The organism is Bacillus sp. FSL R7-0646, assembly GCF_037969865.1.
In the GTDB taxonomy this organism is placed as follows: Bacteria; Bacillota; Bacilli; order Bacillales; family Bacillaceae; genus Bacillus; species Bacillus licheniformis.
This window is the reverse complement of record NZ_CP150217.1, coordinates 3,437,181-3,492,356: the sequence shown is the minus strand read 5'-3', so window position 1 is coordinate 3,492,356 and position 55,176 is coordinate 3,437,181. Positions and strand designations below refer to the sequence as shown.

The 55,176-nt window shown below is 44.9% G+C and carries 68 protein-coding genes, 1 other RNA gene, 1 pseudogene and 1 other annotated feature (2 of these 71 running past the window's edge); of the genes and pseudogenes, 59 read left to right on the top strand and 11 right to left on the bottom strand.

What is annotated here, in order from left to right:
• A protein-coding gene (gene rpoN / locus MKY62_RS18265; protein ID WP_003185489.1) for an RNA polymerase factor sigma-54 crosses the window boundary here: on the top strand, positions 1–121 show its 3' end. It extends 1,193 nt beyond the left edge of the window; the window shows 121 of its 1,314 coding nt (coding positions 1,194–1,314); its start codon lies off the left edge, out of view; its stop codon occupies positions 119–121.
• A gap of 33 nt (positions 122–154) precedes the next feature.
• Here rpoN and lutP read toward each other — a convergent pair whose 3' ends face one another.
• A complete protein-coding gene (lutP, locus tag MKY62_RS18260) occupies positions 155–1,846 on the bottom strand; it encodes an L-lactate permease LutP (protein ID WP_003185487.1) in 1,692 nt (563 codons plus the stop codon).
• 207 nt (positions 1,847–2,053) lie between these two features.
• On the opposite strand from lutP, the gene MKY62_RS18255 reads away from it, so the two are divergent.
• The 6 genes from MKY62_RS18255 (at position 2,054) to MKY62_RS18230 (ending at position 7,798) form a co-directional block, all read left to right on the top strand.
• A complete protein-coding gene (locus MKY62_RS18255) occupies positions 2,054–2,794 on the top strand; it encodes a FadR/GntR family transcriptional regulator (protein WP_003185485.1) in 741 nt (246 codons plus the stop codon).
• A gap of 142 nt (positions 2,795–2,936) precedes the next feature.
• On the top strand, positions 2,937–3,653 hold the full coding sequence (locus MKY62_RS18250; RefSeq protein ID WP_011198333.1) for a (Fe-S)-binding protein: 717 nt from the start codon (positions 2,937–2,939) through the stop codon (positions 3,651–3,653).
• Positions 3,654–3,696: 43 nt separating this feature from the next.
• On the top strand, positions 3,697–5,130 hold the full coding sequence (locus MKY62_RS18245; protein WP_003185481.1) for a LutB/LldF family L-lactate oxidation iron-sulfur protein: 1,434 nt from the start codon (positions 3,697–3,699) through the stop codon (positions 5,128–5,130).
• Positions 5,127–5,849 carry a lactate utilization protein C gene (locus MKY62_RS18240; RefSeq protein WP_016885729.1) on the top strand — a complete coding sequence of 241 codons (723 nt, stop codon included), beginning with the start codon at positions 5,127–5,129 and terminating at the stop codon, positions 5,847–5,849. The genes MKY62_RS18245 and MKY62_RS18240 overlap by 4 nt, the downstream gene beginning before the upstream one ends.
• Positions 5,850–6,182: 333 nt before the next feature.
• Entirely contained in the window at positions 6,183–6,872 is a 690-nt protein-coding gene (locus MKY62_RS18235; protein WP_003185478.1) for an ABC transporter permease subunit, read from the top strand.
• Positions 6,872–7,798 (top strand): ABC transporter ATP-binding protein, encoded by a 927-nt coding sequence (locus MKY62_RS18230; RefSeq protein ID WP_003185476.1) that lies wholly within the window; start codon positions 6,872–6,874, stop codon positions 7,796–7,798. The genes MKY62_RS18235 and MKY62_RS18230 overlap by 1 nt, the downstream gene beginning before the upstream one ends.
• Positions 7,799–7,974: 176 nt before the next feature.
• Here the strand turns inward: MKY62_RS18230 and MKY62_RS18225 are convergent, their stop codons facing one another.
• Positions 7,975–8,448, bottom strand: a complete 474-nt coding sequence (locus tag MKY62_RS18225; RefSeq protein ID WP_003185474.1) for a hypothetical protein — start codon at positions 8,446–8,448, stop codon at positions 7,975–7,977.
• A 314-nt stretch (positions 8,449–8,762) separates the two neighbouring features.
• Positions 8,763–9,019, top strand: a binding site (T-box leader).
• 60 nt (positions 9,020–9,079) lie between these two features.
• Here MKY62_RS18225 and MKY62_RS18220 point away from each other — a divergent pair.
• From MKY62_RS18220 to MKY62_RS18180, 9 genes and pseudogenes are all read left to right on the top strand, one after another.
• On the top strand, positions 9,080–10,447 hold the full coding sequence (locus tag MKY62_RS18220) for an amino acid permease (protein ID WP_011198332.1): 1,368 nt from the start codon (positions 9,080–9,082) through the stop codon (positions 10,445–10,447).
• Positions 10,448–10,586: 139 nt separating this feature from the next.
• Positions 10,587–11,594, top strand: a complete 1,008-nt coding sequence (locus MKY62_RS18215; protein WP_003185470.1) for an LLM class flavin-dependent oxidoreductase — start codon at positions 10,587–10,589, stop codon at positions 11,592–11,594.
• Between the two features lie 401 nt (positions 11,595–11,995).
• On the top strand, positions 11,996–13,036 hold the full coding sequence (locus tag MKY62_RS18210) for a sugar-binding transcriptional regulator (RefSeq protein ID WP_003185468.1): 1,041 nt from the start codon (positions 11,996–11,998) through the stop codon (positions 13,034–13,036).
• A 33-nt stretch (positions 13,037–13,069) separates the two neighbouring features.
• A complete protein-coding gene (gene gap / locus MKY62_RS18205) occupies positions 13,070–14,077 on the top strand; it encodes a type I glyceraldehyde-3-phosphate dehydrogenase (RefSeq protein WP_003185466.1) in 1,008 nt (335 codons plus the stop codon).
• A gap of 173 nt (positions 14,078–14,250) precedes the next feature.
• Complete coding sequence (locus tag MKY62_RS18200; protein WP_003185465.1) at positions 14,251–15,435, top strand: phosphoglycerate kinase; 1,185 nt, start codon at positions 14,251–14,253, stop codon at positions 15,433–15,435.
• 30 nt (positions 15,436–15,465) lie between these two features.
• Positions 15,466–16,227, top strand: a complete 762-nt coding sequence (gene tpiA, locus MKY62_RS18195) for a triose-phosphate isomerase (protein ID WP_003185464.1) — start codon at positions 15,466–15,468, stop codon at positions 16,225–16,227.
• Positions 16,220–17,755: a 2,3-bisphosphoglycerate-independent phosphoglycerate mutase gene (gpmI, locus tag MKY62_RS18190; RefSeq protein ID WP_003185462.1), complete on the top strand. Its 1,536-nt coding sequence runs from the start codon at positions 16,220–16,222 to the stop codon at positions 17,753–17,755. The genes tpiA and gpmI overlap by 8 nt, the downstream gene beginning before the upstream one ends.
• A gap of 22 nt (positions 17,756–17,777) precedes the next feature.
• A complete protein-coding gene (gene eno / locus MKY62_RS18185) occupies positions 17,778–19,070 on the top strand; it encodes a phosphopyruvate hydratase (protein ID WP_003185460.1) in 1,293 nt (430 codons plus the stop codon).
• 135 nt (positions 19,071–19,205) lie between these two features.
• Positions 19,206–19,838 (top strand): annotated as a pseudogene (locus MKY62_RS18180) (type 1 glutamine amidotransferase family protein).
• Positions 19,839–20,440: 602 nt separating this feature from the next.
• Here MKY62_RS18180 and MKY62_RS18175 read toward each other — a convergent pair.
• Positions 20,441–20,833, bottom strand: coding sequence for a hypothetical protein (locus MKY62_RS18175; RefSeq protein ID WP_003185454.1), 393 nt, complete (start codon positions 20,831–20,833; stop codon positions 20,441–20,443).
• 287 nt (positions 20,834–21,120) lie between these two features.
• Between MKY62_RS18175 and MKY62_RS18170 the strand changes: the two genes are divergently transcribed.
• From MKY62_RS18170 to MKY62_RS18160, 3 genes are all read left to right on the top strand, one after another.
• Positions 21,121–22,068: an iron-siderophore ABC transporter substrate-binding protein gene (locus tag MKY62_RS18170; RefSeq protein WP_011198331.1), complete on the top strand. Its 948-nt coding sequence runs from the start codon at positions 21,121–21,123 to the stop codon at positions 22,066–22,068.
• Positions 22,069–22,196: 128 nt separating this feature from the next.
• Positions 22,197–22,862, top strand: a complete 666-nt coding sequence (locus tag MKY62_RS18165; protein ID WP_021837737.1) for a zinc ribbon domain-containing protein — start codon at positions 22,197–22,199, stop codon at positions 22,860–22,862.
• The gene (locus MKY62_RS18160) at positions 22,837–23,964 is read left to right on the top strand and encodes a hypothetical protein (protein ID WP_223307062.1); all 1,128 of its coding nucleotides are present in this window, start codon (positions 22,837–22,839) and stop codon (positions 23,962–23,964) included. Before MKY62_RS18165 ends, MKY62_RS18160 begins: the two co-directional genes overlap by 26 nt.
• Positions 23,965–24,007: 43 nt before the next feature.
• Here MKY62_RS18160 and MKY62_RS18155 read toward each other — a convergent pair whose 3' ends face one another.
• The gene (locus MKY62_RS18155) at positions 24,008–24,787 is read right to left on the bottom strand and encodes a zinc ribbon domain-containing protein (RefSeq protein ID WP_011198330.1); all 780 of its coding nucleotides are present in this window, start codon (positions 24,785–24,787) and stop codon (positions 24,008–24,010) included.
• Between the two features lie 162 nt (positions 24,788–24,949).
• Here MKY62_RS18155 and MKY62_RS18150 point away from each other — a divergent pair, with 162 nt between their 5' ends.
• Positions 24,950–25,582, top strand: a complete 633-nt coding sequence (locus tag MKY62_RS18150; protein WP_003185444.1) for an NAAT family transporter — start codon at positions 24,950–24,952, stop codon at positions 25,580–25,582.
• A 46-nt stretch (positions 25,583–25,628) separates the two neighbouring features.
• Here MKY62_RS18150 and MKY62_RS18145 read toward each other — a convergent pair whose 3' ends face one another.
• Positions 25,629–26,168: a GbsR/MarR family transcriptional regulator gene (locus MKY62_RS18145; RefSeq protein WP_003185442.1), complete on the bottom strand. Its 540-nt coding sequence runs from the start codon at positions 26,166–26,168 to the stop codon at positions 25,629–25,631.
• 257 nt (positions 26,169–26,425) lie between these two features.
• Here MKY62_RS18145 and MKY62_RS18140 point away from each other — a divergent pair, with 257 nt between their 5' ends.
• The 4 genes from MKY62_RS18140 to MKY62_RS18125 are packed head-to-tail and all read left to right on the top strand — an operon-like array spanning position 26,426 to position 29,865.
• Complete coding sequence (locus MKY62_RS18140; protein WP_003185439.1) at positions 26,426–27,565, top strand: betaine/proline/choline family ABC transporter ATP-binding protein; 1,140 nt, start codon at positions 26,426–26,428, stop codon at positions 27,563–27,565.
• Between the two features lie 21 nt (positions 27,566–27,586).
• The gene (locus MKY62_RS18135; RefSeq protein WP_009329612.1) at positions 27,587–28,240 is read left to right on the top strand and encodes an ABC transporter permease; all 654 of its coding nucleotides are present in this window, start codon (positions 27,587–27,589) and stop codon (positions 28,238–28,240) included.
• 13 nt (positions 28,241–28,253) lie between these two features.
• The gene (opuCC, locus tag MKY62_RS18130; protein WP_009329611.1) at positions 28,254–29,171 is read left to right on the top strand and encodes an osmoprotectant ABC transporter substrate-binding lipoprotein OpuCC; all 918 of its coding nucleotides are present in this window, start codon (positions 28,254–28,256) and stop codon (positions 29,169–29,171) included.
• Positions 29,172–29,187: 16 nt separating this feature from the next.
• Positions 29,188–29,865 carry an ABC transporter permease gene (locus MKY62_RS18125; RefSeq protein WP_003185432.1) on the top strand — a complete coding sequence of 226 codons (678 nt, stop codon included), beginning with the start codon at positions 29,188–29,190 and terminating at the stop codon, positions 29,863–29,865.
• A 47-nt stretch (positions 29,866–29,912) separates the two neighbouring features.
• On the opposite strand, the gene MKY62_RS18120 is transcribed toward MKY62_RS18125, so the two are convergent.
• The gene (locus tag MKY62_RS18120) at positions 29,913–30,311 is read right to left on the bottom strand and encodes a helix-turn-helix transcriptional regulator (protein WP_009329610.1); all 399 of its coding nucleotides are present in this window, start codon (positions 30,309–30,311) and stop codon (positions 29,913–29,915) included.
• Between the two features lie 172 nt (positions 30,312–30,483).
• The gene (locus MKY62_RS18115; protein WP_009329609.1) at positions 30,484–30,885 is read right to left on the bottom strand and encodes a transcriptional regulator; all 402 of its coding nucleotides are present in this window, start codon (positions 30,883–30,885) and stop codon (positions 30,484–30,486) included.
• A 152-nt stretch (positions 30,886–31,037) separates the two neighbouring features.
• Between MKY62_RS18115 and MKY62_RS18110 the strand changes: the two genes are divergently transcribed.
• From MKY62_RS18110 to ssrA, 7 genes are all read left to right on the top strand, one after another.
• Complete coding sequence (locus tag MKY62_RS18110) at positions 31,038–31,271, top strand: helix-turn-helix transcriptional regulator (protein WP_085959538.1); 234 nt, start codon at positions 31,038–31,040, stop codon at positions 31,269–31,271.
• A gap of 28 nt (positions 31,272–31,299) precedes the next feature.
• On the top strand, positions 31,300–31,584 hold the full coding sequence (locus MKY62_RS18105; RefSeq protein ID WP_003185421.1) for an AbrB/MazE/SpoVT family DNA-binding domain-containing protein: 285 nt from the start codon (positions 31,300–31,302) through the stop codon (positions 31,582–31,584).
• Between the two features lie 170 nt (positions 31,585–31,754).
• Positions 31,755–31,985 carry a preprotein translocase subunit SecG gene (gene secG / locus MKY62_RS18100; RefSeq protein ID WP_003185418.1) on the top strand — a complete coding sequence of 77 codons (231 nt, stop codon included), beginning with the start codon at positions 31,755–31,757 and terminating at the stop codon, positions 31,983–31,985.
• 140 nt (positions 31,986–32,125) lie between these two features.
• The gene (locus MKY62_RS18095; protein WP_011198329.1) at positions 32,126–32,872 is read left to right on the top strand and encodes a carboxylesterase; all 747 of its coding nucleotides are present in this window, start codon (positions 32,126–32,128) and stop codon (positions 32,870–32,872) included.
• Positions 32,873–32,885: 13 nt separating this feature from the next.
• Positions 32,886–35,189, top strand: coding sequence for a ribonuclease R (rnr, locus tag MKY62_RS18090; RefSeq protein WP_003185414.1), 2,304 nt, complete (start codon positions 32,886–32,888; stop codon positions 35,187–35,189).
• 111 nt (positions 35,190–35,300) lie between these two features.
• Positions 35,301–35,774: an SsrA-binding protein SmpB gene (gene smpB, locus MKY62_RS18085; RefSeq protein WP_009329604.1), complete on the top strand. Its 474-nt coding sequence runs from the start codon at positions 35,301–35,303 to the stop codon at positions 35,772–35,774.
• 116 nt (positions 35,775–35,890) lie between these two features.
• Positions 35,891–36,246, top strand: a transfer-messenger RNA (tmRNA) gene (ssrA, locus tag MKY62_RS18080).
• A gap of 79 nt (positions 36,247–36,325) precedes the next feature.
• On the opposite strand, the gene MKY62_RS18075 is transcribed toward ssrA, so the two are convergent.
• Together MKY62_RS18075 and MKY62_RS18070 are read right to left on the bottom strand one after the other, a co-directional pair.
• Complete coding sequence (locus MKY62_RS18075; RefSeq protein WP_003185410.1) at positions 36,326–37,420, bottom strand: site-specific integrase; 1,095 nt, start codon at positions 37,418–37,420, stop codon at positions 36,326–36,328.
• Positions 37,421–37,490: 70 nt separating this feature from the next.
• Positions 37,491–38,141 (bottom strand): LexA family transcriptional regulator, encoded by a 651-nt coding sequence (locus tag MKY62_RS18070; protein ID WP_016886531.1) that lies wholly within the window; start codon positions 38,139–38,141, stop codon positions 37,491–37,493.
• A 156-nt stretch (positions 38,142–38,297) separates the two neighbouring features.
• On the opposite strand from MKY62_RS18070, the gene MKY62_RS18065 reads away from it, so the two are divergent.
• Both MKY62_RS18065 and MKY62_RS18060 read left to right on the top strand, forming a co-directional pair.
• The gene (locus tag MKY62_RS18065; RefSeq protein WP_016886532.1) at positions 38,298–38,537 is read left to right on the top strand and encodes a helix-turn-helix transcriptional regulator; all 240 of its coding nucleotides are present in this window, start codon (positions 38,298–38,300) and stop codon (positions 38,535–38,537) included.
• 14 nt (positions 38,538–38,551) lie between these two features.
• Positions 38,552–38,821 (top strand): hypothetical protein, encoded by a 270-nt coding sequence (locus tag MKY62_RS18060; RefSeq protein ID WP_016886533.1) that lies wholly within the window; start codon positions 38,552–38,554, stop codon positions 38,819–38,821.
• Here the strand turns inward: MKY62_RS18060 and MKY62_RS18055 are convergent.
• Positions 38,784–39,101, bottom strand: a complete 318-nt coding sequence (locus tag MKY62_RS18055; RefSeq protein WP_016886534.1) for a hypothetical protein — start codon at positions 39,099–39,101, stop codon at positions 38,784–38,786. The two genes, MKY62_RS18060 and MKY62_RS18055, sit on opposite strands and share 38 nt — an antisense overlap.
• 61 nt (positions 39,102–39,162) lie before the next feature.
• Between MKY62_RS18055 and MKY62_RS18050 the strand changes: the two genes are divergently transcribed.
• The 5 genes from MKY62_RS18050 to MKY62_RS18030 all read left to right on the top strand — a co-directional run bounded on the left by MKY62_RS18050 (position 39,163) and on the right by MKY62_RS18030 (position 41,355).
• The gene (locus tag MKY62_RS18050; protein WP_016886535.1) at positions 39,163–39,957 is read left to right on the top strand and encodes an ORF6N domain-containing protein; all 795 of its coding nucleotides are present in this window, start codon (positions 39,163–39,165) and stop codon (positions 39,955–39,957) included.
• Positions 39,954–40,142 carry a helix-turn-helix domain-containing protein gene (locus tag MKY62_RS18045; protein ID WP_003185403.1) on the top strand — a complete coding sequence of 63 codons (189 nt, stop codon included), beginning with the start codon at positions 39,954–39,956 and terminating at the stop codon, positions 40,140–40,142. The genes MKY62_RS18050 and MKY62_RS18045 overlap by 4 nt, the downstream gene beginning before the upstream one ends.
• A 131-nt stretch (positions 40,143–40,273) precedes the next feature.
• The gene (locus tag MKY62_RS18040) at positions 40,274–40,462 is read left to right on the top strand and encodes a hypothetical protein (protein ID WP_016886536.1); all 189 of its coding nucleotides are present in this window, start codon (positions 40,274–40,276) and stop codon (positions 40,460–40,462) included.
• 57 nt (positions 40,463–40,519) lie between these two features.
• Positions 40,520–41,074 carry a hypothetical protein gene (locus MKY62_RS18035; RefSeq protein WP_003185401.1) on the top strand — a complete coding sequence of 185 codons (555 nt, stop codon included), beginning with the start codon at positions 40,520–40,522 and terminating at the stop codon, positions 41,072–41,074.
• Between the two features lie 125 nt (positions 41,075–41,199).
• Positions 41,200–41,355, top strand: a complete 156-nt coding sequence (locus tag MKY62_RS18030) for a hypothetical protein (RefSeq protein ID WP_155266364.1) — start codon at positions 41,200–41,202, stop codon at positions 41,353–41,355.
• Here MKY62_RS18030 and MKY62_RS18025 read toward each other — a convergent pair.
• Positions 41,327–41,878 carry a hypothetical protein gene (locus MKY62_RS18025; protein ID WP_016886538.1) on the bottom strand — a complete coding sequence of 184 codons (552 nt, stop codon included), beginning with the start codon at positions 41,876–41,878 and terminating at the stop codon, positions 41,327–41,329. The two genes, MKY62_RS18030 and MKY62_RS18025, sit on opposite strands and share 29 nt — an antisense overlap.
• 62 nt (positions 41,879–41,940) lie before the next feature.
• Here MKY62_RS18025 and MKY62_RS18020 point away from each other — a divergent pair, with 62 nt between their 5' ends.
• From MKY62_RS18020 to MKY62_RS17920, 21 genes are all read left to right on the top strand, one after another.
• The gene (locus MKY62_RS18020; protein ID WP_009330095.1) at positions 41,941–42,207 is read left to right on the top strand and encodes a YqaH family protein; all 267 of its coding nucleotides are present in this window, start codon (positions 41,941–41,943) and stop codon (positions 42,205–42,207) included.
• Positions 42,208–42,294: 87 nt separating this feature from the next.
• Positions 42,295–42,537, top strand: coding sequence for a hypothetical protein (locus tag MKY62_RS18015; protein WP_011198322.1), 243 nt, complete (start codon positions 42,295–42,297; stop codon positions 42,535–42,537).
• Between the two features lie 91 nt (positions 42,538–42,628).
• Positions 42,629–43,189, top strand: coding sequence for a host-nuclease inhibitor Gam family protein (locus MKY62_RS18010; protein WP_016886540.1), 561 nt, complete (start codon positions 42,629–42,631; stop codon positions 43,187–43,189).
• A 3-nt stretch (positions 43,190–43,192) separates the two neighbouring features.
• Positions 43,193–44,125 carry an AAA family ATPase gene (locus tag MKY62_RS18005; protein ID WP_011198320.1) on the top strand — a complete coding sequence of 311 codons (933 nt, stop codon included), beginning with the start codon at positions 43,193–43,195 and terminating at the stop codon, positions 44,123–44,125.
• Positions 44,125–44,562, top strand: coding sequence for a DUF669 domain-containing protein (locus MKY62_RS18000; protein WP_003185383.1), 438 nt, complete (start codon positions 44,125–44,127; stop codon positions 44,560–44,562). The genes MKY62_RS18005 and MKY62_RS18000 overlap by 1 nt, the downstream gene beginning before the upstream one ends.
• Positions 44,563–44,622: 60 nt before the next feature.
• Positions 44,623–47,055: a phage/plasmid primase, P4 family gene (locus MKY62_RS17995; protein ID WP_016886541.1), complete on the top strand. Its 2,433-nt coding sequence runs from the start codon at positions 44,623–44,625 to the stop codon at positions 47,053–47,055.
• A 275-nt stretch (positions 47,056–47,330) separates the two neighbouring features.
• Complete coding sequence (locus tag MKY62_RS17990; protein ID WP_016886542.1) at positions 47,331–47,594, top strand: hypothetical protein; 264 nt, start codon at positions 47,331–47,333, stop codon at positions 47,592–47,594.
• Positions 47,572–48,009, top strand: a complete 438-nt coding sequence (locus MKY62_RS17985; protein ID WP_011198317.1) for a hypothetical protein — start codon at positions 47,572–47,574, stop codon at positions 48,007–48,009. Before MKY62_RS17990 ends, MKY62_RS17985 begins: the two co-directional genes overlap by 23 nt.
• The gene (locus tag MKY62_RS17980) at positions 48,006–48,545 is read left to right on the top strand and encodes an ERCC4 domain-containing protein (protein ID WP_009329253.1); all 540 of its coding nucleotides are present in this window, start codon (positions 48,006–48,008) and stop codon (positions 48,543–48,545) included. The genes MKY62_RS17985 and MKY62_RS17980 overlap by 4 nt, the downstream gene beginning before the upstream one ends.
• The gene (locus MKY62_RS17975) at positions 48,542–48,712 is read left to right on the top strand and encodes a Fur-regulated basic protein FbpA (protein WP_009329251.1); all 171 of its coding nucleotides are present in this window, start codon (positions 48,542–48,544) and stop codon (positions 48,710–48,712) included. The genes MKY62_RS17980 and MKY62_RS17975 overlap by 4 nt, the downstream gene beginning before the upstream one ends.
• 2 nt (positions 48,713–48,714) lie before the next feature.
• Positions 48,715–48,837 (top strand): hypothetical protein, encoded by a 123-nt coding sequence (locus MKY62_RS17970; protein WP_257227968.1) that lies wholly within the window; start codon positions 48,715–48,717, stop codon positions 48,835–48,837.
• The gene (locus MKY62_RS17965; protein ID WP_011201737.1) at positions 48,800–49,228 is read left to right on the top strand and encodes a putative metallopeptidase; all 429 of its coding nucleotides are present in this window, start codon (positions 48,800–48,802) and stop codon (positions 49,226–49,228) included. The genes MKY62_RS17970 and MKY62_RS17965 overlap by 38 nt, the downstream gene beginning before the upstream one ends.
• Positions 49,229–49,297: 69 nt before the next feature.
• On the top strand, positions 49,298–49,570 hold the full coding sequence (locus MKY62_RS17960; protein ID WP_011198316.1) for a DUF5052 family protein: 273 nt from the start codon (positions 49,298–49,300) through the stop codon (positions 49,568–49,570).
• Positions 49,571–49,696: 126 nt separating this feature from the next.
• Positions 49,697–50,077: an ArpU family phage packaging/lysis transcriptional regulator gene (locus MKY62_RS17955; protein ID WP_009329244.1), complete on the top strand. Its 381-nt coding sequence runs from the start codon at positions 49,697–49,699 to the stop codon at positions 50,075–50,077.
• Between the two features lie 738 nt (positions 50,078–50,815).
• Complete coding sequence (cotD, locus tag MKY62_RS17950; RefSeq protein ID WP_006637235.1) at positions 50,816–51,040, top strand: spore coat protein CotD; 225 nt, start codon at positions 50,816–50,818, stop codon at positions 51,038–51,040.
• A gap of 216 nt (positions 51,041–51,256) precedes the next feature.
• A complete protein-coding gene (locus tag MKY62_RS17945) occupies positions 51,257–51,565 on the top strand; it encodes a hypothetical protein (protein ID WP_016886543.1) in 309 nt (102 codons plus the stop codon).
• Between the two features lie 26 nt (positions 51,566–51,591).
• Entirely contained in the window at positions 51,592–51,966 is a 375-nt protein-coding gene (locus tag MKY62_RS17940; RefSeq protein WP_011198314.1) for an HNH endonuclease, read from the top strand.
• A 230-nt stretch (positions 51,967–52,196) separates the two neighbouring features.
• The gene (locus MKY62_RS17935; RefSeq protein ID WP_011198313.1) at positions 52,197–52,712 is read left to right on the top strand and encodes a phage terminase small subunit P27 family; all 516 of its coding nucleotides are present in this window, start codon (positions 52,197–52,199) and stop codon (positions 52,710–52,712) included.
• Positions 52,709–54,418, top strand: a complete 1,710-nt coding sequence (locus MKY62_RS17930; RefSeq protein WP_016886544.1) for a terminase TerL endonuclease subunit — start codon at positions 52,709–52,711, stop codon at positions 54,416–54,418. Before MKY62_RS17935 ends, MKY62_RS17930 begins: the two co-directional genes overlap by 4 nt.
• Positions 54,419–54,430: 12 nt before the next feature.
• Complete coding sequence (locus MKY62_RS17925) at positions 54,431–54,622, top strand: DUF1056 family protein (RefSeq protein WP_035316082.1); 192 nt, start codon at positions 54,431–54,433, stop codon at positions 54,620–54,622.
• Positions 54,623–55,176: the 5' end (the start) of a phage portal protein gene (locus MKY62_RS17920; protein WP_016886546.1), read on the top strand. It continues 757 nt past the right edge of the window; only the first 554 of its 1,311 coding nucleotides appear in the window; it begins with the start codon at positions 54,623–54,625; the stop codon falls past the right edge of the window.

Sequence of the window (55,176 nt, the reverse complement as noted above, 5' to 3'; positions counted from 1 at the left end):
TCAGAAACTGGCCGACCTTTTAAACGAAAAGCACGGCGTTGTCATATCGAGGCGGACCGTCGCCAAATACCGTGATCAGCTCAATATACTGCCTTCGTCTGTAAGAAAGAGATATCAATAAAGAAGCCGTCCGGCACGAGCGCCGGCGGCTTTTTTACGGGATCATCCACGAAAACAGATGATGCTGCAGGAAAGTGATCATGCAAACGAGGAAAAGAAGAAACAGACTGTGTTTCAGTGTAAAGCGAAGCAAGTCGGATTCCTTTCCTGCCAGTCCGACGGCTGCGCAGGCGACCGCAATCGACTGCGGAGAGATCATTTTTCCTGTGACGCCGCCTGAAGAGTTGGCCGCCACAGACAGCACCGGCTCCATTCCGACTGACTGTGCCGTCATTTTTTGCAGGCTTCCGAACAGCAAATTGGCCGACGTATCTGAACCGGTTATAAACACACCGAGCCAGCCGAGAACGGGAGAAAAGAATGCGAACATTGAACCGGTCATCGCAAGGGACATGCCCAGTGTTGTGCTCATGCCCGAAGAATTGGTGACATAGGCAAAACCGACGACGGAAGCGATCGTTAATATCGGCTTGCCGAGTTCCTTCAGCGAATCTGTAAATACGGCGCCCCATTCTTTCCAAGGCATGCCTGTGACAAACTTTGTCAGTACGGCGGCAATCAGGATCGCCGTACCTGCCGATCCAGCGAGATCAAGTTTGTAAAGAGCCTCAAGCGGTTTTCCGGAACCATCGAGAATTTGATTGTGCAAAAAAGGCACGCCGGGTGCAAACGTCAGCCTGCCGCCGATATCATTTATGAACAGCAGCAATGGATTTGAACCTTCATAATGGCCCGTCAAGGCCTGTTTGACAGATGGAATTCCCCAGATGGAGACCATTGCCGTGAGCAGCAAAAACGGTGTCCATGCCTTGAAAATCTGCCCCGCCGAGTATGAGGCCTTTTGATGTTCAAGCTGCTGCGCCTCCGCTGCAGCGGCCATTTCCTTTTCTTGTGAGAATCTGAATGTCGTTTTCGGTTTCCAAAATTTTAAGAATACAGCGAGAGCGATAAGCGATACGATAGCTGACAAAATATCCGGGAGCTCAGGCCCCAGGAAGTTTGAGCTTACATACTGTGTAACGGCAAAAGAGACGCCCGACACGAGAATGGCCGGCAGCACTTCCAAAGCCCTTTTGAAACCGCTCATGATGATGATCAAATAAAACGGAATAAATACAGATAAAAACGGCAGCTGGCGTCCGACCATTTTTGAAATGTCCATCGCAGGAATCCCAGTCGGCCCTTCAACCGCGATAATCGGGATGCCGATCGCTCCGAAAGCGACAGGCGCCGTGTTGGCGATCAGGCATATGCCCGCCGCATACAACGGATTAAAGCCGAGGCCGACAAGCAATGCAGCCGATATCGCGACAGGGGCGCCGAAGCCTGCCGCACCTTCCAAAAATGCCCCGAATGAAAACGCTATCAAAAGTGCTTGCAAACGGCGGTCATCTGTGATCGACAATACCGAACTCCTGATGATTTCAAATTGGCCGGTTTTCACCGTAAGCTTGTACAAAAAAACTGAAGTCACGATAATCCAGCCGATCGGCAGCAGCCCGTAAACCGCGCCTTGCGAAGCCGACATCACAGCCTGCTGAGCGGGCATGCCGTATACGAAAACGGCCAGCACGAGTGCGATCAGCAAAGTCGTCAAGCCTGCTGTATGCCCTTTCATTCTTTTGATTGCCAGAGCCCAGAAAAAATACAAAATCGGTATAAGCGCTGCAAGCGAAGAGAGCAGCAAACTGTTCCCCAGCGGAGTATAATCTTGCGTCCATCCCATCTCCAATTCCCCCTTTGTTCGTCAAAAAAGCCTCATCTAGTCATCTGATGACATGATGATAAGACTGATCATTTAGCATTATATTTCTCAATGTCATAAATTACAATCTTTTTTTGCATGGAGCCGAAGTCTATATGTTCCAGACGGAAAGAACGGTATAATAAAAAATAGCGCATCATGCCCAGTCTGGTTACGAGGTGAAAAAAGTTGAAATACAAACAAATCAAGACGAAAAAAATATATGAAGAAGTCGCGGAAGCGCTTCTTGAATCGATTAAAAGCGGAGAGCTTGAGCCCGGCGACAAGCTTGACTCCGTCCAAGCGCTCGCCGACAGCTTTCAGGTCAGCCGTTCGGCCGTAAGGGAAGCGCTGTCCGCGTTAAAAGCGATGGGGATGGTCGAAATGAAGCAGGGGGAAGGGACGTATGTGAAAAGGTTTGAGCCTGAGCAAATTTCCATCCCCCTTTCGGCTGCACTTTTGATGAAAAAGAAAGATGTCGCTGAACTGCTCGAAGTCCGTAAAATACTTGAAATCGGGGCAGTTTCCAGTGCGGCTCAAAAACGCACGGAGGATGATCTCGGACGCATGCAGGAAGCACTTGAGGATATGAAGCTGGCGGACGGGAACGGCGAACTTGGCGAAAAAGCCGACCTCGCGTTTCACCTTGCGCTTGCCGGCGCTTCGCAGAACGATCTGCTGAAAGGCTTGATGAATCATGTGTCATCTCTCTTAATTGAGACGATGAGGGAGACGCGCAAAATTTGGCTGTTCTCGAAGAATACAACTGTTAAGCGCCTTTATGAGGAACACGAAGCCATCTATCAGGCTGTGAAGGAAAAAGACGGCCAAAAAGCGGAGCAAGCGATGCACAATCATCTGACAAATGTGGAAAATGTGCTGGCCTCATATTTTGAAGAAACGAAACAAGCCGACGAGCCGGCTATTTAAGCAGCAGTCAGCTGCACGGCCTGAGTGAAAACGAAAAAGAAACCCCTTTCAAAAAATTTTGCCAAGGTGTAAGATGGAGAAAGAGGGTTTTCTAACCAAGTCATCAGATGACCTGATTAATCGGGTTGGAGAGGGGATCAAGATGAAAGTATCACTGTTTATCACGTGTTTGGTTGACATGTTTCAGTCAAATGTCGGAAAAGCGACTGTTGAACTGCTGGAGCGGCTCGGATGTGAAGTGGATTTTCCCGAAGGGCAGATCTGCTGCGGCCAGCCTGCGTACAACAGCGGCTATGTCAAAGATTCCAAAAAAGCGATGAGACGGATGATTGAGACGTTTGAATCAGCTGAATACGTCGTCAGCCCTTCAGGATCGTGCGCTTTTATGTTCAAAGAGTACCCGCACCTTTTCCGGGATGAACCGGCCTGGGCGGAAAAAGCGCAGCGGCTGGCTGACAAAACGTATGAGCTGACCGATTTTATCGTCAACGTATTGAAGATTGAGGACGTCGGGGCGACACTCGAGAAAAAGGCGACTTATCATACGTCATGCCATATGACAAGGCTTTTGGGAGTCACGGACGCGCCGATGAAGCTGCTTCGGCATGTGAAGGGACTGGAGTTCACGCCGCTGCCGCGCAAACACGACTGCTGCGGATTCGGGGGCACTTTCTCGGTGAAGATGTCGCAAATATCCGAACAGATGGTCGATGAGAAAGTGGCGTGTGTCGAAGAAACAGCCGCCGACGTGTTAATCGGGGCGGACTGCGGCTGCTTGATGAATATCGGCGGGCGGATCGGGAGAAAGAACAAGCCGATTGAAGTCATGCATATCGCAGAAGTGCTGAACAGCAGATAAACAGACAATCCGGTCATTTCACAGATAGAGGGGGACATTCGTTATGGCAATGAAGATCGGAACGCAGAAATTTAAAGAGCGCGTGTCAGACGGGCTCGACAACGAGTTTATGAGGGGGGCCGTTTCAAGCGCGCAGGAGCGCTTGAGAGCGCGCCGTCTTGAGGCGGCAAAAGAGCTCGGGAACTGGGAAGAATGGCGGTCTCTGGCCGAAGAAATCAGGCAGCACGTGCTGGAAAATCTGGATTACTATCTAGAACAGCTTGCCGAAAATGTCGCCAAAAAAGGCGGGCACGTTTTCTTTGCGCAGACGGCTGAAGAAGCGACAGGCTACATCCGCGATGTCGTGAAAAAGAAAAACGGCAAAAAAATCGTCAAATCAAAATCAATGGTGACCGAAGAAATCAACATGAACGAGGCACTTGAAAGCGACGGCTGCGAAGTGGTCGAAACCGATTTGGGCGAATACATCCTCCAAATCGATGATCATGATCCGCCGTCACATATCGTCGCACCTGCTTTGCATAAAAACAAAGAGCAAATCCGCGACGTCTTCAAAGAGCGGATCGGCTACCGCAACACCGAAAAGCCGGAAGAGCTTGTCATGCACGCGCGCGCCGTGCTTAGAAAGAAATTTCTCGAAGCTGATATCGGCATTACGGGCTGCAATTTTGCAATTGCCGATACGGGATCTGTCAGCCTTGTCACAAACGAGGGAAACGGACGTCTCGTCACGACTATTCCGAAGACGCAGATTACCGTGATGGGGATGGAGCGGATCGTCCCATCATTCGACGAGTTTGAAGTTCTCGTCGGCATGCTCACAAGAAGCGCGGTCGGACAGCGGCTGACGAGCTATATCACGGCGCTGACAGGGCCGAGGCTGCCCGGTGAAGCGGACGGCCCGGAGGAGTTTCACCTCGTCATCGTTGACAACGGGCGTTCCAACATTCTCGGAACGGAGTTTCAGTCCGTCCTTCAATGCATCCGCTGTGCGGCCTGCATCAATGTCTGCCCCGTTTACCGTCATGTCGGCGGGCATTCTTACGGTTCGATCTATTCAGGTCCGATCGGGGCTGTATTGTCGCCGCTGCTCGGCGGATATGACGATTATAAAGAACTGCCGTACGCATCTTCGTTATGTGCGGCTTGCTCTGAAGCATGTCCGGTGAAAATCCCGCTTCATGAGCTGCTTCTAAAGCACAGGCAGCGCATCGTTGAAAAAGAAGGGCGCGCGCCGATATCCGAAAAGCTGGCGATGAAAGCGTTCGGCTTGGGAACTTCTGCGCCATCCCTTTACAAAATGGGCTCCAAATGGGCGCCGGCAGCCATGAAGCCGTTTAAAGAAGACGGCAAGATTACGAAGGGACCGGGTCCGTTAAAACAGTGGACCCAGATACGCGACTTCCCCGCGCCGAACAAGTCAAGGTTCCGCGACTGGTTTGAGGACAGACGGAAAGAGAAGGGGGAAGACAAATGACAAACGGAACAATCCACAACAAAGACGGCTTTTTAAACCGGATTGCTGAAAGGCTCGGCCGCAACAGGCGTTCTGCAGGCGTCACCGTTCCCGATTATATCCACCAGCCGCAGCACAGGGTATATCAAGGCTATACACAGGATGAGCTTGTCGGCGTCTTAAAGGACCACTGCCGGAAAATTCACACGGAGCTGATTGAAACAGATGTCATCGGCTTGCATGATGCCTTGTATGAACAAGCAGCGCGATTTGGAGGCGGGCCTGTCATGATCCCGAAAGATGACCGTTTTAAAGAGTACGGACTGTCAGGCCTGTTAACGGACAAGTGGCCGAATGAAGGGACGAAAGTGTGGGAATGGGATGCAGCGGCCGGAGATGAGAACATCCAGCGAGCCGAACAGGCTAACATCGGCGTGACATTCAGCGAGATCACGCTTGCTGAATCCGGAACGGTCGTCCTCTTCAGCTCAAAAGACAAAGGACGTTCCGTCAGCTTGCTGCCGACGACATATATCGCGATCGTCCCGAAAAGCACCATCGTCCCGCGGATGACACAAGCAAGCGCAATCATCAAACAAAAGATTGCAGACGGCGAAGTCATCCCGTCCTGCATCAACTATGTCACTGGACCGAGCAATTCAGCCGATATCGAAATGGACCTTGTAGTCGGCGTCCACGGCCCCGTAAAGGCGGCATATATAGTCGTGGAGGACCGGTAATTATCGATAGCAAAAAGATTAGCTTCATACTGAGCTAATCTTTTTTATTATGCGATATGACAATTCCGGCGCATACAGATTGAACGCATCGTTCTGCTTTTTTTGCCGATTATAAATAGTATATTAAAATGGTATTTTTATCGGATCGCCGGCTCTGCATACACATTTCTGCCGCAGGTCCAAGCCGCTTGCGAGATTTTTTATCTCATTTATAATCCACAGAAGCACCCCTGATAGAAAGAGTCTATTAAAATTTAAGGTAATGTTAAGGATAAGATTATTTCCCGATAATGTTCACTCACTATAATGGAGAATAGTGAAGGAGTGACTCATATGCGGGCAGTGTGTCTGAACGAATTTATCAGTCTTTTTAAAAGCATCAAGTCGATTATTGTCATTATTATTATGTTTTGGGTGAGCTATAAGACTGCGGGATTGATTGAACAGGCGCCTGCGGATGTCGTGCGGGAATTGGATTTAGGAAGCGATGCAGGCGCGATCGGAACGGCCGTTATCGTGTTTGCTCTCGGTTTCCTGTTTATCGCGGGGCTTTCCCATGACATGATCAACCGCGAAGTCCATACCCGGACGGTCAGATTTCTCGTGACGAAAACGTCGCGGATCAAGATCATTCTGGGAAAGTTTCTTGGCGTCTGGCTGTTTTGGTTTTTCTGCATGCTCGTTTCTTATGCCTTGGTGATGATCGCCTCAAAAGAGTTTTTATGGCTGAGTTATGCAGACAGCATGGCTTTTCTTACAGCTGCGATCTCTTTGAACCTTTTATTTTCGATCGTGATTTCAAGGCCCGCCGTGTCAATGTTTTTCGGAATCGTGTTTGCTCTCGTTTTTCCAGCGGTCAGTTTATGGGCTGTTTATTCAGAGAACGGCATGATCACCTGGTTTAAATATATAACGCCGTACTATTACTCCGTACTGGGCGGTTCTTTTATTTTCATCAACTTTGTCTACGCCGCCATCGTTCTTTGCGGTGCGATCGTTTTGTTTAAAAGGAGAGATTTATAATGAATGTGGTGATCGAGGCAAAAGGGCTGATGAAAAGCTACGGCGCCAAAACCGTCGTCAACCATGTCGACCTTCAAGTTGAAAAAGGAGAGATTTACGGATTCCTCGGCCGCAACGGTGCGGGGAAATCTACGTTTATGAATATGATCACAGGCATTATCCAGCCGACAGCCGGCAGTTTTCTGCTGTTAAATGAAGCTTCGATTGAAAGCGTCAAGCACCGCATCGGCGTTTTACCCGATTATTTGACCCTCTATGATTCAATGACAGCGGTCGGGCATTTGAAGTATTTTGCAAAGCTGAACGGACGGACCGTATCGACTGAGCGTTGCGAAGAAGTCTTAGAGAGGGTAGGGTTCACTGAGCATACTGAAAAAAAAGCGGGCGCGTATTCATTCGGTATGAAAAAAAAGCTCGGCATCGCCCAAGCGATCATCCATGATCCCGAGCTCATCTTTTTGGATGAACCGACATCAGGTGTTGATGCCGAATCGGCACTCCACATTCAAAAGCTGATTATGGATTTGCAAAAAGAAGGTAAGACGGTATTTATGACGTCACACAACCTGCATGAAATCGAGAAAATCTGTACACGAATCGCGATCATGAAAAACGGCCGCATTTTAATGGAAGGCACGCTCGATGAGTTAAGAAGGCATTTCATGTCGAACATAAGCGTTCACATCCGCCATTCGAATATTCCCGAGCAGCATTTCGGCCTGATCGACCGATTTCTTGAGTCAGCTGGTGAAAACGTTCAATTTAAGCACCATGAGATTTCGATCATCGTCAATTCAGAAGAAAAAATTCCTGCCATCGTCAGAGTATTAACGAACTGCAAGGTGGGAATCTACAGAATCCACGTCGATGAACCGTCGCTTGAAGACATCTTTATCGACAGCTCGGAGGAACGCGTTGTGTCTTGACACTATGGTGGGCTAATATTCCAGAAAGATTTTGACAGGCATGAGTTCGGCATTGTTCGGGCCTCATGTCTTTAATCTTGCTGACCCGTATGGCGCCACCGGATAGATCCATTAAATATACGACCAAAAAAAACGCCTTTGAATAAAGGCGTTTTCCATAAGGGGCGGCTCGGTTTCTAGTATTTCCACAAAATCGACATGTCGCCGGTTGTTGCTTCATCAATGACATTTCCGTCTTGATCCATTTTGACGAAGTACCTGCCTCCGTTTGTTACGTTTTTGTACTCGGTTTCTGATGTACCGTCATCGTTTTGCGTGAATTCAAATTGAACATCAGCAATGAGTGTGCCGCTGTTGAGGTCGACATAGTAAGAATGGAAGCTGACATGGCTCCAGTCATCTTTTTCGGCAGGAATGTCCGATATGACGCCGACCTTTTCAGCAGGATCATTGACGATCACACCGTAATCCTTCTGCAAATTGCCGGTTTCGACATCAGCCTCGTTTAAAATCTCTTTAATCTGGCTAAATTCAGCATCTGTAGGTGTTGTATACCTGTCTTCAGGAATGTCCTTCGCAAAGCTTACGGACGATGAACCAAAGACGAGCGTCAATACGGACAAGATCACCATAAACAAGAGTTTTTTCATGTTCTCTTCCTCCTTTAGCTGATGTTATGATTCGGTTCACACTCTATCATCGTTAAAATATTTTGTAAAGTTTGAATAATATTTCAATTTAACTATTTTTTTCGGGGGATATCTGCCGATTTTTACATTTTCCTTTTTTGGTTCATGCTCTATCATTATGAAAGTTGTGCATATCTGCCCTTGCATTTTCCAATAGAAAAGGCGATCTTCCTTGAAAAAAGAGAAAAATTTTAATTTTTATTTTTTGGCATCGGATTTGATGTTGACAAAGTGAAGATCGGCACGTATATTATATGAATATATTTCAGGCAGAAGAAAACACAATGAACGGGAGCAGTAAAAGATCGGCATTGGCAAAGAGAGCTGCGGGTAGGTGAGACGCAGACCAATGAACCTTTGAACTCGCCCGGGAGTGGACTGGCTAAAGGACGGACATCAATTCCTGAGGACTTTACGATTAACCTTCGTTAACAGGTTTGCACAGCATGGCTGTGCTTCGCAAAGCTGGATTCTTGGTATAGGATCAAAAAGAGTGGTACCGCGGTAAGCTTCAAAGCTCATCGTCTCTTTATCTTCAAATTGAAGAGGGAGACGGTGAGCTTTTTTATTTTAATAGAGGAAGTGAACATAGATGGAGAAAGACATGCAGAAGCTCGAGCGCACGATGACATCGCGGCATATTATGATGATGGCATTGGGCGGAGCGATTGGGGCAGGATTATTTAAAGGAAGCAGCAAAGCGATCGATTTGGCGGGGCCTTCGGTCATGATCCCCTACTTGATCGGCGGCGTGATTTTGCTGTTTATTATGCAGGGGCTGGCCGAGATGGCTGTCCGAAACAGCGAAGCCAGAACATTCAGGGATCTGGTTCAATCGATATTAGGGCCGTATGCCGCTTATTTTTTGGACTGGATATACTGGAAAATGTGGGTTCTCAATATTGCGGCTGAGGCTGTTGTCGCCGCGATGTTTTTGCAGTACTGGCTGCCGGGGCTGCCGATTTGGGTGCTGGCGCTGTTCGTTTCACTCGTCATTACGAGCGTGAATTTGCTTTCTGTCAAAAGCTTTGCCGAGACGGAATACTGGCTTGCTCTCATTAAAATCACAGTGATTGTCGTCTTTATTATATCCGGATTTATCTTGTTATTTTTCTCTTTTGGACAACATTCGGCTGTCGGCTTTACTCATTTGACAGACCATGGCGGCTTCTTCCCGAATGGCGCCGGAGGGCTGATTACAGCCATGCTTGTCGTGATCTATTCCTACGGCGGAACGGAAATTATCGGGGTGACCCTGGCGGAAACCAAAAATCCTGAGAAGGTTGTGCCTAAAGCCGTGCGGGGAACGTTAACGCGCATTATTGCTTTTTATCTTCTGCCGTTTTTCGTGATCGTCAGCTTGATTCCATGGAATCAAGTGAACGGGGTGTCGGAGAGTCCCTTTGTCATGGTCTTTAAGATGATCGGCGTTCCCGGAGCGGATCATTTGATGAATGCGGTCATTTTACTGGCGGTCATTTCTTCTATGAACTCAGGGCTTTACGGCGCCTCCCGTATTTTGTATACACAGGCGTCAGACGGAAGAATGCCGAAAATCTTTTCGAGGCTTTCTGCGAGAAAGGTGCCGGTTTATTCGATTCTATTATGCACTTCGTTCTTATACTTGGGCGTATTGTTTTCACTATTTGCCGGCAGCCAAACGTTTGAATATTTGATGGGGTCTCTCGGCTATACCGTCCTTGTGATCTGGATGCTGATTGCCGCCGCCCATTTAAAATCGAGGAAACGGAATCAAACAGCTGGAAACGGCTACTATGTCAAATGGTTCCCTTATACGACTTGGGTGGCAATCATTTCGCTGACAGCCATACTGATCGGTGTCATCCTGACCACGTCGATTGTCATTACATTGGTGACGGCGGGGATCTATTTGCTCATTAGCGCTGCTTATTTCTTTAAAGGAAGAAACCAGACAGCCGGCCAAACGGCCGCTTCTTAAAAAAGGGCTTGCCTCCCAGCGGAGGCAAGCTTTTTATACATTAGTTCGATTTTTTTCGAACTAATTTCTTTTATTCACCGGGACGATTATGTTATCGTCTAATTACATGACCACTACACTTCAGGAAGAAGGAAAGACAATGTCAGAACAGCATTTCAAAAATACGAAGTATTCCGTATTAAATCTGTCTCCTATCGTACAAGGCGGAAATGCGGAACAATCTTTTAAACAATCTATGGATTTGGCGCAGCATGCCGAAAAATGGGGGTACCACAGGTTCTGGCTGGCTGAGCACCATAATATCGAAGGTGTTGCAAGCTCGGCCACCTCTGTTTTGATCGGCTATATCGCCGGAGGTACTAAGAAAATGCGCATCGGCTCGGGAGGGATTATGCTGCCGAACCATTCCCCGCTCGTCATCGCCGAACAGTTCGGAACGCTTGAATCCCTTTATCCCGGCAGAATCGATTTAGGACTTGGACGCGCTCCGGGCACTGATCAATTAACAGCGCGCGCATTAAGAAGAAACATAAGCAGCGGGGAGGATTTTCCCGAGCAGCTTGAAGAACTGCGGCAATATTTTAAGCCGTCGGGCAATGTAAGAAATCATGTGCGCGCCATACCGGGAGAAGGGCTTGATGTGCCGATTTGGCTTCTCGGTTCAAGCGGATTCAGCGCCCGGCTTGCCGGGGAGCTCGGTTTGCCGTTTGCATTTGCGGCTCATTTTTCGCCCGCCAATACGCTGCCTGCCTTGGAACTGTATCGGAGTTCGTTTAAGCCCGGCGTCTTGAAGGAGCCTTATGCGATGGTCGGGGTTACCGTTATCGCAGCCGATACGGATGCGAAAGCGCAGCGCCTGGCAACGTCGCACTATCAGAAGTTTTTGGATCTTGTCCGCGGCGCTCCGACACAGCTTAAGCCGCCTGTAGATGATATGGAACAGATTTGGACGCCGCGCGAAAAAGCGATGGTGAACGAGCAGCTCAGCTCAACGATCATCGGCGGGCCGGACAGTGTGAAAGAAAAGCTTGAAGAGTTCATCCGGACGACTCAGGCGAACGAGATCATGATCAATTCAGAAACATTTGACCATGCTGACAGACTTCGCTCGTTCGAAATCATTGCAGATGTATGGAAAAACGGATAAACGCAAAAAAGCAACGGAACGGAAAAACCGCCCGTTGCTTTTTTGCTGGTAAGTACGTATTTTAGCAATATATTTATTTTTGAAATAGCTACAATATAATCTAGAAAAATGCCTGGAAGAAATCGAACAGCTTTGCATGAAATAAAAGGGCTAATTTTCATTGAGGCACGTTTTTATGAAATATGTATAATATAGAAATTATCAGGAACAATAATTAAAACAGAAGTGTGAACGTTCGCGCGAATGTTGTCGATGAATTGTTTCTTAACAGTTGAATAAACATTTTAACCCTGTTACAATAAGGAATGTAAGCAGGAGTAATTTTTTTTGGCTGAGGTGGGACGTTTTCAGTCACTGCGGGACATTATTCGTCCAGGATGAGATGAAAGGAACGTTTTGGCATGAATCAACTAATACAGGCTCAGAAAAAATTATTGCCGGATCTTCTCGATGTCATGCAGAAAAGGTACAAAATTTTGCAGTACATAAGGCTGACTGAACCGATCGGCAGAAGAAGCCTTGCTGCCAGCCTCGGCATCAGCGAGCGGATTTTAAGGGCGGAGGTTCAGTTTTTAAAAGAACAAAATCTACTAGAGATTAAAACAACCGGCATGATATTGACACCTGAAGGATCCGACCTGCTGAAAGTTCTCGAAGATACGATGAAGGACGTTTTAGGTTTAACTCATTTGGAAAATACATTAAAAGAGAGGTTGAACCTCGACGAAGTCATCATTGTATCGGGAGACAGCGACCAGTCCCCATGGGTCAAAAAAGAGATGGGGAGAGCGGCCGTCGCATGCATGAAAAATAGGTTTACGGGGGAAAATATCGTCGCCGTAACCGGAGGTACGACACTTGAGGCCGTGGCAGAAATGATGACGCCTGACTCGAAAAACCGCAAGCTGCTTTTTGTTCCGGCAAGAGGCGGACTGGGCGAAAACGTCAGGAATCAGGCCAATACGATTTGCGCCCATATGGCCGAGAAAGCTTCCGGTACATACAAACTGTTATTTGTGCCGGGGCAGCTGAGCAAAGAAGCATATTCTTCTATCATTGAGGAACCTTCTATTAAAGAAGTGCTTCAGACGATTCAATCATCCAGTATGGTGATTCATGGAATCGGGGATGCTAAAACAATGGCAGAACGAAGAAATACGCCAAAGGAAGATTTGAAGAAAATAGAAGAAAATGAGGCAGTTGCAGAAGCGTTCGGCTACTATTTCGACCGCCACGGGGAAGTCATTCACAAAGTGCACAGCGTAGGCATCCAGCTTGAGGATCTCGATTCGATCCCGAACATCATTGCGGTGGCGGGAGGCTCGTCAAAAGCTGACGCCATAGAGGCATACTTCAAAAAGCCGCGCAATACGGTTTTGATCACTGATGAAGGAGCCGCAAAACAGTTATTAAGGGAAGCTTCTTCCCTCAATATAAATTAAATATCTCTTATTTACTTAAAGGAGGAAATCATCATGGCAGTAAAAGTCGGTATTAATGGTTTTGGTCGTATTGGACGCAATGTATTCCGCGCAGCATTAAATAATCCTGAAGTTGAGGTTGTGGCAGTTAACGATTTGACAGACGCTAACATGCTTGCTCACCTATTACAATATGATTCAGTACATGGAAAATTGGACGCAGAGGTTTCTGTTGACGGAAGCAACCTTGTTGTTAACGGTCAAACAATCCAAGTTACAGCAGAGCGCGATCCTTCTAAACTAAGCTGGGGAGAGCAAGGTGTTGAAATCGTTGTTGAATCAACTGGTTTCTTCACAAAACGCGCAGATGCGGCGAAACATTTGGAAGCCGGCGCGAAAAAAGTTATCATCTCAGCTCCTGCGAGTGAAGAAGATATTACAATCGTTATGGGTGTTAACGAAGATAAATACGATGCGGCTAACCACCATGTTATCTCTAACGCATCTTGCACAACAAACTGCCTTGCGCCGTTTGCAAAAGTTCTGAACGACAAATTCGGCATCAAACGCGGTATGATGACAACTGTTCACTCTTACACAAACGATCAGCAAATCCTGGATCTTCCGCACAAAGACTACCGTCGTGCGCGTGCGGCAGCTGAGAGCATCATTCCTACAACAACTGGTGCTGCGAAAGCCGTTTCCCTTGTACTTCCTGAACTGAAAGGAAAACTGAACGGCGGAGCAATGCGTGTTCCAACACCAAACGTATCACTTGTTGACCTGGTTGCTGAACTTGACAAAGAAGTAACAGCAGAAGAAGTAAACGCAGCGCTTAAAGAAGCAGCAGAAGGCGAACTTCAAGGCGTTCTTGGCTACAGCGAAGAGCCGCTTGTATCTAAAGACTACAACGGCAATACAAACTCTTCTACAATCGATGCTCTTTCTACAATGGTTATGGAAGGCAGCATGGTTAAAGTTATTTCTTGGTATGACAACGAAAGCGGATATTCTCACCGTGTTGTTGACCTTGCCGCTTACATCGCAAAACAAGGTCTTTAATCCGGAAACCAGAATCAGACTTGGTTCTTGATGAGAGAAGCGCTATAATGAAAGCGGACAAGGGAAGGGGACACACACTCCCTTTCCCTTTTTCCATATCGGCGCCTTTAAGCCGCCCGGGGATTTCCGTTTTCAGGCTTGTAAAACATTAAAAGGAGGATCTCCTAAAAGCCATGAACAAAAAATCAGTAAAAGACATTGATGTAAAAGGCCGCGTTGTTTTCTGCCGTGTTGACTTTAACGTTCCGATGAAGGACGGAAAAGTGACGGATGATACGAGAATCCGCGCCGCACTTCCGACGATTCAATACTTAACAGAGCAGGGAGCGAAAGTTCTTCTTGCAAGCCACTTGGGCCGTCCGAAAGGCCAGGTGTCAGAAGAGCTTCGCTTAACGCCGGTAGCCGCACGCCTCGGCGAACTGATCGGCAAAGAAGTGAAAAAAGCGGATGAAGCTTACGGCGACGCCGTCAAAGCGCAAATTTCCGAAATGAAAGACGGAGATATTCTCGTATTGGAAAATGTCCGCTTCTATCCGGGAGAAGAAAAGAATGATCCTGAGCTTTCTAAAGCGTTTGCCGACCTGGCTGACGTTTATGTCAATGATGCATTCGGAGCGGCTCACCGCGCCCATGCTTCAACAGCAGGCATCGCTGAACACCTTCCGGCTGTTGCAGGCTTCCTCATGGAAAAAGAGCTTGAAGTGCTGGGCAAAGCGCTGTCAAACCCTGAACGTCCGTTTACAGCGATCATCGGCGGCGCAAAAGTAAAAGACAAAATCGGCGTGATTGAAAGTCTTCTTGAGAAAGTAGACAACCTGATCATCGGCGGCGGTCTTGCTTACACGTTCGTCAAAGCGCTCGGCCATGAAGTGGGAAAATCCCTGCTGGAAGAAGATAAAATTGAATTGGCTAAATCTTTCATGGACCGCGCCAAAGAAAAAGGCGTGAACTTCTACATGCCTACAGACGTGCTTGTTGCTGACGATTTCTCAAACGACGCCAACACGAAAATCGTGCCGGTAAGCGAAATCCCTAGCGACTGGGAAGCGCTTGACATCGGCGAGGAAACAAGAAAAACATATGCCGACGTCATCAAAAACAGCAAGCTTGTCGTTTGGAACGGACCGATGGGCGTATTCGAAATCGACGCGTTCGCTAAAGGAACAAGAGCTGTCGCTGAAGCATTAGCAGAGGCAAATGATACATACTCTGTCATCGGCGGCGGAGACTCTGCAGCTGCTGTAGAAAAGTTCGGCTTGGCTGACAAAATGAGCCACATTTCAACAGGCGGCGGAGCTTCCCTTGAGTTTATGGAAGGAAAAGAACTTCCTGGCGTCAAAGCATTGAACGACAAGTAAGCAAAATATACAGCATAAGGAGTGGAGCACATGAGAAAACCAATTATAGCCGGTAACTGGAAGATGAATAAAGTGCTTTCAGAAGCTGTCAGCTTCGTTGAAGAAGTGAAATCTTCCATTCCCGCAGCAGATAAAGCAGAAGCTGTTGTCTGTGCGCCTGCACTGTTCCTTGAAAAGCTCACATCAGCTGTAAAAGGCACAGATCTGAAAGTCGGCGCGCAAAACATGCATTTTGAAGAAAGCGGAGCTTTCACGGGTGAAATCAGCCCTGCGGCTTTGAAAGACCTTGGAGTTGAATACTGCGTCATCGGCCACTCCGAGCGCCGCGAAATGTTTGCTGAAACGGATGAAACGGTCAACAAAAAAGCGCATGCTGCATTTAAATACGGCATCGTTCCGATCATCTGCGTAGGTGAAACGCTTGAAGAGCGCGAAGCAAACAAAACAAACGAGCTTGTTGCAGACCAAGTGAAAAAAGCACTTGCAGGTTTAACAACTGAACAGGTAGCTGCTTCCGTGATCGCTTATGAGCCGATCTGGGCGATTGGAACCGGCAAGTCTTCAACTGCACAAGATGCAAACGAAGTATGCGCGCACATCCGCAAAACCGTGGCATCAGAGTTCGGACAAACTGCAGCAGACAGCGTCCGCATTCAGTACGGCGGAAGCGTAAAACCTGCGAACATTAAAGAATATATGGCCGAATCCGATATCGACGGCGCTCTTGTTGGCGGAGCAAGCCTTGAGCCGCAGTCTTTCGTGCAATTATTGGAGGCAGGTCAATATGAGTAACAAGTTAGCCGCGCTCATCATTTTAGATGGGTTTGGACTAAGGGACGAAACCGTCGGAAACGCCGTAGCCCAAGCGAAAAAACCGAACTTTGACCGCTATTGGAACAAGTATCCGCACCAGACGCTGACAGCTTCAGGAGAAGCGGTAGGTCTTCCAGACGGCCAGATGGGCAACTCGGAAGTCGGCCATCTGAATATCGGCGCAGGCCGGATCGTTTACCAAAGTCTGACGCGCGTGAACGTTGCGATTCGCGAGGGAGAATTCGAACAGAACGAAACATTCCTTGCAGCGATGAAGCACGTGAAAGAAAAAGGCACAAACCTCCACTTGTTCGGACTGCTGTCTGACGGCGGAGTGCACAGCCACATTCACCATTTATATGCACTCTTGAAACTTGCCAAAAAAGAAGGCGTTGAAAACGTCTATATTCACGGCTTCCTTGACGGCCGCGATGTAGGCCCGCAAACAGCTGAGAAGTACATCAAAGAGCTTCAGGATCAAATCGAAGAAATCGGCGTCGGCGAGATCGCAACATTGTCAGGCCGCTACTATTCAATGGACCGAGACAAGCGCTGGGACCGCGTCGAAAAAGCGTACCGCGCCATGGCATACGGAGAGGGACCGAAATATCAAAATCCGCTCGATGTCGTGAAAGATTCTTATGAAAACGGAATTTACGATGAATTCGTGATTCCTTCCGTCATTACGAAAGAAAACGGCGAACCTGTTGCGACAATCAAGGACAACGATGCGGTCATTTTCTACAACTTCAGACCCGACCGTGCGATCCAGATTTCCAACACGTTCACCAATGACGACTTCCGCGACTTCGACCGCGGAGACAAGCATCCGAAAAACCTTCATTTCGTTTGCTTGACACATTTCAGTGAAACGGTTGACGGATACGTGGCATTCAAACCGGTCAATCTCGACAACACAGTCGGCGAAGTTTTATCCCAAAACGGGCTGAAGCAGCTTCGCATCGCTGAAACTGAAAAATATCCGCACGTCACATTCTTTATGAGCGGCGGACGCGAAGAAAAGTTCCCGGGCGAAGAGCGAATCTTAATCGACTCGCCTAAAGTCGCAACATATGACTTGAAACCTGAAATGAGCGCATATGAAGTAAAAGATGCGCTTGTCAAAGAAATTGAGGCTGAAAAGCATAACGCGATCATCCTCAACTTTGCCAACCCTGACATGGTTGGACATTCAGGAAAAGTCGAGCCGACGGTCAAAGCAATCGAAGCGGTTGACGAGTGCCTCGGCGAAGTCGTTGATGCGATTCTTGCAAAAGGCGGCTACGCGATTATTACGGCCGACCACGGTAACGCAGACGTGCTGATTACCGAAGAAGGCAAGCCGCACACCGCACATACGACAAACCCGGTTCCTGTCATCGTCACAAAAGAAGGCGTGACATTAAGAGAAGGCGGAATCCTCGGGGATCTGGCGCCAACTCTTTTAGACTTGCTGGGTGTTGAAAAACCGAAAGAAATGACAGGATCGTCATTAATTCAAAAATAAGCATTAAAGGAGAGAAACAAACATGCCATACATTGTTGATGTTTATGCACGTGAAGTATTAGACTCCCGCGGTAACCCGACGGTTGAAGTTGAAGTATACACTGAATCAGGAGCTTTTGGACGCGCGCTGGTTCCAAGCGGAGCTTCCACTGGCGAATACGAAGCTGTTGAGCTTCGCGACGGCGACAAAGACCGCTACCTTGGAAAAGGCGTTTTAACAGCCGTTAACAACGTGAACGAAATCATCGCACCCGAGCTTATCGGCTTTGATGTGACTGAGCAAGTATCAATCGACAAATTGCTGATCGAACTTGACGGAACTGAAAATAAAGGCAAGCTCGGCGCCAACGCCATCCTTGGTGTATCAATGGCCGTTGCCCGCGCAGCTGCGGATTTCTTGCAGATTCCTCTATACCAATACCTTGGAGGATTCAACTCTAAAACGCTTCCTGTACCGATGATGAACATCGTAAACGGCGGAGAGCATGCGGACAACAACGTTGACATTCAAGAATTCATGATCATGCCTGTCGGTGCGGAAAACTTCCGCGAAGCACTTCGCATGGGAGCACAAATTTTCCACAGCCTGAAATCAGTCTTGAAAGAAAAAGGCTTGAACACAGCTGTAGGTGATGAAGGCGGATTCGCTCCAAACCTTGGATCTAACGAAGAAGCGCTTCAAACAATCGTTGAAGCGATCGAAAAAGCAGGATTCAAACCTGGCGAAGAAGTGAAATTGGCAATGGATGCTGCATCTTCTGAGTTCTACAACAAAGAAGACGGCAAATACCATCTTGCAGGCGAAGGCGTTGTAAAAACGTCAGCTGAAATGGTTGACTGGTACGAGGAGCTGACTTCTAAGTACCCAATCATCTCAATCGAAGACGGCCTTGACGAAAACGACTGGGAAGGCCACAAACTTCTGACTGAGCGTCTTGGCTCAAAAGTTCAGCTTGTCGGTGACGACCTTTTCGTAACAAACACGAAAAAGCTTGCTGAAGGAATCAAAAACGGCGTCGGCAACTCTATCCTGATCAAAGTAAACCAAATCGGTACATTGACTGAAACTTTCGATGCGATCGAAATGGCGAAACGCGCAGGCTACACTGCCGTTATCTCTCACCGCTCCGGTGAAACTGAAGACAGCACAATCGCTGACATCGCTGTGGCAACAAACGCAGGACAAATCAAAACAGGTGCTCCGTCTCGTACGGACCGTGTTGCGAAATACAACCAGCTTCTTCGCATCGAAGATCAATTGGCTGAAACTGCGCAATACCACGGTATTCAATCTTTCTACAACTTGAATAAGTAAGCATAAAAAAGAGGTTGGCTGCAGATGCGGCCAACCTCTTTTAAATGTGAAAGCTGAATTTCCTTTACCCTGACAAAAGCTGTCAGGGTTTTTGATTATAATAGGCTGTATCAATTGCGATTGGAGTGTTACTGGATGCAGTCGAAAACAGTATATCTTTATGCATTCCATACAATGTCAGATTGGGAATATGGATATTTAATGGCCGAACTGAACTCGGGAAGATATTTCAAAAAAGATGCGGCACCTTTAAAAGTCATGACAATAGGAGTGAATAAAGAAATGGTGACGACGATGGGTGGACTGCGCATAAAACCGGATATCTCCCTTGATGAGTGGACGCCCGAGAGTGCGGATCTAATCATTTTACCCGGAGGGAATACTTGGGGAGAAAAGATTCATCAGCCGATCTTGAAAAAGGCCGGCGAAGCTTTAGAGCTTGGCGCGATGGTTGCCGCAATATGAGGTGCAACTGCGGGACTGGCGAATAGCGGATATCTGGATTCAAGAAAGCATACAAGCAATGACTTGGCCTATATGAAAATGGTCTGTCCTCATTATAAAGGAGAACCGTTTTATGAGATGGGACCCGCGGTATCAAATGGGAATCTGGTTACTGCATCAGGAGCGGCTCCTCTCGAATTCGCAAGGGAAGTGCTGAAAAAATTAGACGTGTTTGCACCGGATACATTGGATTCATGGTATCAACTCAATAAGACCGGTCAACGTGAATACTTCTTCAAGCTAATGAATTCAATCAATAAATGAGCTGAAAGACCAAGAATTTAGTCGATGTCGAAGCAATTCGGCGGAAAAGCTAGATTTCATGAGTGAAAAAGGTTTTTTCCCTAATTTTATGTTCTCCTTGATATGGTATAATCTACCTCGTATAAAAAGCTTTGCTCACTCAAGGGAAGTCTTGCTCATCCCCTTCTGAAAGGGGGTGATAAAAATGACAGCATATGAAACAATCTCTTTAATGATTGCTTTTGGCATGCTGATTGCCATGTTGTCAGAGAACAAAGAAAAATAGACCGCCCCTTGAGCCTGGAAAGTGATAGGGAGTGGTCTATTTTAGGTCAATCTGAGCAAGCCCCTTCGAAGGGCCGGCTTTTTGTACAAGCCGAAGTGTTGGAGCACTTCGGTCTTTTTAGTATATGCAACATGTTTACTTAGATATCTATATCATAAAGAATTTTCATTAATTTGTAAATGGCGAAAGCAAATGTTGTTTTTTAAAAAATCAATCGTCAGATTACGCATTGGCAAGTGATTTTCTCAGAGCACCATATTGACCAGCGCCGTTTATAGAAACCACTGAGTTCGACCTTGGCTCCAACACCCCGTCAGCCTAAGAAAAACCCACCCGTTTATCGCAGATTTTTCGCAGGCTTCAGAAACCAGGCGGGAAGAAAACCGCTGATGCCAACGATCAAAAAACCAATGATCGACAACAGCGCAATCGCGATGGGAGAGAGGGCTTGCTGAAGGCTGTAAGCCGAACAGGAAAGCAGCACGCCTAATCCTAAGGTGATGAGGAAGACCTTTTGATTTGTAAAAAACAACGTTTCAGATCTAGTGAATTTGGCATAAATCAAAGGAAGACCTGTATAGCACCCGATGATAAACGTAAAAAGCACCGCTTCCGATAATTGAAAAACGGCTGAATTGCCGGCTCCAAATATTTCACCAAAAGAAATCGACCAATTGCTCAGCATGACAAGTCCGAAAAGGTAGAAACCACTCAATAAAAACTTAGTCAAATCACCCCTCCTTACTATGGTAAAAAAAACATATTCATACAAGATTATGTTAACCTAATGAATTCAAAGTGTCTAGAAGGAGGATCATCCCGGTTTTCGTAAGAAGACGATATGCTCATTGTACAGTGTCTGCCGAGCAGGGTTTTCTTTATCCGGATGCAGCTCAAAAGCGGTTTTTAGCACAATCCAAAACAGATATATAGGAATTTCATATTGACTTTAGGTTGATTCATTATATAATCTAATTGATAATGAAAATCACTTGAGAAAAGGGGATCCTACATATCATGAAACGTTTTAAATGGTTTGCACTGTTCGCTGCGCTTATCCTTTTATTAGCCGCCTGCGGAAATCAAGATAAAGATCAATCTGCGGAGAAGAACGGCAGCAAAGATTCCTATACTGTAAAGCACGCAATGGGAACAGCGACAATTGACGGCACTCCGAAAAAAGTCGTCGTACTCACGAATGAAGCGACAGAAGCAGTGCTCGCACTTGGCGTAAAACCTGTCGGCGCCGTTCAATCCTGGCTGGGAGATCCATGGTATGACCATATTAAAGATAAAATGAAAGGCGTAGAGAACGTCGGAACGGAGGCTGCGCCGAATATTGAAAAAATCGCGAGCCTGAAGCCTGACTTAATCATCGGCAACAAAATCCGCCAAGAAGAAGTATACGACAAGCTGAAAGCAATCGCGCCGACCGTATTTGCCGAGACATTGTCAGGGGAATGGAAAAACAACTTTAAGCTTACTGCCGAAGCGCTCAATAAAAAAGCTGAAGGCGAAAAAGTCATCGCTGACTTTGACAAGCGCGTTGAAGACATTCATGAAAAACTAGGCGATAAAGTGAAACAAAAAGTCTCTCTCGTCCGCTTTACAGATGCTGATACCCGCATCTATCACAAAGGATCATTTGCCGGAACGATTTTGGATCAGCTCGGTTTTGCAAGGCCTAAAGGCCAGGAAGCCAACGATCTCGGACAAATGGAAGTGACAAAGGAACAAATTCCTGATATGGACGGGGACGTGCTTTTTTATTACACGTATGAGACAGGCGATGACAAAGCAAGCGCCATTGAGAAAGACTATGTCAATGATCCGCTCTTTAAAAACTTAAACGTCTCCAAAAAAGGAAACGTCCATAAAGTGAGCGATGCCATCTGGAATACAGCAGGGGGCGTCCTTGCAGCAAACCTGATGCTTGATGATATTGAAAAATACTTTTTAAAATGATCAAAAAAGCCAAACGGATCAGCGCATTCGTTTGGCTTTTTTTGATGCGGCCTTAATATTAAATCCCTTCTTACGATAAATATAGTATAAAATGACTAATTGTGTTTTTGTTTGATGGGAGGAAAGTCATGGATTTTTGCAAGGAATGTGGAAGGGAACGAACAAAAAATGCGCTGTATTGCAAGCATTGCGGCGCGCGGGCGGACGAGGAACGAGCTTCCGACCCGGCGGCAAGGTATCAGCGTGCGATGACACGAAAAAGAATCATCATCATGGCGGCAATCGCGGCCTGCTTGATTTTATTGTTTGCCGGCTATAAAACCGGTGAAGCACTCACATCAAAGGAAAAACTGATTTCCGATTTTGAAGCCGCCCTCGATCAGAAAGATGCCAAGAAAGCAGCAAAACTGCTTCAATCATCAGACGTGGATCTGGCTGTCACGGAGAAAAACGTCAAGCCGCTCTTGGATTACTTGAAAGAACACCCGGATGAAGAAAAAGAATTGATCACATCCTTAAAAAGCGGTGCCGGCCATCCATTGATGACGATCGAAAAAAAGGGCAGGCGTTTTTGGATCTATGACCGCTATGTCTTGAACACGGAGCCTGTCTACTTAACGGTTAAGACAAACTATAAAGATACCGGCCTGTTTGTTAACGGCAAAAAGGTCATCACAACAGAAAAAGAAAACTTCGAGAAAAAAATCGGCCCGTTTGTCCCCGGTACTTACGAGGTGAAGGCAAAGCTGAAAAGCGGAATCGCCGATCTTGAAGGTCACCGCCCTCCAAGGTGATGTGAAGGTTAATGCGGACCTTAACGGGCACATGGCAAAGCTTGTCTTTGAAGAAGGCTATGAAAACTTGAAAGGAACGCTCTGGATCAATGATCAGGAGATGAAGATCAATCCATTCAAAGGAACTGAATTCGGACCTGTGCTGACTGACGGTTCAATGTCTGCTCAGGTTGAGGCGCAATTTCCGTGGGGGAAGCTGAAAAGCGAAAAAACGCCGATTGAAGGTGAAGAAATCGAAGTCAATCTTGCATCAGACAAAGGGTTTATGGATGACATGATGACCGCTGTCGTCAACCATACAAAGGAAGCAGCAAAGGCCTTTGCAAGCGGCAATGTCAGCGGCATGACAATGGCCGCCCCGTCTTATCAAAACCGCCTGAAAGAGGTCACGGACGGGCTGAAAAGCAGCAGCACCTACTATAAAGGCACCTACTTATCTACTGTATTTGATCTTGATTCGTTCCGGCTATACAAAGAAGACGGGCAATGGAAAACAGAGCTCAAAGGGATTGAAAAGCACAAATCGGCCTATTATGACGACTACATTGCGCCTAAACTGAAAGAAAACGATAGCGGATATACGTACACATTGGTCTATTCCGAAGGCAAGAAAAAGTGGCTCATCGAAAAAAGCGATCCTGAAGCCGTTATCGATATCGAGCATCAAAAAGAAATCAAAAATGACAATCCGAAGGAATACACATCGGCATGGGCCTCAGCGAAAGGGGCCATGAACAATGCATCAGCAGGCGAAGAGCTCACCGACCAAAAGGTTGCTTTCGCCATTGAAGCGTATTTATACAGGCTACAAGACGCCATCAACACAAACGATTTCGGCCTCGTCCGCGACAGCTTGAAAGAAGGAAGTCCGCTGTACAACGATCAAAAGAAACTGGTCGCTAAACTGTACAACAGCGGGACAGAGGAGGAAGTCGTCCAATTCAGCGTAAACAGCTGGAAGCAAAACGGGCGGGAGGCAACGATTAAGACAACGGAGAAAATTAATATTATCAAAGGCGGAAAAGAACAGTTAAAAACGTATCATTGGACATATCACGCCGCCATCGAGGACGGCAGATTGCTCTTAACGTCAATAGAATAAAAAAAAAGCCCTTTTCCTCAATGGAAAAAGGCTTTTCAATTCACTAAAACAGCCGCCCTAATATAGAGCCTCCGATCCTTCCGATATATTCAAGAAACAAATCTCCCATGATCCGCACCGACATAAATGTCAGCAAATAGACGATCAGCGTCGCGTAAATCGTATCAACAGCGCCTTCCGCTTTTTCGTGATAGCTCGAGATGACAGCCGGCGGAATTAAAAAGGCGATGCCGCAAAGGGCAAAGAAAAGAACATATATAAACAAACCCGTTTGCATGAATGATAAAAGCAAAGCGGCGAGCAGAAGGGCGACGAAAGGAATAAGCACCGCTCCGAACCGCCCGAGCACTTCCTTAAATGCCGCTTGCACACCCCGAATGCGCACGCCTGCGTATGTAAAAACAAATAATAAGAAAATATAAATAGCAAAGGTAACAGCGGGCTTTACGACGATATCAAAAAATGTCGGCATTGCGTAGGAGCGGCCGAATACTCCGGAATAGTCCCCCATGGCGTCAAAGAAGCCTTTGAGGCCGAAATAAAACATCAGCGGCACCGAAAGCGCAAATATCACCATTGTGGTGATGCTGTTGAGGACGTGCTGTTCTCCGGCGTTTTTCATTTCGATAAACGGTCGTTTCAGCACCTTTAAACAATAGGAAAAATACATGGAAGACGCTTGTTTCGCCGCCTCCGCATATCTAGCTGCCTGCGGCGTTTCAGCTGCTCCTTTTCCGCCATCACTGCCGCCGGCCAAACTTGACCCGCACTGCTCGCAAAATTTTCCGCCATCTGTTTGATGGCCGCACTTTGAACATGTCATGAAAATAAAATCTCCTTTAAAATAGTTATTTTGGCCTATAAAGGTTCATTATAAATGAAAGTGCAGGAAGGTGTCATTGTTTTTTGAAAGTTTAAGCGGTCAGCGTCGGAGGTAAAAATCGATTACCCGTATTTTTATACAGAGGAAGGAGTGGCTTTAACCGTGTTTGCTTTTATCATCCACGTTTTTGTATCATTGTTCGCCGTCACAAATCCGATCGGCAATGTTCCGATCTTTTTAGCGCTCACAGAAGGCTACGAAGCGAAAGAACGCACCGCATTGGCGAGAAAGGCCGCGGTTTTATCGTTTCTGATCCTGATCGCGTTTCTCATATTCGGAGAGTTTATCTTCAGGCTTTTTGACATCAACATCCATGCGCTGCGAATTGCCGGCGGCATATTTATATTCGGAATTGCCTACAACCTGCTGAATGCAAAGCAGTCCCATGTTCAGTCGCTGCATCATGCTGAGCATCGCGAGAGCAAGGAAAAGGAGGATATATCGGTGACGCCGCTCAGCATTCCGATCATTTCGGGGCCAGGAACGATTGCGACGGTGATGAGCCTTTCGGCCGGAAGCCGCAGTCTGGTGCATTTTGGCGGAATGATCATCGGCATCGCCGCCGTCCTCCTGCTGACGTTTGCGGCCTTTCATTATTCTACGCTGATCAGCAACAAATTGGGCCAGACGGAGATGAACGTGATCACCCGGCTGATGGGCCTGATTTTGGCTGTCGTGGCGGTCGGCATGATCGGAACGGGATTGAAAGGGATGTTTCCGGTGTTGGCGGGATAATTGAGGAAATGCAAAAAAGCTGCTTAGTCTTCGCAGCTTTTTTTGTTTATGAAGGTTTTGGCACATGCTTGAAGATCTCTTCGCTTTCCAAAAACGCGATCAGATTGTCAAGCCACTCGCAGTAATCGATCCATTGTTTTGTTTCAGCCAGCAGCTCGTTGATTTTAGCTTCGGTTTCAGGCGTAAGGCCTTCTTCCTCGAGCGCCTCCAACAGCTCTTTTCTGATTTTTTTCCCAATCATCCTGTTCTTTTTGGCGACTTTGCTCCAGTTGGCCGTAAACAATGAAATAAACGTTTGATAATAGTCTTGTTCGACATCGTACAGATCTTTGCGGACGCCTTTTTCAAAAACTTTTTCAGCTATATTTAAATCGATCATTTCGCGGACGACCTGGCTCATTCTCGTTTTGCTCATGCCCGTTTCTTCTGACAGTTCATTTAAGGTCATCGGCTTTCTGTTCATATAGATGATCCCGAGCACGCGGCCGACAGTTGATGATAGACCGTATGTATTCATATTTTCGGCGATTTTTTCTATGAAATGTTCTTCCGCTTGTTCAATCACTTTTAAAGCGTTTTCCTCCAAAGCTCATCATCCCTTCGGGCAGCCAATTTTATTGTCAATATATCATAATTTTGTTAGCGGTTGAAAACACTAAAACGACAGAAAAACAAAGAAATCAGCCGCAATTTTAAGAATAACCGGCAAATTGATGCCATGAATATATTTTTTTATGTCTTATATATATAATTTGAACACTTTGTAAACTTTTTATTTTACAAAGTGTATCTTATAATGAATGAGATGTTGAAATTTTTAAAAAACAGTTGGAGGTGTGCGTTTTGCTGAAGCTAGAGAATGTATCAAAGGTTTATAAAGGCGGAAAAAAAGCGGTCAAAAACATTAACCTTGATATAGCAAAAGGTGAATTTATCGTCTTTATCGGACCGAGCGGCTGCGGGAAAACAACGACGATGAAAATGATCAACCGCTTGATTGAACCGACTTCAGGAAGCATTTACATCGACGGAGAAAACATAATGGATCAGGACCCGGTGGAGCTGCGCCGGAAAATCGGCTATGTCATTCAGCAAATCGGACTCTTTCCCCATATGACGATTCAGCAGAATATCACGCTCGTTCCGAGGCTTTTGAAATGGCCGGAAGAAAAGCGAAAGAAGCGGGCGGAGGAACTGCTGCAGCTCGTTGATATGGGGCCGGAATATTTGAACCGCTACCCTCATGAACTAAGCGGCGGACAGCAGCAGAGAATCGGCGTGCTGCGGGCGCTTGCGGCAGAGCCGCCCCTCATTTTAATGGATGAACCGTTCGGAGCGCTGGACCCGATTACCCGTGATTCGCTTCAGGAAGAGTTCAAAAAGCTTCAGAAATCGCTGGACAAAACGATTGTCTTTGTAACCCACGATATGGATGAAGCGATTAAGCTTGCTGACAGAATCGTCATCCTTCGCGCCGGCGAGATCGTGCAAGTCGGATCGCCTGACGACATTTTGCGGAAACCGGCGGATGAATTCGTTGAGGAATTTATCGGAAAAGAGAGGCTTCTTCAGTCCCGTCCTGACATCGAGCATGTCGAACAAGTAATGAACCCGAATCCGGTCACGATTACGAGCGAAAAAAACCTGACTGAAGCAATTCAAGTGATGAGGGAACGCCGCGTCGATTCACTGCTCGTCGTGGACGAACACAATGTCTTAAAAGGATATATCGATGTTGAAATCATCGATCAGAACCGGAAAAAATCCGTCACAGTCGGGGAGGTTGTCAATGAGAATGTTTACTCCGTTCAAAAAGGAACGCTCATCAGGGATACCGTCCGGAAAATTTTGAAAAGGGGATTCAAATATGTTCCCGTTCTTGATGAAGAGGGCCGCCTTGTCGGGATTGTCACAAGGGCAAACCTTGTCGATATCGTGTACGACTCGATTTGGGGAGATGAAGAAACCCTTGTTCAACGTTAAATGCAGGGAGGTGCATCAATCATGAATCAGCTTGTCCAATTTCTTCAGCACAACGGCGGGGAAATGCTTTATAAAACATGGGAGCACTTATATATATCCATTTTCGCGGTTCTGCTCGGCATCATTTTCGCGGTTCCGCTCGGTGTCGTTTTAACGAGAATGAAAAAAGGAGCCGGCGTCGTGATCGGCGTTGTCAACATCATTCAGACGCTGCCGAGTTTGGCGATCCTGGCGTTTTTTATCCCGCTTCTCGGAGTGGGAAAGATTCCGGCGATTGTCGCGCTGTTTTTCTATTCAGTCCTACCGATTCTGAGAAACACTTACACGGGCGTAAAAGGCGTCAATCAAAATTTGCTTGAGTCAGGAAAGGGAATCGGTATGACTGCATGGGAACAAATCCGCCTGGTCGAGCTGCCGCTATCGGTGCCGGTGATCATGGCAGGCATCCGGACGTCCACCGTTTACTTAATCGGCTGGGCGACGCTTTCGGCTTTTATCGGCGGCGGCGGTCTCGGCGACTATATTTTTATCGGGCTCAACCTGTACCAGCCTGAGTACATTATCGCCGGAGCGGTGCCGGTTACGATACTGGCCATCGTGATCGACTATATTCTGTCGAAAACCGAAGACAAAGTCACGCCTCAAGGATTAAAAGGGATGAAGGAAGTATCATAAGGAGTTGGCTCTTATGCAAACAAAAAAACTGAGACGGCTCGGCGCCGTCATGCTGGTCCTCTCGCTTTTGATCAGCGGCTGTGCGCTGCCGGGCCTTGGCGGGGCTTCCGATAAAACGATCAAAATCGGAGCGCAAAACCTGACCGAATCCGAAATTCTTGCCAATATGATCTCGCTTTTGATCGAGCATGATACGGATCTCAATACGGTGCTGGTCAAAAACCTCGGCTCAAACTATGTGCAGCACCAGGCCATGCTCGGCGGAGACATCGACATTTCTGCGACGCGCTATTCGGGAACTGACCTGACAAGCACGCTTGGAAGGGAAGCGGAGAAAGACCCGAAAAAAGCGCTCCGCATCGTACAGCAGGACTTTCAAAAGAAATTCAACTACAAATGGTTCGATTCTTACGGATTTGACAATACGTACGCTTTTACAGTCACGAAAGAACTCGCTGAAAAAGGGAACTATGAAACCATATCCGATCTGAAAAAAGACGCGGATCAACTGAAGCTTGGCGTTGACAATGCATGGCTGAAACGAAAAGGCGACGGATATCCGGGATTTAAACAGGAATACGGGTTTTCATTTGGCTCGACCTTTCCAATGCAGATCGGACTCGTTTATGACGCCGTCAAAAACGGCAAAATGGATATCGTTCTTGCCTATTCAACAGACGGCAGGATCAAAGCCTATGATTTAAAGCTGTTAAAAGACGATAAACGCTTTTTCCCGCCGTATGACTGTTCGCCGGTCGTGCCGGAAAAAGTGCTGAAGGAGCATCCGGAGCTTGAAGAGACCATCAATAAACTGATTGGAAAAATCGACACCGAAACGATGCAGGAGCTCAATTACGAAGTCGATGGAAAGCTGAAAGAGCCTTCTGTCGTCGCGGCCGAGTTTTTAAAGAAGCACAATTATTTTGAGTAAAAGGAGGGGATGACAAATGGAAGTGCTGCAGCAGCTTTGGACGTATTACGCGCAAAACGGCGGCTATGTGCTGGGGGAATTTTACCGCCACTTTTTAATGTCGGCATACGGCGTATTGTTCGCCGCCGTCGTCGGCATCCCGGCCGGCATTTTCATCGCCAGATACCGTAAAATCAGCAAATGGGTCTTTTCCATCACTAATGTCATTCAAACGGTTCCGGCGCTGGCGATGCTCGCCGTCTTGATGCTTGTCATGGGGCTCGGCGCAAACACGGTGATTCTTTCATTGTTTTTGTATTCGCTGTTGCCGATCATTCGAAACACATATACGGGAATCGCCAGCATCGAGCATGCCTATCTTGAATCAGGGAAGGCGATGGGCATGACGAAATTTCAAGTGCTCCGGATGGTGGAGCTTCCCCTCGCCTTGTCGGTCATTATGGCGGGGCTCAGAACCGCGCTCGTCATCGCGATCGGCATTACGGCCATCGGCACGTTTGTCGGCGCAGGCGGCCTCGGGGATATCATTGTCAGGGGATCAAACGCGACCAACGGAACAGCGATCATTCTAGCAGGCGCGATCCCGACGGCGCTGATGGCGATCATCGCCGATCTGTTCATGGGATGGCTCGAGCGTGCGCTGAGCCCCGTTAAGCATCATAAAGGCAAGACGCCGAATCCGGATGCCGCTTAAGGCAGCCGAAAAAAGCCGAACTTCTCCTAAAAGGGAAATTCGGCTTTTTATGATTGGCGCTTCTTCGCTTCATTAACCAAAAAATGAAAATACTGTTCGAGGTTGAGCAGGTCTTCGCGGGACAAACAGTCCCATTTCTCGGGTTTAAACAGCCACAGGTCTTCGACGCCGTGCTTGGCCGCGATCTCCTGCATCGTGACATAGCCGCGCGGCTGTTCGCGAATCTCGTCAGCTCTCATATAACCGGCAATATCCATGAGCTGCTCGTACGGCATTTTCAGAGCCTCGGCCAATTTTCTGATCGTCGCGGGCTTGGGAACGCCGCGGTGGCCGTTTTCGATTCTGGAAATGGCTGCGGCGCTCACACCGGCATACATGGCAAGCTGATTAACCGACAGGCTTCTTTGTTCCCTCAGCTCTTTGAGCCGCTCGCCGAACCTTGTCATCGCCATCCCCCCCCCCGCAAATTCATGATATGAACATTTTAATACAAATGTTGACTATAGGAAATACTTAGACAGGAAAAATATTGACAAAAGTTAACATAAGGGATAAAATAACAGCAGGATCGTAAACAGACGAAAATGATAGAGAGGAGAGTGTGCCGCGGAGAAGTATTCAGTTTTTGTTTCGGCTGCTTGCTTCCTGCACGAGAAAGTCGAAATATTTGTCCAGGTTTTCGATGTCTTTTTTTGAAAGCACCTTCCACTTTTCGCTGTCAAACAGAGAAAGGTCCTCTAAATCGTACTGTGACACGATGTCGTAAATGGAATCATAGCTGCTTCTTGCTTCCTGGACTGTAGACGCGCTGATATAGCCTGCAGATGCCATCAGTTCCTCATACGGGACTTTCAAAGCGTCCGCCAGTTTTCTGATCGTCGCCGGCTTCGGCACGCCGCGCTTTCCGTTTTCGATTCGCGAAATGCCTGCCGAACTGACGCCGGAATACATCGCCAGTTGATTGACGGTCAGTTTTTTCCGTTCCCTTAATTGTCGTAAATGGTGTCCAAAGTTCGTCATGGCCAAAACCTCGCAATCTCTTATTATAAAATATTTTAGTACGAATATTGCCTATAGGAAACATATGGATGGTAAAAGTATTGACAAAAGTTAACAAATCGTATATGTTCAATGTAGATAAAAAGAAACATAAGAGATTAGAAAGGGGAGTAATCATGGTAAAAAAGATTCATATCAAAAGAGATTTTGTTCTCCAGTACATGATTGAACACAATCTCTCCTTAAATCAGCTTGCCATTGAAATCGGCGTATCCCCGGCGACACTCAGCAGAGTTTTAAATGGCGAAAGGAGGCCCGGACAACTTGTGATCGGAAAGATGATTCAGTATTTCAACAAAAAATTTGAAGATCTCTTTTATTATAAAGATGTTGACAAAAGTCAATAAAGAAAGGAGAAAAGGAGGCTTTTCAAACGTGAAAAATACCGGGATTGTCCGGAGAATCGATGAGCTCGGCAGAGTCGTTCTCCCGGTCGAAATGCGCAGGGTGCTGAATATCAATGAAAAGGACCCGCTCGAAATATATACCGACGGCGAAAACATCATTTTGACAAAATACGCCGCAAACATGGCATGTTTGATGACCGGCGACATCACCACGAAAAATAAAACGTATGCGGGCGGCAAAATCGTACTCAGCCCGCGCGGAGCGGAAATGCTCCTGGAAGATATGATGGCGGCACTGTCAGAAAAGAAATAAATGTGATTACATATTCCGCAGGAAAGGGAGCAGAGCCGCTCTCTTTTTTTGTATACCTTATTCCGGCGCTGGGAAAAAATAAAAAAAGCTGTTCGAAACGCTCGTGACATGCGCTTGCTTTTCATGTAAAATAAAACTATTGTCAGCCAGTTTGTCTGGAGGTGTAGGTTATGGCCGCATTTTTAACGGTCTTATTAGTGATTGTAAGTATCGTATTAATCGTTGTCGTTTTACTGCAATCCGGCAAAAGCGCCGGATTATCAGGCGCGATTTCCGGCGGAGCCGAGCAGCTTTTCGGAAAGCAGAAAGCAAGAGGACTTGATTTGATTCTTCACCGGATGACGGTCGTTTTAACCGTGCTTTTCTTTTTCTTAACGATTGCGCTTGCTTACTTTGTATAAGACAATGAAGCATGAGGTCTGATGTTCAAGTCAGGCCTTTTTCCTATTTGCCGGTCTTTGTCTGAAGGGGCCGGCCGATTGATAAAGTTTGTTTCAAGACTAAACGTGGAAGAATACATATGAAAAGGAGACAGTGAATCATGAAAATTGTCAAACCACAACCTTTCACATTTAAAGGCGGAAAAAAAGCCGTCCTGCTGCTGCACGGATTTACGGGCAACACGGCGGACGTTAGAATGCTCGGAAGATATTTGAATGAAAAAGGCTACACATGCCATGCGCCCCAATATAAAGGCCACGGCGTGCCTCCAGAAGAACTTCTCTCCACAGGACCGGAAGACTGGTGGAAAGACGTCATGGACGGATATGAATATCTGAAATCGGAAGGATATGAACAAATCGCCGCTTGCGGACTGTCTCTCGGAGGGGTTTTTTCATTGAAATTGGGTTACACTGTACCCATAAAGGGAATTGTTCCAATGTGCGCGCCGATGTACATCAAAAGCGAAGAGACGATGTACGAGGGTGTGCTTGATTATGCCCGCAATTATAAGAAATTTGAAGGCAAGACAGCGGAGCAGATTAACGCTGAGATGGAAGAATTCAAAAAAACGCCGATGAACACGTTGAAAGCACTGCAGGATTTGATTGCCGATGTCAGAGAGCATGTGGACATGATCTATTCGCCTACATTTGTCGTGCAGGCGCGCCACGATCATATGATTAATACGGATAGCGCAAACATCATCTACAATGAAGTTGAAACGGATGATAAGCAGCTGAAATGGTATGAAGAATCAGGTCATGCCATCACATTGGATAAAGAACGCGAAACACTGCACAAGGATGTGTATCAATTTTTAGAAACGTTGGATTGGCAGACATAAGGAGGTCTGATTAGTGGAAAAAGAAGAATTTATGGATAAGCTTCTCTCCTTTATGAAAGAAGAAGCATATAAACCTCTTACAGTTCAGGAACTGGAAGAGATGCTGGAAATCACCGATTCGGACGAATACAAAGAGCTCGTCAAAGCTCTTGTAACCCTTGAAGAAAAAGGGCTTGTCGTCAGAACGAGAAGCAACCGCTACGGTTTGCCCGAAAAAATGAATCTGATCAAAGGGAAGGTGTCGGCGCACGCGAAAGGCTTCGCGTTTGTCCTTCCCGAAGACTCCTCGCTTGACGATGTCTTCATTCCGCCGTCTGAGCTGAACACAGCAATGAACGGAGATACCGTGCTCGTCCGCCTGAGCACAGAATCCGGCGGTACAAAAAAAGAAGGGGCCATCATCCGCATCATCGAGCGCAACATTCAGAAGATTGTCGGCACATACACAGAGACGAAAAACTTCGGCTTCGTCATTCCCGACGATAAAAAAATCACGAATGACATCTTTATTCCGAAGCACGCCAAAAACGGCGCCGTCGAGGGTCATAAAGTCGTCGTCCGCCTGACAAGCTATCCTGAAGGCCGGATGAGTGCAGAAGGGGAAGTCATCGAGATTCTCGGTCATAAAAACGATCCCGGCATCGACATTCTTTCGATTATTCATAAGCACGGCCTCCCGGGAGACTTTCCGGCTGAGGCGATGGAACAGGCCGGCAATACGCCTGATACAATCGATGAGAAAGATCTTGAAGGCAGACGGGATCTGCGCGATCAAACGATCGTCACGATCGACGGCGCAGATGCCAAAGACTTGGACGATGCCGTTACCGTCACAAAACTCAAAAACGGCCATTATAAACTCGGCGTCCACATTGCCGACGTCAGCCATTATGTAACGGAAGGATCTCCGATTGACCAGGAAGCGTATGAACGCGGCACGAGCGTCTACCTTGTCGACCGGGTGATTCCGATGATCCCGCACAGGCTGTCAAATGGAATCTGCTCCTTGAATCCGAAGGTCGACAGGCTGACAATGTCATGCGAAATGCTCATTAATCCTCAAGGGCAAGTCGTCGAGCACGAAATTTTTCAAAGCGTCATTAAAACGACCGAGCGGATGACTTATTCTGATGTGAACAAAATTTTAGTCGATGATGATGAAGAGCTGAAACAGAAGTATGAGGCCCTTGTCCCGATGTTTAAAGACATGGAAGACTTGGCTGCGATTCTGCGCGGCAAGCGGATGGAACGCGGAGCCGTCGACTTTGACTTTAAGGAAGCGAAGGTTCTCGTCGACGAAGAAGGAAAAGCGAAGGACGTCGTCTTGAGAGAACGGTCGACTGCTGAAAAGCTGATTGAAGAATTTATGCTTGTCGCCAATGAAACGGTCGCTGAGCACTTTCATTGGATGAATGTTCCGTTTATTTACCGGATTCACGAAGATCCAGATCAGGAAAAGCTGCAGAGATTTTTGGAGTTCGTTACGACATTCGGCTATGTCGTCAAAGGAACGGCGGGAAGTATCCATCCGAAAGCGCTGCAAAGCGTGCTTGAAGAAGTCAGGGATCGTCCTGAAGAAGCCGTAATTTCAACGGTTATGCTCAGGTCGATGAAACAGGCGAAATACGATCCGCAAAGCCTGGGGCACTTCGGCTTGTCGACTGAATTCTACACGCATTTCACGTCTCCGATTCGCCGCTATCCTGACTTAATCGTCCACAGACTGATCAGGACCTATTTGATTCAGGGCAAGACAGACGAAGCGACAAGGGAAAAATGGGCCGAGAAACTGCCTGAGATCGCCGAGCATACGTCAAATATGGAACGCAATGCCGTAGATGCGGAGCGGGAAACGGACGATCTGAAAAAAACCGAATTTATGCTGGATAAGATCGGTGAAGAATTTGACGGCGTCATCAGCTCCGTCACGAACTTCGGCATGTTCGTCGAGCTGCCGAACACGATCGAAGGGCTTGTCCACGTCAGCTTTATGACGGATGATTTCTACCGTTATGATGAACAGCACTACGCGATGATCGGCGAGCGCACGGGCAACGTGTACCGGATCGGCGATGAGATTACGGTCCGCGTCGTTGACGTCAATAAAGACGAGCGGAACATCGATTTTGAAATCGTCGGCATGAAAGGCTCCCGCCGCCGGCAGAAGCCGGAGCCAAAGCAGAAAAAGGCTTCAAAAAGAGAGGCTCCATCGGCTGACAAAGGGGAATGGTTCACCAAGCCGAAAAAGAAAAAAGTAAAGAAAAAACGCGGTTTTCAAAACGCGCCGAAACAAAAACGCAAGAAAAAGAAAAAATAGACGGCACACGTCAAAAAAAGGGCGGCGAAATTGTAAGACGAACGTTCATTTGATAGAATAATACGTATTCGCCGCCCTTTAGTGAGATTGAAGGCGGGAGGAGGTTGCCGTATGCCAAAGGGAGAAGGGAAGGTTGTTTCCCAAAATAAAAAAGCAAATCACGATTATTTCATAGAAGAAACATACGAAACAGGCATCGTGCTTCAAGGAACGGAAATCAAGTCCATTCGCGCCGGTCGGGTGAATTTAAAGGACGCGTTTGCCAAAATTGAACGCGGAGAAGTGTTCCTCCACAATATGCACATCAGCCCGTATGAGCAGGGGAACCGCTACAACCATGATCCGTTGCGAACGAGAAAGCTTTTGATGCACCGCAAGCAGATCAACAAATTGATCGGTTTGACGAAAGAGCAGGGATATTCGCTCGTACCGCTCAAGATTTATTTGAAGAACGGCTTCGCAAAAGTGCTGCTCGGTCTCGGAAAAGGGAAGAAGAAGTTCGACAAACGCGAAGACTTGAAGCGCAAAGACGCCAAACGCGAAATCGAAAGAGCGTTCCGCGACAGGCAAAAAGGCTTGATCTAAAGCCAGAACTCATGTTATCCTATATGAACGTGATCACAGACATTACCATTTGGAATTGACGCGTGATCTTGTTATAATAGTGATGCAGCCAGTTATCCGGCTTCCTTTTCATCCAAGGGGACGTTACGGATTCGACAGGGACGGATCGAGCTTGAGCTGCGAGCCGAGAGGCGATCTCGTAAAAACGCACCTAAATATAACTGGCAAATCTAACCAGAACTTAGCACTAGCTGCCTAATTAGCGCAGCGAGCTCTTGCCCGCATCGCCTATGTGCCGGTTAAGAGCCCATAACGAAGTAGGCTACGCTTGCGCCCCCGTCTGAGGGCGCAGGAAGAGACTCATCAGACTAGCTCTCCGAGGGCCCGCCCGCAGGCACGAAGATGAGCGAAACTAAATATGCAGGGCTACGCTCGTAGACGCTGAAGCAATCGACGTTTCTGGACGTGGGTTCGACTCCCACCGTCTCCATCTTTTGAGTTTTAAGGTTGATTTGATAGGGTTTATGAAACCGTGGTAAGAATTGTGGTAAGAATTTTTACGCGCTAGAGTATCAAGCTTCTTTAAGGTGAATAATTTCAGCAGTCTTGAAGTCGTCTTCCATTTTGAGGACGGCTTCTTTTTCTGTGCTCGGATATAAATGGCTGTATATGTTGAGTGTTGTGCCCACATCCTTGTGACCGAGCCTTTTTGCCACGACAGATGGGATTGTGTTCCTGTTAATTAAATAGCTAGCATGTGAATGGCGGAAATCATGTAGACGAATTTTTTTAACCTTTGCCGCCTTAACGTATTCAGCGTATTTTCTATCTAGTGTTGTAGTTGAAATGTGGTCATGAAATTCCCCAAATACTACATATGTCATTTTTGTCTTGGTTTTTGCTTTTAATTGAGCTAATAACCTCATTACGTGTTTAGGCATCATGATTTTTCGTATAGACGATGTTGTTTTTGGTTTAGTCACTATTCGGTTATAAACGGTCTTATCGATATTTATAGTGTTACTGTCAAAATCAATATCTCCCCATGTGAGAGCTAATAACTCTCCCTTTCGCATACCGCTATAATAGAGTGTCATAAAAAGTGCATAATATAACTGATCATCTACGTGTTGAATAAACGCTTTAAACTCGTCTAACGTCCAATAATTGATGTGTTTATCTTCTTCTATATCCACATTTCCTGCTAAACGTGCTGGATTATCTTTTGTGTACTCTTGTTTAATCGCAAAGTTAAATACAGCCGATAAAACTTGATGTATCTTTTTGACGTGCGCAACGGCATATCTATCAAGCAAATCATTCTGAAAACGCATTATGTCCCTTGAACGAATGTTGTTAATTTTCTTGCTCCCGAACCTTGGTATCAAGTGAGTATTTATAATGCTACTTGTTTTTAAATATGATGATGCCTTTCTTCTTTTTTTGTACCATTTCAAGTATTCTTTTGCGACAAATTCAAAAGTTGGATTATCTTCATTTTCTCCGTCGTCAGTTTCTAGTCGTAAAAGGGTTTCTGCTTCAGCCCTCTTCGCTTCTCCGCTTGATTTAAATCCTCTTCTTTTTATCTGTTTGTATTCTCCATTTCTGTTTGTATAGGATATGATAAAATAATATGTTCCCCTTTCCTTGTCTTTATAGACAGGCATACTAAATTCACTCCTTTAAAAAAAGGCGGGTGATCGTCCCGCCTGTGATTAAATTTTTAGCGCTAACAACTTAATCTAATTCTGCGATATATAGAACTACTTTTCCGTGAATTCTTAAATCGATGTTATCAGCAGATGTTACGTAATCCGTAAAACTTAAATCGGAAGAATCAGGCCTAAATATAACTTTATCTTCCCTGCGGTAAAATCTCTTGACAGCATAATCCCCGCCGTCACTGTAAACCACTATATCTCCATCGCGTAGATTGGATAATGGTACAGGCCTTACTGCAATCAGTGAGTCGTGGGGCATAATCCTATTCATGCTATCTCCATTAATCCGCATCATAAAGATGTCTTTCCTACCTGCCCATTTGCCCATAAGGTTGTCCGGTATTGAGATATACTCCACATTGTTTTCATCTATGCTGTCTATGCATAAAGGAAGGCCGGCGGATATGCCTATCGGGTAGTATGGGTATTTGGTTGAGTTGATCTCTACTGGTTCATCTCTCGATTCAATCAAAATGTCAACAGGAGAAATATCTAAAACACTTGCGAATTTAGGTATGTCATCCATCGGAATTTTTCTTGTTCCACTTTCGTATCTCGAAATAGTCCCTTTCGTAACACCAACCCTATTGGCAAGTTCTACCGCAGATAGACCCTTTCTTTCCCTTATCTTTTTTATATACTGTGCTATTTCAATTGAATTTCTCATGCTAGCACCTCCTTTCAATCAGATAATAACATGTTTCCTTTAAGGAAACAATAATTAGGGTTAAAAATATTTTTTGTGTTTTTTTGAGCTAATAGTTGACAATTAGGAAACTTGATATTATTATGGACCTAACAACAAACGAAAGTGGGTGAAAAAATGAAGTTTAATTACAATCGTTTGAAAGCAGAAAGAATTGCCAGAGGTCTAACTGTGCAAGACATGGCTGACTTCCTTGGCATTTCTAAAGGTACGTATTCCAAAAAAGAGAATGGGAAAATAGCTTTGACAGTGGAAGATTTCTCCCTAATATCTAATAGACTTGGAATAAAAAGAGAAAAAATTGATATTTTTTTTGCTAAAAAAGTTTCCGATTTGGAAACAACGAAAATTTCGTAGGAGGCAAATCAAAAATGAGCATAAATAGACAGTTTAAGGTAAAGGACGAGAAGCTCTTAGCTGAATCTGAATTAAACTTACCTGGTTGGTTGAGTAGGGTACAAAAACAAGAAATTGGAACTGCTATAAAAGAAGGCACTCCCATCTTAATAACGGGGAAGCAGGCACCTACAGGTAAGACGTATTTAGCAAACCTGTTAAAAGAACAAGGCGTCCTTGCCTTCGAAGAATGGGAGTGCGTAAAGGTTACTTTAAACGATTTGCTCGAATACGAGTCTGATTAACCGATCTTTCGGATACGTTAAATACCCAATTAAGTGCTGATTCATCTTTCGCTTTGAACCCGCACTTTATCATCGCACCTTTAAATGCGCCGTTACCTATATAGAAGCCACCAGTGTCTTCAAACAAATGTTTCAAACCATAAGAGGTGCGACGGTCATTAAAGGTTTTGGTGGGTTTGAGATTAGTCTCAATCCAACTAGTTAAATGTTTTTGTTCGCCAGGAGTTAAATAATCGAAGGCATCTGGATGATTATGTAACTCTTCACCTGTTTCACTCATTACTGATACACCTCCCTTCAATCAATAGTTTAGCAGAAAGGGAGATAGAAAGGAGAAAACAATGAATCTATCAATTATTGAAAAGAATAACCAACGTGTTTTAACAACAGCCCAGTTGGCAGAAAGCTATGGGACGAATAACCGTCGGATCTCCGAGAATTTTAAACGTAACATAAATCGCTTTAAAGAAGGGAAACATTTTTACTCTTTGCAAGGGAAGGAAAAACGGGATTTTATCAACCATACGCAAATTGAGGATGGTTCAAAAAACGCCCAAACGCTCTACCTTTGGACGGAAAAAGGTGCATGGCTTCATGCGAAGTCACTAAATACCGATCAAGCCTGGGACGCTTATGAAATGCTTTTGGATGAGTATTACAACGTCAAGCAAACTCAAATTGATACATCCCAGTTAAGCCCTGAACTACAAATGTTCAAGCAAATTTTTGATTCAGTAGCCCGTACACAACTAAAGCAGCAGGAACAAGACAAACGCCTTGATGCTGTTGAAAAGAAGCAAGACAACATTAAAGAAGTTCTTTCGCTTAATCCTACTGAATGGAAAAAGAAAGTGAACAAGATCATCAATGCTATTGCGCTATCAAAAGGCGGTTTCCAAGCCTATGCAGATGTTAGGAAAGAAAGTTATCAATTGTTGGAAGATAGAGCGAGATGTCGTTTATCCATTAGGCTTACGAATAAGAAATCCGAAATGGCCTTAAACGGTGTGCCTAAGTCAAAAATAGACAAGGTAAACAAAATGGACGTTATTGGCGATGATGCTCGCTTGACTGAAATTTATCTAGCGATCGTGAAGGAAATGGCCATTAAGTACGGTGTGGGTGAGGCGTCATGATACATAAACTCTACGTTGCTCGTCGAGAACGTGGATTGTATCAAAAAGATGTCGCTCGAAAAATCGGTATTCATCCACAGACCTACCATGAAAAGGAACGTGGGAAAAAGGAATTTACTTTAAGAGAAGCAAAGGCGCTTACCAAATTGTTTGGCTGCACTCTGAATGATCTATTTCAAGATTGAAGAAGTGTGGATAGCTGTTACTCAAAAAAAGCAACAGCTCAAGGGAATGAAACGACATACACTGACCATCACATCAAAATACCAATGGCAATTAAATATCATGCAGACCTAAAAAATGAGGAGGGTTTATCATGACATGCACACTAGAACTAAAACGTGAACAGCCCGAAAAAGCGCAAAAAGTTGTGGTGATTAGTACAGATACACATCAACAGTTAAAAGATTTAAGTGCAGAAACAGGTATCAAGTTACATAAATTAATTGATTCCTGTCTCCGCTTCGCATTAGATCACATTGTGATTGTAGGGGAAGATGACTAGCATTCCTAGTAAAAGAGGAAGATGCCCCTGCGGACTAAGCAAATGAGGAGGATTTTCATGAAAACACAACTCAAAGTGATCGAGGGTACTCGAAAGCCAGACCACTACTCAATCTACCACAGGATGTTTCAAAAAGCGGTAATTGAGAGTGCGAGAAAAATACAAAGAACTAATCAAATTGATACAGACGATTTCAAGAAAATCGCGTTTGCTGGAATCAAGATGATCAACCTGGAGAAGGCTAGATCACGCCGTTTCCTAGAAGTAAAGCTGCGTTTAATTGAGTTCATTCAAACCGTAATAGGAAAGCTTACACCCGGAGAATTGATGCAGATGTTCCCCATCCGTAAGCAGTATGATGGTGAAAAGTTTGGAATGAAAGACTATTTCAGTACCATGCATGCTGTCAAAGAAAAAGGAATAGACAATTGCATAGGAACGGAAGAAGAGGTATTCGATTTCCTTTGGGATTATCAGAATCCGGATATCACTTTATTCATGGTTACCTTAGTATCGACAGTTAGTGATTTAGGAAGAGCCTCAGGACAAAAAAGTCTGTTTGAAGAATTCGCTGATAAAAACGACATTGCTATAGATGTTATGACCCATTGAAGGGAGGTGAGAAAATGAAGATCAAAACAAAAGAATGGCTTGCTTTAAGCGAGGCGGAACGTTTTATGAAGATTTATCAAGCATTTGTGAAGAAGCATATCTAAAAATCAAAAGGAGGTAGGAAAATGGAAAAACAAAATAAATCAACCCCTGCGGCAACAGAGGTTGAAAAGGTTCGGGGTGATCATATGGATAGCAGAAGATTTCATTTAATTGGAATTATAGTCAGTAGTATTTGTGTCATTCTGTCTCTTACTGCATTAATTCTGTCGCTTTTATAAAATCGCTTCTTCTTGCTTTTACAGGAATTGTATAGTCTTTTCTTGATGTTTTAATTGTTAATTCTCCATCAATTTCGTTCGTTGTATTACTCAAGTAAGGAATCGTCAAAAATATTATTAGTCCATATTCTGAAGAGTAAGGGCTCAAATTTACAGGTGGTTTTAAATTTTTAAACTCGGCTATTTCAATTGATGCTTCTTCATCACCAATTTGAGAAATAATATATTTTTTTCCAGGTCTATGATGTCCCTTGTAAAAGACAGGGTCCTCAAATTTTGAAGAGGTAAATTGGTATTCGTAAATGGATATAGGTTGTTCGCTTTTATTCACGAGACTGAGCTCAAGTATTAATCTGTAAGGTTTCCCGTAGCGATCGTTACCTTTGATGACTTTGAATAAAAAAGCATCTAACACATTTATTTCTAGTTTCGGAAAAGTAGAGAAGTATTTTAGTAAGTGAACAGCCAATGTAAATAAAGAAATGACTACTGCAATTATTGACAGAATTGTTGAGATCTCCAAATAAATACACTCCTATCTTAGATGGTAGGAACATTATACCAATAAAGAAAGGTGGTACGGGTATGAACCTAAACCGATTTCTAAAAACTGACCGCGAAAAGGCGGAAAGGCTGTTCATTTCAACGCGAGATCTTATTGCGGAATTGCCTGCCGCGATCGAGGAACATGATTTTGAAGGATGTGTAGAAATTGCGGCAACAATCATTTTAAATTGCAAGGATCTTAAACGGATGGAGCACCCGGAACAGGTTGTTCGGCTTCACGAAATCGCGTCCAAATTTGCGAACAGGGGATTAAACGTTTCAACTGTAAGGAGATCGTTTCAATGAATATTGAACATCCAATGGTCACGGAGATCAACCGTTACGGATATCCTTTGGAATATTTGAAAGACGAGGTAGAAAAGGAGGATGAAAATGGATCAAAAACAGATTGACTCAGTATTGCACCTTGTCGAATATGCATTGAGAAATGGTGGGAGGATTGACATTGTCTATCACTGTAAAAATGAAAAGGCAGCTCTTCAAAACGTGAAAGATGCCGCTGAAAATTTGAACACAGAGATTAATCAGCGTTCCTATGATAATAGCTTTTGGTACGAGACTGAAATTAACAGGAAAATTCAAATGACTGCATTTTATCCGTCAGCTTATGAATAAAAAAGCCGCCTTGGCAGAGGCGACTAAAAACAAAACTCACAACATCATTTTAAATGGTGTTTAATACAAAATCAATACAGGAGGTATATACATGAATCCATTACAGGCATTTGAATTAAGTGAAATTTCAAATAAAAATGAAGCGCCGCAGGAGGAACGTCCACAGTTTGAGATCACGGATATGAATAGCCTAAATTGGGCTTTCCGGAAAATTGCTGCTTTAAAGACACAGGAAAAAGAAATTAAGTCTTTGGCGGCAACCGAAAGGCAGCGGATCGATGAATGGGAAACGCAGGAGCTCAAACCTGTTGCGGACAATCTTGCGTTCTTTGAAAACTTGGTCAGCGTTTATCACTCAAAGCAGCTCGATCAGGATCCAAAAGCAAAAACACTTTCCACTCCTTACGGTAAGTCAAAAAGCCGCACAATTAAAGAGCAGCCTAAGCCAGCCGATAAGGATCAGCTTCTCAAGCATGTGAAAGAGGCTGGTCTCACTGAATTTATCAAAGAAGATGTCAAATGGGGCGACTTTAAAAAATCTCTGTCTATCAAAGAGGTGGACGGCAAAAAGGTTGTCGTTGATGAAAATGGACAAGCTGTTCCGGGGGTAGAAATAGAACCTGCCTCCACAAGCTTCAAAGTGGAGGTGTAATAGATGTTTCAAGTCACAAACGCACAGCGTGAAAAGGAAAAGGCAATTGTCGGCTTTATAGGACCGAGTGGATCCGGAAAGACTGCCGGTGCCCTGCTTGTCGCTTACGGAATGATGCGGGAAGCATACCCGGATGCAAGTGATAAGGAAGTCTGGTCAAAGATTGGTGTTGTGGATACTGAGCACCGTCGCGCCAAACTGTATGCAAACTTGCAATTTGATGATGTACGGATTGGCAGCTTCAAGCACATCGATTTTACACCGCCTTATACCACAGAACGGTATCAAATGGCTCTTGAAGCAATTAAGGAAGCCGGTGCAGAAGTTGTCATAATTGACTCGCTTTCCCACAATTGGGCGGGGGAAGGCGGCATTGTTGAAAAACATGGGGAAATGCAAGGTAACTCATTTCAAAACTGGGGTAAACTTGCGCCCGAAACTACGAAATTAATAAAAACGTTAACGCAAAATGACGTCCACATTCTGGCGACGCTTCGGACCAAAACTGAGTACGTTGTTGAGCCGAACAGTGAGGGGAAAATGGCGCCGCGTAAGGTCGGGACCAAGCCTGTGCAAAAAGACGAAATGGAGTATGAATTCATGCTCAATTTCAATATTGGTATTGATCATTTGGCGGAAACTTCCAAAGATAATACCCGCATGTTTGAAGGCTCTTCTTTTAAACTCAATCCAGAAGTCGGCCGCAAGCTTTACCAATGGCTTGAGCTCGGTATTGACGTGAAAGCAGAGGAAGAAGCCGAACGGATTCGATTGATTGATGAAATTAAAACAATCGTCGCCGGCAACGAAACAGCCGCCCAGATGATTGAAGAATTTCAGATCAAAGCAAATAAAAAACTTGATCAATGGACTATTAAGTTGGCATCTGCCGCACTTGATAGATTACAAGCTTTAAAGACTAAGGAGGAAAAATAATGTTTACAGTAGACCACAGCAAAGGTGAAGCTTTTGAACCGATTAAACCAGGAGAATACGAAGCGACAGTTATCAACTTTGAAGCCAAAACGGCTGCATCCGGAAATGAGCGCCTTGTCGTAGATTATGAAATTCGTTCTGACGTTGAACAGCCATGCCAGGGCCAAAAAATCCTATACGATAACTTCACCGTTACGGAAAATGCAATGTGGAGATTTCACCAAGCATCAAAGGCCGCGGGTTTTCCAAACGGAATGCAATTTAAGGATCATATCGAATGGGCCAAGGCGTTTCTGAATAAACCGGTTCGCCTGCTTGTCGGGGAAAGAGAGCATAACGGCAAGAAATATCCGGAAGTAAAAGCGTTTAAGCCGTCAGAAGCGCCAGCACCGGAAACCGAACCAATTAATATCAGTGACGATGATGTACCGTTTTGATCATAAAAAACACATTTGAGGGAGTGTATAGCTCCCTCGTTTTTAAAGGGGAGTTATCACATGTACGAATTTAAGAATATACCGCAAGAGTTAAAAAACGCCCCTCAGTGGATTTTATGGCGTTCCGAAGAACGTGACGGTAAGAAAACAAAATTGCCCTACCAGATTGATGGCAGCATGGCTCAATCCAGTAATAAAAGAACCTGGTCGACGTTCCCGACCGTTTTGAAATTTTATAACGATCGAGATTATGACGGGATCGGCTTCATGCTTTCAAAAGATGATCCGTTCATCGGCATAGACATAGATCATTGTGTGGAGGATGGTGTCTTGTCCCCGTTCGCTGAGAAAATTGTTCAGGCGATTGGCAGCTACACCGAATATTCACCCAGCGGCAAGGGCGTCCACATTATCACAAAAGGTAAGATCCCATTGCGGGGGCCGGGCACAGGTAGGAAAAATCCTGAACTTGGGCTGGAAGTATACCGCCACGGCCGTTATTTCACCTTTACCGGCAATAGTCTCGGGATCGGGGCCGTTGAAGAACGAACGGACGAGCTCAAAGAGCTTTTCGAGAAATATTTGAAGGACAAAAAAGAAGAATCGAAACCTTCCAAACTCCCTGCTGCTTCATCCCGTGATATGAGCAACCTCTCTAATAAGGAGATATGGGAAAGGATGTTCAACAGCAAGAACGGGAAGAGCATTCAGGATCTGTTTAACGGTCATCTGATAAATGATGATCACTCGGCCACAGATATGGCTTTGTGTAATCATTTGGCATTCTGGACGGATAAGGATCCCGCAAAAATGGATTCAATGTTTCGCGAATCAGGTTTGTTCCGGGAGAAATGGGATCGACAGCATTCATCCGATGGCGCTACATATGGAGAAATGACCATTGCCGCGGCCGTTTATTCTACTCATACGACAATTTCTGATTTGCTGGAAGAACAGCAGGAACAGCCGTATGAAGTATATATTTCCCATCCCGAAAATTCTCAAGTTGAGGATACCGAAGAGATCATTGACACTCCGCCGGCGTTTCATTTGACGGAGCTCGGCAACGCGGAACGAGTTGTCTACTACCACGGAAAGAATATTCGATATTGTAACGAGCTTGACTGGCTGATCTGGAACGGCAAGCGATGGGAAGAAGACAGCAAACGAAAAATTGAAGCCATTACCGCTAAGACATTACGGGCGTTGTACGGCGAGGCTAAGGCCACAGAAGACAAATTCCGAAAAAAGCAGCTGAACGATTGGGCGAAGAAATGCGAGCGCCGCAACATACGGATGAACACAATTTTAGATGTTCGGCCAATGGTTTCAGTGAGGAAGCAGGAACTGGATTCCCACAAATATCTTTTTAATTGCGATAACGGTGTGATCGATCTAAAAACAGGCGAACTTCTGCCGCATGATCGGGATCTGCTTTTCACGAAAATATCTCCTATCTCTTATCAAACTGATGCCGACTGCCCGAACTGGAAAACTTTTTTGGAAAGTATTTTTATAGATGACCAGGGCACGCCAAACTATGAAATTATTGATTTCATGCAAAAGGCAATTGGCTATTCACTGACCGGGGATACCACGGAACAAGTCATGTTCTTTCTATTCGGGAACGGCCGGAATGGTAAATCAACTTTTATCAATACGGTTCAGCACTTGTTCGGGGACTATGGCCGTCAGACAAACAGTGACACCTTCATTAAGAAGAAAAATGATAGTGCCATAAACAATGATATTGCCCGGCTGGACGGCGCCCGGTTTGTGTCGGCCGTTGAGAGTGAAGAAGGGCAGCAGCTGTCTGAATCGTTGGTGAAGCAGATCACCGGCGGCGAAAAGATGTCGGCGCGTTTCCTGCGCCAGGAATATTTTGAGTTTACGCCGGAATTTAAAGTCTTCTTTACCACAAACCATAAACCGATCGTGAAAGGCAGCGATGAAGGTATTTGGCGCCGGATCCGGCTAATCCCGTTCACTGTCACGATCCCAAAAGAAAAAGTAGACAAGAAGCTGCCGCAGAAACTGGCCGCGGAAATGCCTGGGATCCTCCGCTGGGCCGTTGAAGGCTGTTTGAAGTGGCAGAAGGAAGGCCTTGGAGAGCCGGAAGCGATCAAGAAGGCAACAGATGGCTATCGGGAGGATATGGACATTCTCGCCCCTTTTCTTGCTGAAAAGTGTGTCACTCATCCGGCTGCAAAAATCGAAGCAAAGGAACTCTATAAGGAATACAAAGATTGGTGTTATGAAAATGATGATGTTGAGTTAAAAAACCGTGCCTTTTATCGTCAATTAGAAATTCGAGGTTTTAAAAAAGCAAAAGGAGCAAAAAACAAGACATTTATTCATGGAATAACATTAAATCAGTATGCTGAAGGAAGATTTTTAAAGAATAATGATGGGCGGGTTACTGAAAGGGTTACTGAAATCACTACAAAAAGCAACCCAGATAAGATTACTTCAATCAATAGAAAGAAGCTTTAAACGTTGATATATAAGGGTTTATCAGAGATTTACATTATTTAGGGGTTACTGAGGTTACTGAATTTTCTATGTTCCATCTACTGAAAAAAATAAATAAAAAAATAAATATATATATTAATTATTATTTATAGAGCTTAATAGTGAAATAGAAAAATTCAGTAACCCTTTAATCAAAAAAATGTCTCAATCCATTGATATGACTGGATTTCGAGTGGGTTACTGAAATTTTAATTTGATAACCCTTTTAGTAACCCCTTTTTAAAAGAGGTGAAAAAATGAATTGCGCAGATACTATTGAGGATTTCATTAAAAACCAATGTATTCGTTCTTGTGGTGGGAAGGTTGAAGCCAAATTGCTTTATGTTGCATGTAGAGAATATTTTGGTTTACGTGAAAACTCATTTATCGGTACTCGGACGTTTTATGAAATATTAAGACAATTAAAATATGATCTTAGAAAATCAACTGGAAATAAGCTCTTTGTTTTCGGTATAGCATTAAAAAGTGGTGATTCCAATGCACCCAAAACAAATTTGTGAAGACCTTGCCTTTTTAGGTTCACCTTTAGTTCTGGATGGGGATGACCTTTATATTGAGCATCCGGAGAACGTCTATCCAGAACTTGTGGAATTTGTTCAGTCACATAAAAAACGGATCATCCAGTATTTAAAAGGTGAATACTCAGTGCAGGATCATAAAGTCAAACAGACCATTGATAAAATCATCAATTATTTTATGGGCATAGATCAAGAAATGAATCCAAAAATAGACGACTGGTTCAATCATGAGTGGGATGCGGCAATCAAAGCCGCGAGATTGCTTGTTCTATTTTGGGAGAACGGCTGGAGAGATCTGAACAGCTCCGTTGCGAATTTTGAGGATGAAGAAACGGACAAACTCTCTTTAGAAATCTATGAAAGGGCCATGTCGTACTTTAAGGGGAAGAAAGCATGACGATTATTCACTATAACTATTCGGATACAGAATTAAAAAATATTCTCGACAGCATGATCATTATTGTGGATACGAGGGAGCAGAAGAACCAGCATGTTCTTGACTATCTCCGCAAAAAGAACGTATCTATCAAATTCAAAGGGATGAAGACGGGCGACTATTCTGCCATGATCCCGAAAAACGAGGAATACGGGATTAGCCGGGACATGTATTTGAACGCTGCTATCGAACGGAAAAATGGAGTTGATGAGCTGGTTCAATCCATTAAGGACCGTTCTCGGTTTGAAAATGAATTGATCCGTGCAGCCAAACACCCCTTCACTCTTCTTGTGGAGGATCTGGAAGGCTACCAAAAAATATTGAACGGAAAATATCGCTCACAATATAAGCCGCAATCTTTGCTTGGCAGCTTAAAAACGTTTGAAGTCCGTTACAATTTCTCAACCGTTTTTATTAATCCGAGCGCGACCGGAAACTATATCTATCACCATTTTCATTATATGGCCCGGGAGCTGTTAAAGGGGGGCCTTGTGTGAATGAATTAATGAAGGCCCTTTATTGTGAAAGGAAAAAGGACGAGCTTAAAGCGCGGCTGCTTAAAATGGGGTATTTTAAAACGCCTGACGGCCGGCAGCTGTACGAGCTTTCATTGGCTGAATTAGACGCAATATTCAAAAAGAAATTGATTGAAAGGGGAAAATGACCATGGCATTTGTAGGTTTTGAAGAATCACAAGAGGTGCGGCAGTTGGCCGAAAGTTTAATCGATAAGCATCACCCACATTTAAAAGATGAAGAAACACATTGGTTTTTACATCCGGGAAGGTAACAACAAATGGGCCGGGAAGGCAAAAAAATGCACGGCCTTTGAGCGCCATATGACCGATTACATGCTTTTTGTATTCATCAATAAGGAAGCCTGGAAGACGATGAACCCAGAGCAGCGCGCCGCCCTGGTCGATCATGAGCTTTGTCATTTTACCCGCGCGGAATGGGAGGAACCGGATCCGAATGACTCAAGCAAATGGGTTACTATGTACGGGCCCGCAGAAGATCCCGACAGCTGGGGGATCCGCGAGCATGACGTTGAAGAGTTTTCGGAAATCATTGAGCGTCACGGTCTTTGGGAAAAAGGGATTGAATCATTTGCTGCTGCCGTCCGAGAGGCTGACTATCAAATGAATATTGATGATGTGAAAAGACTTCAAAGGGTGAAATGATGGGAGGCGGCGGAGCCGTAATCAATCAAAACCCAATATTGGGGGCTGACCAGTGGAAGGAGCATGAGAATGAAAAAAGCTATTGCCACAATCGTAATTCTGCTGCTTGTCGCGTTGGCGGCAGGTTGTGAGTCATGGGATAGAATGGTGAAGGATTTTAACGCATCCAATAATGGATTAGAACGGACGGCAACTGTCTACGATCAGAACGGAAATAAGATCAAAACATACAAAGGCAAATTTGATGTTGAAGTCAATGACTATGGGAATAAGGTGAAATTCGACCTGGACGGAAAACGAATCATGATCAGCAATGCAGTTGTGATTGTGGAGGAAAACTAGGGGGGCAATCATGATATATGTGATTATAGGGATCCTCATTCTTGCCGCTTCATTCATCTGGATGGAGATTGCAGAAAGACGGATTCAGGAATGGGAAAAAGAAAAATGAACGAATGGAGGGAAAGGATGTCAAAGGAACAGCTATCTTTTCTCGATGATGTGGACGAAAAAGCCGTCCGGAAAATAGTCATCAAAGAATTGAAAAATTACCGCGCGCTCAAAGTCCAATTAGAGAATAAAAAAGAATGTTCATCTGCCGGCTTTAACATTTTCCCTTCCCTCCGGGATTCATTTACCGTTAATGAACTCAAAGTCAAACAGATGGAACGGGCTTTACAAAACAGCTTGGACGATGAAGAACGTTTGATTATCGAAAAGAAATACCTGACGGCTGCCAGGGTGAAAGACATCAATATTTATATGGAACTCGGCATGAAAAAGGATACCTATTATGAAATAAAGCAGCGGGCAATCTGCCGTATTGCAACAGCACTCGGAATTATCTGAGTGCTTTTTTCATCGAGAAAAACCCGACAAAATCCCGACATTTTTCCGATAATCGGGGGGATAAAGAGGGGGAATTTTTATGCGTAATTTATCGATAAGATTTACTTATCAAGAAATAACGGGATACGCACCATTCCCTTATCAAGGTGAATTCGGATACTCAAATTAAGGCGATGAAGAATGAAGCCAAACGGGAGGAGCATTCTGAGCCGGATCGCGCTAGTCTTGCGGCTTTGGAATCGGGAGATTATATGAAGTATGTTTTTTGGACATGCTGCCTTACAATGCTTGGCTTCCTACCGAAGTATGTGTAAGGCGCAAATTTGAATAAGCGTTTAGCGTAAGGAGGAATTGTACAACTAAGATAAGAGGACAGTCCAAGACTGGACTATCGAGTATTATGGTATTAAGCGAGTAGACAAGTTTATTTTTTAAAATTTATTGCATAAAATAAAATACATCGAGAATTACCCCTTTTTTCAAGAGGTATCCTGAAGGATGCTTCTTGTTTTTTTGAATGAATTCGAATAGACAAGCTGCAAATATGGATCGAAATCATAATAACTTCTCTCCTTTCAGTTTAAGTATCCTTAAAAAATTTTTGAGGATGCTTTTTTTGATTTAGGCTGTGGATAGTACTCGATCGGACAAATATGGGTGATTGTAATGGTACATGTATACACTGTTTATCATAGTTTAATAATGAATATGATCAATGAATGAAAGGAGAGCTTAGTCATGTTTCATTGCAAACCAAATGTGATGCCGCCAATTGTACACCCGACTAATTGTTGTCAAACTCATACTTTTTCTAAAACAATTGTGCCGCATATTCATCCGCAGCATATAACAAATGTGCATCATAAGCATTTCCAGCATGTGCATCAATATCCACACACTTATTCTAGTTACGATCCTGTTACACACTCTCATACTCATTGTGGTAAACCATGTTGTAACTAGTGGGATTAAACAATGACTGTATGGTTTACAGTGCATCATCATATATAGCACCCAACTGGGTGCTTTTTTATGTTCTCTGTAAACCGGGTCCAGTAAATCTCAGAATAAACGATTGGCGGCCAATGAGAGCCTCTGAGTGTGGGCCCGGTTTAGAAAGAATATACCAGGCGCTTTCCCAAACGAGAGGGCGTTTTTTATTTGAGGGAGATGATCCAAATGGAATCGAAATGCAAGCATTGCGGTGAGGTTAATGGAGTTTTATTGCGAGAGGAGAAAAGGGAGAATGGCGTTGAAATTGGGTATATTCAATGCCCCGCCTGCCAGCATAGGGCCGTGTTTTCTGTGACTACCCCACAAATTAGAGTCCTCCAAAAGCGTATTAGAGGTGTAAAGAACCAATATGCGAAAGCCAAGAGGCTAAAGAAAGCCGAGCGCCTTTTGACAGAGTATTTCAATTTAAAGGAGCGTATTGGCCTACTTATGCAGCCTTTAGTCGAGCAAGCAAATGAAGATCTGAATCAATAAGTGTTTGAAACTGAAGGAGGATTACAATGCCGCCTAAACCATTAAGGGAGTGCAAGGCCTATGGGTGTAAGGCCCTTACCCGAGAGGGCTACTGCCCTGACCATAAGCACGTCCAGCAGGAGGAAACGAAACATTACAACAAACATTCAAGAAACAAAACATTAACAAGTTTTTATAAATCAACAGATTGGAAACGAACAAGAGAACTTGTTTTGCTTCGAGACAATCGTCTTTGCCAGCGATGCTTGAGAGAACATCGATTCACTCCTGCCGACATGGTCCATCATATTGTGGAGGTGAAGCAGGACTGGTCCAAGCGTTTAGACTTTTCAAACCTTGAAAGTCTCTGCAATGCTTGCCATAACAAGGTTCACGGCGACCGAAGCAAGTCGGTCAAGTAGGGATACCCCCCTATGAAAATCCTTGGGAAGCAACCGCCCCGGGAACGGCGCCCCATCTTCTGCAAACAAACACCGCTTTTCAAAGTTTCCAAAAACGCAAAGAACCCTCCCGGCACATTTGCCGAGAGGGCTTGATATGACTGGTTTTGTTGTTGCTTTCATCATAGCATGAGATTGAGAAAAAACAAGCGCAAAATTGCAATTTTTTTAATAGAAATGAGGTGAAAAACATGCCGAGACCTGCAAAATCCGCAGCCCTTCAATTAATACAGGGCAATCCAAATAAAAAGAATACGAAAGAGCTTGCAGCCAGGGCCAAACATGAAAAAAAGTTGAAAATGCGCTCTGAAAATATCAAACCGCCTACCTGGCTGGATAAGGTGGCTAAAAAAGAATTTAAGCGGATTGCTGCTCTTTTATCTGAGGTGGAAATTATGACGGAGGCGGATATCAGCATGTTAGCCGCCTATTGTAATGCCTATTCTCAGTACATTTCTATTACAAAAATTATTGAGGAAGACGGCATCATGATTCATACAGAGGGTCAAGGTGAAAACGGGAAGCCGGTCAAGTTGATTGGAGAAGAGCATCCCCTACTGAAACGACAGAAAAACTTCTATGATCAAATGAAATCGGCTGCTAATGATTTCGGACTCACACCGTCTGCACGTGCCAAGCTCGCGATCACGAAAACCCAGGAAGAACGGGAGAAGACTTTAGCAGAAAAGGAGTTTAGTAATGTATGAATACAATTAAACAGTTTATGATTGATTACTCGCGCGATGTGATATCGGGCGAGATTGTTGCGTGCGAAAAGCATATATGGGCTTGTCAGCGGTTTTTAAATGATATTAAAAGAGAAGGAACAAGAGAGTTTCCTTACGTGTTTGACGATGAAAAAGCCCGTCGCTTTCTTTACTGGATGACGCAATTCAAACATACAAAAGGGCCATTAGCTGGTGAAAACATAGTTCCAGATCGTATTCAAATCTTTATTTTCGGTAATGTTTATGGCTGGATTCATAAAGATACAGGATACCGCCGTTTTACAAAAGTGTATTGGCAGGTTGGCCGTAAAAATGCAAAGACTCAGAGTCTAGCATGTGTTGCATCCTATGAAGCAATGGCAAACAATGAGAAAATGTCTGAAGTTTATATAGGGGCAACAAAGACGGAGCAGGCTCAAATATGTTGGAAGGAGATAAAAGCCCAAATAGAAGGGTGCGAACTTCTAAACAAACCTGAGCAAAAATACAGGATTGCATACAGCACCATTGAACACCCAAAAACAAATTCAACCATCAAAGCTTTATCTAAAGATGCAGGGAAGACCGGTGACGGATTTAACCCGCAATGCGGCATAATCGATGAATATCATGCTCATAAAACGTCAGAGATTTACGATATCCTGGAGTCGGGGATGGGCGCAAGAACGCAGCCGATCATGGTTATTATCACGACAGCGGGGCACGAGTTAAACAATCCGGCCTATCGTGTGGAGTATGATTATGTTTCACGTCTTCTCGATCCAAACAAAGTAGAGACAAATGAACAGTATTTTGTCATGGTGAACGAAATAGATAAAGACGATGACATAAAGGATGAAAGGAATTGGATAAAGGCTAATCCGATATTAGCTTCTCATGAAGTTGGGAAAAAATATTTGCGAGATCGTCTTGAAATGGCTCTGGCTGTTCCTGAAAAGATGAGGGATTTCCTGACCAAGAATATGAATGTTTGGGTTAATATGCGCGACGGTGGATACATGGATATGCAGGCTTGGAAGGATTGCGGATCTGATCAGTTCCCTAATCTATCCGGCCGTGAGTGCTATGTAGGGATTGACTTGTCAAAACGAATTGACCTGACAGCTGTCTCGTTTATTTTCCCATTGGATAATGGGAGCTTTGCTGTAGAGAGTCACGGTTTTATGCCAGAAGATACATTTTATGAGCGTATCAAGACTGATAACGTCCCGTATGATCTGTGGAGGGATAAGAACTGGCTAACCGTTACGGACGGCGCTGTTGTCGATTATGACTATATCAGAACCTACATTAAAAAAATGGAGAAAGAGAAAGGGTGGCGAATCAAAGAAATTGGTTACGATCCGTATAATGCTACTCAATTTGCCCAACAGATGGAGGCGGACGGATATGTGATGGTTGAAATTCGGCAGGGTGTTGCCACATTATCTGAACCAACGAAAGACTTCCGTGAAAAAGTAAAGGCCAAGAAGATCATTCACAATAAAAATGATCTGCTGACATGGGCCATGGGGAATGCCGTTACAAAAGTAGATGCCCAAGAAAACATAATGCTGGACAAGTCAAAGTCAACACAACGGATTGACCCGGCGGCTGCGCTTATCAATGCACACGTGCGGGCATCTCAAATTGATACGGCCGTTGATTTAAACGCTTATATACAATCCGGATCGTTCAGCCTGTAGGGGGTGGGAATGCTGAAATTTTTAAGATTCTTGCAGTTGATTTTAGAGGATATCTTGCTCATCGCAGGCATGGTATTCATTTCAATAGCAATATATCGGATGAACGTAAACGCGGGTTTAATTGCAACCGGTGTTTTTTTATTTTCTCTTGCCAGCTTGGCAGGATTTGTTCGTCAAAAAAATAAGGATGAGGGAGGGAAATAGATGCTATTAAGCTGTTTAAAGAGCGGAATAAAAAATGAAATTGCTGAAGAGGATAGCGGTTCCCTTCTCCATCCGGTTGATTGGTTCAAAAATATTTTTGCTGGATCTGAAAGCGCATCTGGTGAAAGGGTATCAACAAAAACGGCCGTTCTTCATCCGGATGTATATGCCTGTGTGATTGTTTTGGCGGATGATATTGCGAAACTGCCGATTAAACTTTTTCAGAATCAAAATGGAAACATACAACAGGTTCAAAATAAAGTCAGCGATATCATTCTGAACAAAGTCAATGACTATATGACAAGCTTTGTGTGGAAGCGGCTTTTGGTTACAAGGCTTTGCACTTGGGGAAACAGCTACAACCTTTTACTTTTTGATAAAGACGGAAATGTGACGGGGATCAGACCATTAGATCCTGAAGCGACAAATACGAATATTGATCCAAATAACGGCCGGGTATGGTATTCAACCACACTTGACGGCAAGTACCGTGAATTTTTTTACGAAGAGGTACTGCATTTTAAAAACCTGTCTCTTGATGGAATTGTAGGTCA

Excerpts from the sequence above, each read along its gene's own strand:
- MKY62_RS18075 (WP_003185410.1), bottom strand. The coding sequence starts at position 37,420 with ATGCCTGTCTATAAAGACAAGGAAAGGGGAACATATTATTTTATCATA.
- MKY62_RS17995 (WP_016886541.1), top strand. The coding sequence starts at position 44,623 with ATGTACGAATTTAAGAATATACCGCAAGAGTTAAAAAACGCCCCTCAG.
- MKY62_RS17955 (WP_009329244.1), top strand. The coding sequence starts at position 49,697 with ATGTCAAAGGAACAGCTATCTTTTCTCGATGATGTGGACGAAAAAGCC.
- cotD (WP_006637235.1), top strand. The coding sequence starts at position 50,816 with ATGTTTCATTGCAAACCAAATGTGATGCCGCCAATTGTACACCCGACT.
- MKY62_RS18235 (WP_003185478.1), top strand. The coding sequence starts at position 6,183 with ATGCGGGCAGTGTGTCTGAACGAATTTATCAGTCTTTTTAAAAGCATC.
- MKY62_RS17960 (WP_011198316.1), top strand. The coding sequence starts at position 49,298 with ATGAAAAAAGCTATTGCCACAATCGTAATTCTGCTGCTTGTCGCGTTG.
- MKY62_RS18095 (WP_011198329.1), top strand. The coding sequence starts at position 32,126 with ATGAAAATTGTCAAACCACAACCTTTCACATTTAAAGGCGGAAAAAAA.
- MKY62_RS18030 (WP_155266364.1), top strand. The coding sequence starts at position 41,200 with ATGGAAAAACAAAATAAATCAACCCCTGCGGCAACAGAGGTTGAAAAG.
- smpB (WP_009329604.1), top strand. The coding sequence starts at position 35,301 with ATGCCAAAGGGAGAAGGGAAGGTTGTTTCCCAAAATAAAAAAGCAAAT.
- MKY62_RS18240 (WP_016885729.1), top strand. The coding sequence starts at position 5,127 with ATGACAAACGGAACAATCCACAACAAAGACGGCTTTTTAAACCGGATT.
- MKY62_RS18070 (WP_016886531.1), bottom strand. The coding sequence starts at position 38,141 with ATGAGAAATTCAATTGAAATAGCACAGTATATAAAAAAGATAAGGGAA.
- MKY62_RS18230 (WP_003185476.1), top strand. The coding sequence starts at position 6,872 with ATGAATGTGGTGATCGAGGCAAAAGGGCTGATGAAAAGCTACGGCGCC.
- gpmI (WP_003185462.1), top strand. The coding sequence starts at position 16,220 with ATGAGTAACAAGTTAGCCGCGCTCATCATTTTAGATGGGTTTGGACTA.
- MKY62_RS18220 (WP_011198332.1), top strand. The coding sequence starts at position 9,080 with ATGGAGAAAGACATGCAGAAGCTCGAGCGCACGATGACATCGCGGCAT.
- MKY62_RS18125 (WP_003185432.1), top strand. The coding sequence starts at position 29,188 with ATGGAAGTGCTGCAGCAGCTTTGGACGTATTACGCGCAAAACGGCGGC.
- MKY62_RS18035 (WP_003185401.1), top strand. The coding sequence starts at position 40,520 with ATGAAAACACAACTCAAAGTGATCGAGGGTACTCGAAAGCCAGACCAC.
- MKY62_RS18005 (WP_011198320.1), top strand. The coding sequence starts at position 43,193 with ATGTTTCAAGTCACAAACGCACAGCGTGAAAAGGAAAAGGCAATTGTC.
- MKY62_RS18055 (WP_016886534.1), bottom strand. The coding sequence starts at position 39,101 with ATGAGTGAAACAGGTGAAGAGTTACATAATCATCCAGATGCCTTCGAT.
- MKY62_RS18065 (WP_016886532.1), top strand. The coding sequence starts at position 38,298 with ATGAAGTTTAATTACAATCGTTTGAAAGCAGAAAGAATTGCCAGAGGT.
- MKY62_RS18135 (WP_009329612.1), top strand. The coding sequence starts at position 27,587 with ATGAATCAGCTTGTCCAATTTCTTCAGCACAACGGCGGGGAAATGCTT.
- MKY62_RS18210 (WP_003185468.1), top strand. The coding sequence starts at position 11,996 with ATGAATCAACTAATACAGGCTCAGAAAAAATTATTGCCGGATCTTCTC.
- MKY62_RS18010 (WP_016886540.1), top strand. The coding sequence starts at position 42,629 with ATGAATCCATTACAGGCATTTGAATTAAGTGAAATTTCAAATAAAAAT.
- MKY62_RS18120 (WP_009329610.1), bottom strand. The coding sequence starts at position 30,311 with ATGACAAGGTTCGGCGAGCGGCTCAAAGAGCTGAGGGAACAAAGAAGC.
- MKY62_RS17970 (WP_257227968.1), top strand. The coding sequence starts at position 48,715 with ATGGCATTTGTAGGTTTTGAAGAATCACAAGAGGTGCGGCAGTTGGCC.
- lutP (WP_003185487.1), bottom strand. The coding sequence starts at position 1,846 with ATGGGATGGACGCAAGATTATACTCCGCTGGGGAACAGTTTGCTGCTC.
- MKY62_RS18250 (WP_011198333.1), top strand. The coding sequence starts at position 2,937 with ATGAAAGTATCACTGTTTATCACGTGTTTGGTTGACATGTTTCAGTCA.
- MKY62_RS18060 (WP_016886533.1), top strand. The coding sequence starts at position 38,552 with ATGAGCATAAATAGACAGTTTAAGGTAAAGGACGAGAAGCTCTTAGCT.
- MKY62_RS17945 (WP_016886543.1), top strand. The coding sequence starts at position 51,257 with ATGGAATCGAAATGCAAGCATTGCGGTGAGGTTAATGGAGTTTTATTG.
- MKY62_RS18040 (WP_016886536.1), top strand. The coding sequence starts at position 40,274 with ATGACATGCACACTAGAACTAAAACGTGAACAGCCCGAAAAAGCGCAA.
- MKY62_RS18165 (WP_021837737.1), top strand. The coding sequence starts at position 22,197 with ATGGATTTTTGCAAGGAATGTGGAAGGGAACGAACAAAAAATGCGCTG.
- MKY62_RS18170 (WP_011198331.1), top strand. The coding sequence starts at position 21,121 with ATGAAACGTTTTAAATGGTTTGCACTGTTCGCTGCGCTTATCCTTTTA.
- MKY62_RS18215 (WP_003185470.1), top strand. The coding sequence starts at position 10,587 with ATGTCAGAACAGCATTTCAAAAATACGAAGTATTCCGTATTAAATCTG.
- MKY62_RS17980 (WP_009329253.1), top strand. The coding sequence starts at position 48,006 with ATGACGATTATTCACTATAACTATTCGGATACAGAATTAAAAAATATT.
- MKY62_RS17965 (WP_011201737.1), top strand. The coding sequence starts at position 48,800 with ATGAAGAAACACATTGGTTTTTACATCCGGGAAGGTAACAACAAATGG.
- MKY62_RS18000 (WP_003185383.1), top strand. The coding sequence starts at position 44,125 with ATGTTTACAGTAGACCACAGCAAAGGTGAAGCTTTTGAACCGATTAAA.
- MKY62_RS17985 (WP_011198317.1), top strand. The coding sequence starts at position 47,572 with ATGCACCCAAAACAAATTTGTGAAGACCTTGCCTTTTTAGGTTCACCT.
- MKY62_RS18115 (WP_009329609.1), bottom strand. The coding sequence starts at position 30,885 with ATGACGAACTTTGGACACCATTTACGACAATTAAGGGAACGGAAAAAA.
- MKY62_RS18225 (WP_003185474.1), bottom strand. The coding sequence starts at position 8,448 with ATGAAAAAACTCTTGTTTATGGTGATCTTGTCCGTATTGACGCTCGTC.
- eno (WP_003185460.1), top strand. The coding sequence starts at position 17,778 with ATGCCATACATTGTTGATGTTTATGCACGTGAAGTATTAGACTCCCGC.
- MKY62_RS17930 (WP_016886544.1), top strand. The coding sequence starts at position 52,709 with ATGAATACAATTAAACAGTTTATGATTGATTACTCGCGCGATGTGATA.
- MKY62_RS18245 (WP_003185481.1), top strand. The coding sequence starts at position 3,697 with ATGGCAATGAAGATCGGAACGCAGAAATTTAAAGAGCGCGTGTCAGAC.
- MKY62_RS18155 (WP_011198330.1), bottom strand. The coding sequence starts at position 24,787 with ATGACATGTTCAAAGTGCGGCCATCAAACAGATGGCGGAAAATTTTGC.
- gap (WP_003185466.1), top strand. The coding sequence starts at position 13,070 with ATGGCAGTAAAAGTCGGTATTAATGGTTTTGGTCGTATTGGACGCAAT.
- tpiA (WP_003185464.1), top strand. The coding sequence starts at position 15,466 with ATGAGAAAACCAATTATAGCCGGTAACTGGAAGATGAATAAAGTGCTT.
- MKY62_RS18015 (WP_011198322.1), top strand. The coding sequence starts at position 42,295 with ATGGATCAAAAACAGATTGACTCAGTATTGCACCTTGTCGAATATGCA.
- MKY62_RS18200 (WP_003185465.1), top strand. The coding sequence starts at position 14,251 with ATGAACAAAAAATCAGTAAAAGACATTGATGTAAAAGGCCGCGTTGTT.
- MKY62_RS18020 (WP_009330095.1), top strand. The coding sequence starts at position 41,941 with ATGAACCTAAACCGATTTCTAAAAACTGACCGCGAAAAGGCGGAAAGG.
- MKY62_RS18050 (WP_016886535.1), top strand. The coding sequence starts at position 39,163 with ATGAATCTATCAATTATTGAAAAGAATAACCAACGTGTTTTAACAACA.
- MKY62_RS17990 (WP_016886542.1), top strand. The coding sequence starts at position 47,331 with ATGAATTGCGCAGATACTATTGAGGATTTCATTAAAAACCAATGTATT.
- MKY62_RS18045 (WP_003185403.1), top strand. The coding sequence starts at position 39,954 with ATGATACATAAACTCTACGTTGCTCGTCGAGAACGTGGATTGTATCAA.
- opuCC (WP_009329611.1), top strand. The coding sequence starts at position 28,254 with ATGCAAACAAAAAAACTGAGACGGCTCGGCGCCGTCATGCTGGTCCTC.
- MKY62_RS17935 (WP_011198313.1), top strand. The coding sequence starts at position 52,197 with ATGCCGAGACCTGCAAAATCCGCAGCCCTTCAATTAATACAGGGCAAT.
- secG (WP_003185418.1), top strand. The coding sequence starts at position 31,755 with ATGGCCGCATTTTTAACGGTCTTATTAGTGATTGTAAGTATCGTATTA.
- MKY62_RS17940 (WP_011198314.1), top strand. The coding sequence starts at position 51,592 with ATGCCGCCTAAACCATTAAGGGAGTGCAAGGCCTATGGGTGTAAGGCC.